This is a genomic window from Streptomyces sp. O3 (assembly GCF_054788135.1).
The window spans coordinates 1-50284 of the sequence record NZ_JBTVYK010000052.1 but is presented as its reverse complement, the minus strand read 5'-3'; the positions used below and the strand labels follow the sequence as shown (position 1 = coordinate 50284).

At 71.2% G+C, this 50284-nt stretch carries 46 protein-coding genes and 1 pseudogene; 22 read left to right on the top strand and 25 right to left on the bottom strand.

Annotation, left to right across the window (positions count from 1 at the left end; translation table 11 throughout):
- The 7 genes from ACX6XY_RS23740 to ACX6XY_RS23710 form a co-directional block, all read right to left on the bottom strand.
- The coding region (locus ACX6XY_RS23740; protein ID WP_460334323.1) for an adenosylhomocysteinase at positions 1 to 815 on the bottom strand (815 nt) is incomplete at its 3' end.
- Positions 816 to 1129: 314 nt separating this feature from the next.
- Entirely contained in the window at positions 1130 to 2107 is a 978-nt protein-coding gene (locus ACX6XY_RS23735; protein ID WP_460334320.1) for a cation diffusion facilitator family transporter, read from the bottom strand.
- A gap of 119 nt (positions 2108 to 2226) precedes the next feature.
- The gene (gene manA, locus ACX6XY_RS23730) at positions 2227 to 3378 is read right to left on the bottom strand and encodes a mannose-6-phosphate isomerase, class I (RefSeq protein ID WP_460334317.1); all 1152 of its coding nucleotides are present in this window, start codon (positions 3376 to 3378) and stop codon (positions 2227 to 2229) included.
- Positions 3379 to 3489: 111 nt separating this feature from the next.
- Complete coding sequence (locus tag ACX6XY_RS23725) at positions 3490 to 4641, bottom strand: SIS domain-containing protein (protein WP_460334314.1); 1152 nt, start codon at positions 4639 to 4641, stop codon at positions 3490 to 3492.
- A 54-nt stretch (positions 4642 to 4695) separates the two neighbouring features.
- A complete protein-coding gene (locus ACX6XY_RS23720; protein ID WP_411060541.1) occupies positions 4696 to 4866 on the bottom strand; it encodes a Trm112 family protein in 171 nt (56 codons plus the stop codon).
- A 444-nt stretch (positions 4867 to 5310) separates the two neighbouring features.
- Positions 5311 to 6678, bottom strand: coding sequence for a phosphomannomutase/phosphoglucomutase (locus ACX6XY_RS23715; RefSeq protein ID WP_460334310.1), 1368 nt, complete (start codon positions 6676 to 6678; stop codon positions 5311 to 5313).
- Positions 6679 to 6779: 101 nt separating this feature from the next.
- Positions 6780 to 7205, bottom strand: a complete 426-nt coding sequence (locus ACX6XY_RS23710) for a DUF3499 domain-containing protein (protein ID WP_460334307.1) — start codon at positions 7203 to 7205, stop codon at positions 6780 to 6782.
- 264 nt (positions 7206 to 7469) lie between these two features.
- Between ACX6XY_RS23710 and ACX6XY_RS23705 the strand changes: the two genes are divergently transcribed.
- On the top strand, positions 7470 to 7925 hold the full coding sequence (locus ACX6XY_RS23705; RefSeq protein ID WP_460334304.1) for a metallopeptidase family protein: 456 nt from the start codon (positions 7470 to 7472) through the stop codon (positions 7923 to 7925).
- 70 nt (positions 7926 to 7995) lie between these two features.
- On the opposite strand, the gene ACX6XY_RS23700 is transcribed toward ACX6XY_RS23705, so the two are convergent.
- The 3 genes from ACX6XY_RS23700 to ACX6XY_RS23690 form a co-directional block, all read right to left on the bottom strand.
- Positions 7996 to 9600, bottom strand: a complete 1605-nt coding sequence (locus ACX6XY_RS23700) for a DUF5719 family protein (protein ID WP_460334301.1) — start codon at positions 9598 to 9600, stop codon at positions 7996 to 7998.
- Positions 9597 to 13253 (bottom strand): glycosyltransferase family 2 protein, encoded by a 3657-nt coding sequence (locus ACX6XY_RS23695; protein WP_460334298.1) that lies wholly within the window; start codon positions 13251 to 13253, stop codon positions 9597 to 9599. Before ACX6XY_RS23695 ends, ACX6XY_RS23700 begins: the two co-directional genes overlap by 4 nt.
- A 188-nt stretch (positions 13254 to 13441) precedes the next feature.
- A complete protein-coding gene (locus ACX6XY_RS23690; RefSeq protein ID WP_156726895.1) occupies positions 13442 to 13705 on the bottom strand; it encodes a WhiB family transcriptional regulator in 264 nt (87 codons plus the stop codon).
- A gap of 696 nt (positions 13706 to 14401) precedes the next feature.
- Between ACX6XY_RS23690 and ACX6XY_RS23685 the strand changes: the two genes are divergently transcribed.
- Genes ACX6XY_RS23685 through ACX6XY_RS23675 form a run of 3 tightly spaced genes read left to right on the top strand, consistent with a single transcriptional unit; the run spans position 14402 to position 17286 of the window.
- Positions 14402 to 14926, top strand: coding sequence for a cysteine dioxygenase (locus ACX6XY_RS23685; RefSeq protein WP_460334294.1), 525 nt, complete (start codon positions 14402 to 14404; stop codon positions 14924 to 14926).
- Between the two features lie 12 nt (positions 14927 to 14938).
- Entirely contained in the window at positions 14939 to 15925 is a 987-nt protein-coding gene (gene cofD, locus ACX6XY_RS23680; protein WP_460334291.1) for a 2-phospho-L-lactate transferase, read from the top strand.
- Complete coding sequence (locus tag ACX6XY_RS23675; RefSeq protein WP_460334289.1) at positions 15922 to 17286, top strand: coenzyme F420-0:L-glutamate ligase; 1365 nt, start codon at positions 15922 to 15924, stop codon at positions 17284 to 17286. The genes cofD and ACX6XY_RS23675 overlap by 4 nt, the downstream gene beginning before the upstream one ends.
- 84 nt (positions 17287 to 17370) lie before the next feature.
- Here ACX6XY_RS23675 and ACX6XY_RS23670 read toward each other — a convergent pair whose 3' ends face one another.
- From ACX6XY_RS23670 to ACX6XY_RS23660, 3 genes are all read right to left on the bottom strand, one after another.
- Positions 17371 to 18315 carry a DNA-3-methyladenine glycosylase family protein gene (locus tag ACX6XY_RS23670; protein ID WP_460334329.1) on the bottom strand — a complete coding sequence of 315 codons (945 nt, stop codon included), beginning with the start codon at positions 18313 to 18315 and terminating at the stop codon, positions 17371 to 17373.
- 102 nt (positions 18316 to 18417) lie between these two features.
- The gene (manB, locus tag ACX6XY_RS23665; RefSeq protein WP_460334286.1) at positions 18418 to 19521 is read right to left on the bottom strand and encodes a mannose-1-phosphate guanylyltransferase; all 1104 of its coding nucleotides are present in this window, start codon (positions 19519 to 19521) and stop codon (positions 18418 to 18420) included.
- Positions 19522 to 19611: 90 nt separating this feature from the next.
- Positions 19612 to 21165: a peptidoglycan recognition protein family protein gene (locus ACX6XY_RS23660; protein WP_460334283.1), complete on the bottom strand. Its 1554-nt coding sequence runs from the start codon at positions 21163 to 21165 to the stop codon at positions 19612 to 19614.
- A gap of 127 nt (positions 21166 to 21292) precedes the next feature.
- Here ACX6XY_RS23660 and ACX6XY_RS23655 point away from each other — a divergent pair, with 127 nt between their 5' ends.
- The 4 genes from ACX6XY_RS23655 to ACX6XY_RS23640 all read left to right on the top strand — a co-directional run bounded on the left by ACX6XY_RS23655 (position 21293) and on the right by ACX6XY_RS23640 (position 27379).
- Complete coding sequence (locus ACX6XY_RS23655) at positions 21293 to 22045, top strand: TIGR03089 family protein (RefSeq protein ID WP_460334281.1); 753 nt, start codon at positions 21293 to 21295, stop codon at positions 22043 to 22045.
- Between the two features lie 180 nt (positions 22046 to 22225).
- Complete coding sequence (locus tag ACX6XY_RS23650) at positions 22226 to 23557, top strand: LCP family protein (RefSeq protein WP_460334279.1); 1332 nt, start codon at positions 22226 to 22228, stop codon at positions 23555 to 23557.
- A gap of 219 nt (positions 23558 to 23776) precedes the next feature.
- A complete protein-coding gene (locus tag ACX6XY_RS23645; RefSeq protein WP_460334276.1) occupies positions 23777 to 25579 on the top strand; it encodes an LCP family protein in 1803 nt (600 codons plus the stop codon).
- 75 nt (positions 25580 to 25654) lie between these two features.
- Positions 25655 to 27379 (top strand): LCP family protein, encoded by a 1725-nt coding sequence (locus tag ACX6XY_RS23640; RefSeq protein WP_460334274.1) that lies wholly within the window; start codon positions 25655 to 25657, stop codon positions 27377 to 27379.
- 66 nt (positions 27380 to 27445) lie between these two features.
- Here the strand turns inward: ACX6XY_RS23640 and ACX6XY_RS23635 are convergent, their stop codons facing one another.
- A complete protein-coding gene (locus tag ACX6XY_RS23635) occupies positions 27446 to 28528 on the bottom strand; it encodes a glycosyltransferase family 2 protein (protein ID WP_460334271.1) in 1083 nt (360 codons plus the stop codon).
- 154 nt (positions 28529 to 28682) lie between these two features.
- On the opposite strand from ACX6XY_RS23635, the gene ACX6XY_RS23630 reads away from it, so the two are divergent.
- Positions 28683 to 30194, top strand: coding sequence for an LCP family protein (locus tag ACX6XY_RS23630; RefSeq protein ID WP_460334269.1), 1512 nt, complete (start codon positions 28683 to 28685; stop codon positions 30192 to 30194).
- A gap of 17 nt (positions 30195 to 30211) precedes the next feature.
- Here ACX6XY_RS23630 and ACX6XY_RS23625 read toward each other — a convergent pair whose 3' ends face one another.
- Together ACX6XY_RS23625 and ACX6XY_RS23620 are read right to left on the bottom strand one after the other, a co-directional pair.
- Positions 30212 to 30412, bottom strand: a complete 201-nt coding sequence (locus tag ACX6XY_RS23625) for a DUF397 domain-containing protein (RefSeq protein ID WP_460334266.1) — start codon at positions 30410 to 30412, stop codon at positions 30212 to 30214.
- Between the two features lie 17 nt (positions 30413 to 30429).
- Positions 30430 to 31059, bottom strand: coding sequence for a DUF5753 domain-containing protein (locus ACX6XY_RS23620; RefSeq protein ID WP_460334326.1), 630 nt, complete (start codon positions 31057 to 31059; stop codon positions 30430 to 30432).
- A 234-nt stretch (positions 31060 to 31293) separates the two neighbouring features.
- Between ACX6XY_RS23620 and ACX6XY_RS23615 the strand changes: the two genes are divergently transcribed.
- The 8 genes from ACX6XY_RS23615 to ACX6XY_RS23580 all read left to right on the top strand — a co-directional run bounded on the left by ACX6XY_RS23615 (position 31294) and on the right by ACX6XY_RS23580 (position 35514).
- Positions 31294 to 31728, top strand: coding sequence for an ATP-binding protein (locus ACX6XY_RS23615; RefSeq protein WP_460334263.1), 435 nt, complete (start codon positions 31294 to 31296; stop codon positions 31726 to 31728).
- Positions 31729 to 32195: 467 nt separating this feature from the next.
- On the top strand, positions 32196 to 32402 hold the full coding sequence (locus ACX6XY_RS23610; RefSeq protein ID WP_460334260.1) for a hypothetical protein: 207 nt from the start codon (positions 32196 to 32198) through the stop codon (positions 32400 to 32402).
- On the top strand, positions 32386 to 32916 hold the full coding sequence (locus ACX6XY_RS23605; RefSeq protein ID WP_460334257.1) for a DUF6879 family protein: 531 nt from the start codon (positions 32386 to 32388) through the stop codon (positions 32914 to 32916). The genes ACX6XY_RS23610 and ACX6XY_RS23605 overlap by 17 nt, the downstream gene beginning before the upstream one ends.
- Positions 32913 to 33728 carry a helix-turn-helix domain-containing protein gene (locus ACX6XY_RS23600; RefSeq protein WP_460334253.1) on the top strand — a complete coding sequence of 272 codons (816 nt, stop codon included), beginning with the start codon at positions 32913 to 32915 and terminating at the stop codon, positions 33726 to 33728. Before ACX6XY_RS23605 ends, ACX6XY_RS23600 begins: the two co-directional genes overlap by 4 nt.
- A gap of 47 nt (positions 33729 to 33775) precedes the next feature.
- Positions 33776 to 34087: a hypothetical protein gene (locus tag ACX6XY_RS23595; RefSeq protein ID WP_460334250.1), complete on the top strand. Its 312-nt coding sequence runs from the start codon at positions 33776 to 33778 to the stop codon at positions 34085 to 34087.
- A 40-nt stretch (positions 34088 to 34127) separates the two neighbouring features.
- Complete coding sequence (locus ACX6XY_RS23590) at positions 34128 to 34352, top strand: DUF397 domain-containing protein (RefSeq protein ID WP_460334247.1); 225 nt, start codon at positions 34128 to 34130, stop codon at positions 34350 to 34352.
- Between the two features lie 93 nt (positions 34353 to 34445).
- Positions 34446 to 34913 (top strand): hypothetical protein, encoded by a 468-nt coding sequence (locus ACX6XY_RS23585; RefSeq protein WP_460334244.1) that lies wholly within the window; start codon positions 34446 to 34448, stop codon positions 34911 to 34913.
- A gap of 94 nt (positions 34914 to 35007) precedes the next feature.
- Positions 35008 to 35514 (top strand): DUF6879 family protein, encoded by a 507-nt coding sequence (locus ACX6XY_RS23580; protein WP_460334240.1) that lies wholly within the window; start codon positions 35008 to 35010, stop codon positions 35512 to 35514.
- Positions 35515 to 35592: 78 nt separating this feature from the next.
- Here ACX6XY_RS23580 and ACX6XY_RS23575 read toward each other — a convergent pair whose 3' ends face one another.
- On the bottom strand, positions 35593 to 36750 hold the full coding sequence (locus ACX6XY_RS23575) for an acyl-CoA dehydrogenase (RefSeq protein WP_460334237.1): 1158 nt from the start codon (positions 36748 to 36750) through the stop codon (positions 35593 to 35595).
- A gap of 163 nt (positions 36751 to 36913) precedes the next feature.
- Between ACX6XY_RS23575 and ACX6XY_RS23570 the strand changes: the two genes are divergently transcribed.
- Both ACX6XY_RS23570 and ACX6XY_RS23565 read left to right on the top strand, forming a co-directional pair.
- Positions 36914 to 38257 (top strand): UDP-glucose dehydrogenase family protein, encoded by a 1344-nt coding sequence (locus ACX6XY_RS23570; protein ID WP_460334234.1) that lies wholly within the window; start codon positions 36914 to 36916, stop codon positions 38255 to 38257.
- A 453-nt stretch (positions 38258 to 38710) separates the two neighbouring features.
- Complete coding sequence (locus ACX6XY_RS23565) at positions 38711 to 39076, top strand: VOC family protein (RefSeq protein ID WP_460334231.1); 366 nt, start codon at positions 38711 to 38713, stop codon at positions 39074 to 39076.
- Between the two features lie 7 nt (positions 39077 to 39083).
- On the opposite strand, the gene ACX6XY_RS23560 is transcribed toward ACX6XY_RS23565, so the two are convergent.
- On the bottom strand, positions 39084 to 40334 hold the full coding sequence (locus ACX6XY_RS23560; protein ID WP_460334228.1) for an LCP family protein: 1251 nt from the start codon (positions 40332 to 40334) through the stop codon (positions 39084 to 39086).
- Positions 40335 to 40454: 120 nt separating this feature from the next.
- Between ACX6XY_RS23560 and ACX6XY_RS23555 the strand changes: the two genes are divergently transcribed.
- Positions 40455 to 41000, top strand: a complete 546-nt coding sequence (locus ACX6XY_RS23555; protein WP_460334225.1) for an acyl-CoA thioesterase — start codon at positions 40455 to 40457, stop codon at positions 40998 to 41000.
- Positions 41001 to 41054: 54 nt separating this feature from the next.
- On the opposite strand, the gene ACX6XY_RS23550 is transcribed toward ACX6XY_RS23555, so the two are convergent.
- The 3 genes from ACX6XY_RS23550 to ACX6XY_RS23540 are packed head-to-tail and all read right to left on the bottom strand — an operon-like array spanning position 41055 to position 43941.
- Positions 41055 to 42257, bottom strand: a complete 1203-nt coding sequence (locus ACX6XY_RS23550; protein ID WP_460334222.1) for a dipeptidase — start codon at positions 42255 to 42257, stop codon at positions 41055 to 41057.
- Between the two features lie 8 nt (positions 42258 to 42265).
- Positions 42266 to 42793 (bottom strand): 5-(carboxyamino)imidazole ribonucleotide mutase, encoded by a 528-nt coding sequence (gene purE / locus ACX6XY_RS23545; protein WP_460334220.1) that lies wholly within the window; start codon positions 42791 to 42793, stop codon positions 42266 to 42268.
- Positions 42790 to 43941 carry a 5-(carboxyamino)imidazole ribonucleotide synthase gene (locus ACX6XY_RS23540; protein WP_460334217.1) on the bottom strand — a complete coding sequence of 384 codons (1152 nt, stop codon included), beginning with the start codon at positions 43939 to 43941 and terminating at the stop codon, positions 42790 to 42792. Before ACX6XY_RS23540 ends, purE begins: the two co-directional genes overlap by 4 nt.
- A 247-nt stretch (positions 43942 to 44188) precedes the next feature.
- Here ACX6XY_RS23540 and ACX6XY_RS23535 point away from each other — a divergent pair, with 247 nt between their 5' ends.
- Positions 44189 to 44674: a GtrA family protein gene (locus ACX6XY_RS23535; RefSeq protein WP_460334214.1), complete on the top strand. Its 486-nt coding sequence runs from the start codon at positions 44189 to 44191 to the stop codon at positions 44672 to 44674.
- Between the two features lie 30 nt (positions 44675 to 44704).
- Here the strand turns inward: ACX6XY_RS23535 and ACX6XY_RS23530 are convergent, their stop codons facing one another.
- Positions 44705 to 45985 carry an ATP-binding protein gene (locus tag ACX6XY_RS23530; RefSeq protein ID WP_460334211.1) on the bottom strand — a complete coding sequence of 427 codons (1281 nt, stop codon included), beginning with the start codon at positions 45983 to 45985 and terminating at the stop codon, positions 44705 to 44707.
- A gap of 82 nt (positions 45986 to 46067) precedes the next feature.
- Positions 46068 to 46745: a response regulator transcription factor gene (locus ACX6XY_RS23525; RefSeq protein WP_460334209.1), complete on the bottom strand. Its 678-nt coding sequence runs from the start codon at positions 46743 to 46745 to the stop codon at positions 46068 to 46070.
- A 296-nt stretch (positions 46746 to 47041) separates the two neighbouring features.
- Here ACX6XY_RS23525 and ACX6XY_RS23520 point away from each other — a divergent pair, with 296 nt between their 5' ends.
- Complete coding sequence (locus tag ACX6XY_RS23520) at positions 47042 to 48562, top strand: peptide MFS transporter (RefSeq protein WP_460334206.1); 1521 nt, start codon at positions 47042 to 47044, stop codon at positions 48560 to 48562.
- Between the two features lie 70 nt (positions 48563 to 48632).
- Here ACX6XY_RS23520 and ACX6XY_RS23515 read toward each other — a convergent pair whose 3' ends face one another.
- Both ACX6XY_RS23515 and ACX6XY_RS23510 read right to left on the bottom strand, forming a co-directional pair.
- A complete protein-coding gene (locus ACX6XY_RS23515) occupies positions 48633 to 50042 on the bottom strand; it encodes a hypothetical protein (RefSeq protein WP_460334203.1) in 1410 nt (469 codons plus the stop codon).
- A 47-nt stretch (positions 50043 to 50089) separates the two neighbouring features.
- Positions 50090 to 50284 (bottom strand): annotated as a pseudogene (locus ACX6XY_RS23510) (hypothetical protein); the annotation flags it as partial.

Here is a 50284-nt window from a genome sequence, read left to right as displayed (position 1 = left end):
CCGCAGACCACGGCGGTCTTGCCGCCGATCAGCACGTCCGTGGCCCGGTTGATGCCGTCCACCAGCGAGTGACGGCAGCCGTACTTGTTGTCGAACTTCGACTTCGTCACCGCGTCGTTCACATTGATCGCCGGGAACAGCAACTGCCCGTCCCGGTGCATCTCATACAGACGGTGCACACCCGTCGTCGTCTCCTCCGTCACCCCGCGGATCTCCGACGCCAGCTTGGTCCACGTCTGCGAGCCGTCGCTGATGGTGTCGTTGAGGAGCTGCAGGATGACGCGGTGCTCGTCGGACTCGGCGGTGTCCACGGACGGGACCTTGCCCGCCTTCTCGTACTCGACGCCCTTGTGGACCAGGAGCGTGGCGTCGCCGCCGTCGTCCAGGATCATGTTCGGGCCGCCGGTGGGCGCGTCCGGCCAGGTCAGAGCCTGCTGAGTGCACCACCAGTACTCCTCCAGCGTCTCGCCCTTCCAGGCGAAGACCGGGATGCCCTGGGGGTTGTCCGGGGTGCCGTTCGGGCCGACCGCGATGGCGGCGGCCGCGTGGTCCTGCGTGGAGAAGATGTTGCAGGACGCCCAGCGGACCTCCGCGCCCAGCGCCGCCAGCGTCTCGATCAGGACGGCCGTCTGCACGGTCATGTGCAGCGAACCCGTGATCCGGGCCCCGGCCAGCGGCTGGGCCTCGGCGTACTCGCGGCGGATCGCCATCAGGCCGGGCATCTCATGCTCGGCCAGCGTGATCTCCTTACGGCCGAACGCGGCAAGGGAAAGGTCGGCGACCTTGAAGTCCTGTCGGTTGTCGACAGTGGTCATTCGAGCTGCTCCTCGTGGTGGGTCGAGGTCGGGCATGGCTGATCAGCGGTGGCGGGCATACGAATGCCCGGGCACTCGGAACAGTCCGTCGGAGGCCCTCTCTCCCTCGGACAGCCCGCATGACGGGCGGCCCGACCGCCATCAGCAGCGACGTCTGGCTCTGGTCACGAATCTACACCGATCGGCCCAGTCGGGCCCAGTCCCCCTCTGGCCGGGCCCTCGCTGAGCCGAACACGCCCGAACGGCCCCAAACGGGGTGTTCTGGGCTTCTTGTCGAGGCGCGCGCGGAGCAGGGTCGAGGCGCGCGGGGCGGGTCAGTGGCCGGTGTCCGGCACCGGACCGCCTGGTGACGCGGCCGGGTCGGGGCCCTCCGCGGCTGCCGCCGCGCTGTAGACGTCCGGCTCCAGGTAGATCACGCGGGCGATCGGGACGGCCGCCCGGATGCGCTCCTCGGCGGCGTCGATCGCGGCGGCCACTTCGGCGGCCGTGTCGTCGTGCCGTACCGCGATCTTGGCGGCGACCAGCAGCTCCTCCGGACCCAGGTGGAGTGTGCGCATGTGGATGACACGGGTGACGGTGTCGCCGTCCACGGCCGCGGCCTCGATCTTCGCGACCTCGGCGCTGCCCGCGGCCTCGCCGAGCAGCAGCGACTTGGTCTCGGCCGCCAGGACGACCGCGATCACGATGAGCAGAACGCCGATGCACAGCGTCCCGATGCCGTCCCAGACGCCGTTGCCGGTGGCCAGGGCCATGCCGACGCCGCCGAGCGCCAGGATCAGGCCGACGAGCGCGCCCAGGTCTTCGAGCAGGACGACCGGCAGTTCGGGGGCCTTGGCGTGGCGGACGAAGTCCTTCCAGGACTTCTTGCCTCGGATGGCGTTCGACTCCTTGATGGCCATGCGGAAGGAGAAGGACTCGGCGATGATCGCGAACACCAGGACGCCCACCGGCCAGTACCAGTGCTCCAGTTCGTGCGGGTGCTTGATCTTCTCGTAGCCCTCGTAGAGGGCGAACATGCCGCCGACCGAGAAGAGCACGATCGAGACCAGGAAGGCGTAGACGTAGCGCTCGCGGCCGTATCCGAAGGGGTGCTGCGGGGTCGCCTCGCGCTTCGCCTTCTTGCCGCCGAGCAGCAGCAGGCCCTGGTTGCCGGAGTCGGCGACCGAGTGCACGCTCTCGGCCAGCATCGAGGACGAGCCGCTGAAGAGGAAGGCCACGAACTTCGCTACCGCGATCGCGAGGTTGGCGACGAGTGCCGCCACGATCGCCTTGGTTCCGCCTGACGCGCTCATCTGTGCCGGATGTCCTTTCGTACGCCACTCGCGTCGCGTACGGCGTGTACGCGGCGCGGCCTGCCTCGCCCGTACCAGGCGCGGCGGGTCATTGTCGCAGCACGAGCGGCGACGGCGCGTCAGACGGCCACGGTGGCGCGGAAGACGGTGCCGTTGCCGGACAGCTCGGTCCGTTCACCGGCCGGGACGAACACCGACTGGCCTGGGCTGAGTGCGCACGCGCCCGCGCGTACCGCGCCCTGGGTGCAGAGCAGGATCTGCGGCGTACGGGCGGTCAGGTCGCGCGGCGCGGAGCCTTCGGCCAGCACCATGCGGGAGAGCCGGAACTCGTCGATGGGGGTGTCATAGACCTCTTCGCCGTCCGCGTCGGCCTCCGGGCGCAGCACGGCCGGGTCGGTGGGCTCGAAGCGGACGACGCGCAGGAGTTCGGGAATGTCGACGTGCTTGGGAGTGAGGCCGCAGCGCAGGACGTTGTCCGAGTTGGCCATGATCTCGACGCCGAGGCCGCTCAGGTAGGCGTGCGGCACACCCGCGCCGAGGTAGAGCGCCTCGCCGGGCTGTAGTCGGACGGGGTTGAGCAGCATGGCGGCGATGACGCCGGGGTCGCCGGGGAAGTGGTGGGCGAGTGCGGCGAAGGGGGCGTACGCTCCGCCGATGCGCCCGGCAGCGGCGGCGGCCTCGGTGACGGTGGCGGCCATGTCGTCGTGGTCCGCGCTCAGTACGGCCGTGAGCATCTCGCGCAGGGCGGCGTCTTCGGGGTGGGCGTGCAGCAGATCGACGTACGGCTTGAGGGAGTCGACGTCGAGTCCTTCGAGCAGCCGTGCCGCGTCGGCGGGCGGGCGGAAGCCGCAGAAGCCTTCGAAGGGGGTGAGCGCGCAGATCAGCTCGGGCTTGTGGTTGGCGTCCTTGTAGTTGCGGTGTGGGGCGTCGAGCGGGATGCCGCTGCGCTCCTCGTCCTCGTATCCCTCTTGCGCCTGGGCGAGGTCGGGGTGGACCTGGAGGGAGAGCGGGGCGTCGGCCGCGAGGATCTTGAACAGGAAGGGCAGGCGCGGGCCGAAGGCGGCGACGGCGTCCGGGCCGAGTTCCCGCTCGGGGTCGGCCGCGATCACCTCGTTCAGGGGACCGCGCTCGGTGCGGGACGGCGCGCCGGGGTGTGCGCCCATCCACAGCTCGGCCTGCGGGGCACCGGTCGGTTCGACGCCGAGCAGCTCGGGGATGGCGGTGGTCGAACCCCAGGCGTAGGGACGGACGGTGTTGGCTAGGCGATCCATGAGGGCTCTTTCAGGTCATGCGTACGCTTTCACCGTCGCGGCTGCCGTGACGAGCGGCTGTACGGGCACGGGCGCGTGGGTGACACGCGTACGAGGGACGGGCGGCTCGGGTCATGATCGGCCCATGGAAGCGAGCGCGAGGTAAACGGCGGCGAAATCTGTGACGGCGATCATCTCCGCGAGGGTCTCGAGTTCGCTGCCGTCCTCGGGTTCGAGCTCGCTGATCGCGGTGTCGTGGCCCAGGGCCAGTTCGCGGGCGGCGGGTGCGGCGCTGAGGCCGCCCGCGGGGCGGTCGCGCAGCAGGACGGCGCGGGCGCGCAGGGCCTGTTTCTCCTGGTCCTCGACGCGGTCGCGGAAGAAGTCCTCGGGGTCGGCGCCGGCCGCGAGCGAGCCGACCAGCAGGGCGCCGTGCGCGGGCAGTGCCTCGGGGAGTTCAGCGGCGAGGGCGGGGCGGCCGGCGAGCTCGGCGAGCAGGGCGGCGAAGCGGCGTCCGGTGGGGCCCGCGGCGGGGCCCTCGGTCCAGATCAGCGGGAGGGCCTCGTCGAGCTCGGCGGCGAGGGTCTTGGCCGGGTTGCTGTAGGTGGCGACGGCCGGTCCGCAACGCTCGGCCGTGCGGTCCAGGCGCTCGGCGACCTTCTCCAGGGTGTCCGGGTCCGCGGTGACCAGTCCGGTCCTGCCGAGGAGCATCAACAGGGGGGTGAGCAGGGCCCACAGGGCGTCGAGGCCGCCTCCGGACGCCTCGTCGTACTCGTCCTGCGCCTCCTCGTAGGGGGCGGTGGCCATCGGGACCGTCAGGCCGTGGCTGCCGCTGACCGCCTCGGCCAGGGGTGAGCGTGCCGGGGCTACGGCGGCGACGGTGCAGCCGCGTCGGTAAGCCTGGTCGGCGAGCAGTTCGAGGCCGGGTTCGGTGCCGTCCGGGGTGGCGATCAGCAGCAGGTCGACAGGCCCTGCCCAGCCGGGCAGGGCCCAGCGCAGGGCGCCGGCCGCGGGGGCGACTCCGGTGGGGTGCAGCCGGGTGACCTGGCATCCCGCGCCGACGAGTGTGCCGAGCAGGTCCGCCACGCCGGTGGCCGTAGTGCCGGGTCCGGCGAGGAGTACGGCGCGGGGGCGGCCGTCCGGTCTGAGCTCGGTGATCCCTGCCTCGGTCGCGTGCCGGACAGCGGTGCGCACCCGGGCGCCGGCCTCAGCGGCGCCGCGCAGGAGCCCGCGGCGGTCGGAGCGGGCGAGCGCGTCGGGGGCGTCGAGCAGCGAGTCGTCGAGCACGGGGGAATTCTCCGATCGCCGTATCGGGTGTGCCGGTGGGGTGCCGGGGTGCCGTTATGCGGGGCGGCGGGCCTCGTCGACGAGGAGTACGGGGATGCCGTCCTTGACCGGGTAGGCGAGCCCGCAGTCCTGGCCGGTGCAGACCAGCTCGCTGTCCGCCTCCTTGAGGGGGGCGTGGCAGGCCGGGCAGGCGAGGATCTCCAGAAGGCCGGCTTCGAGCGGCATGGGGGTGGGTCCTTTCGGGTGGCGAATCCGTGCGGGTGGGGGCGGATTCATGCGACGGATACAGCGAAATGCGGCCTGGTCAGCGTACCGCCGCGCGGGCCTCGGCGCTGGGGCACGGCACGGGCGGCGGAGTCCGCGAGCCGGGACGGATCGCGGGCCGTCGAATCGCGGGCCGCCGGCCCGCGAGGGCCTGGGGGCGGCGTGCCCGGCCGCGCCGTGCGGCGGCGGGGCACGGGGGCGGCGGACGGGCACGGGCAGGGGGCACGGGTAGGGGGAACGGGGGCCTGGGCGGGCGACCGGGGCCGCTGGCGGGCAGGCGGAGCTGTCCGGCGGATCAGGCCGGCCCGCCAGGCGGTGTGCTCGCCGCTGGTGAGCGGTGGTCTGGTGCGCGCGGATGCACGTGCCGTACCACCGCGTCCCAGGCCTGATCCGCCGGACAGGGACCTACGCGCGGACGAGGGTGAGGACCTTGTCGCGGACCTCGGCCATCGTGGCCGCGTCGCGGGCCTCGACGTTCAGGCGGAGGAGCGGCTCGGTGTTGGAGGGGCGGAGGTTGAACCACCAGTCGGCGCCCGCGACGGTGAGGCCGTCGAGCTCGTCGAGCGTGACGTCGGGCTCGTTCTCGTACGCGGCCTTCACCGCGGCCGTGCGGCCCCGCTGGTCGGCGACCGTGGAGTTGATCTCGCCGGAGCCCGCGTACCGGTCGTACTGGGCTACCAGCTCGGACAGCGGGCCGCTCTGGCCGCCGAGTGCCGCCAGGACGTGCAGGGCCGCCAGCATGCCCGTGTCCGCGTTCCAGAAGTCCTTGAAGTAGTAGTGCGCGGAGTGCTCGCCGCCGAAGATCGCGCCCGACTTCGCCATCTCCTCCTTGATGAAGGAGTGGCCCACTCGGGTGCGCACCGGGGTGCCGCCGTGCTCCTTGACGACCTCCGGGACGGACCAGGACGTGATCAGGTTGTGGATCACGGTGCCCGTGCCGCCGTTCTTGGCCAGCTCGCGGGCGGCGACCAGCGCGGTGATCGCGGACGGCGAGACGCCCTCGCCGCGCTCGTCGACGACGAAGCAGCGGTCCGCGTCCCCGTCGAAGGCGATGCCGAGGTCGGCGCCCTCGGCGCGGACGCGCTTTTGCAGGTCGACGATGTTGGCCGGGTCCAGGGGGTTGGCCTCGTGGTTGGGGAAGGTGCCGTCCAGCTCGAAGTACATCGGGACGAGCTCGAGCGGCAGCCCGGAGAACACGGTCGGGACGGTGTGGCCGCCCATGCCGTTGCCCGCGTCCACGACGACCTTCAGCGGGCGGCTCGCGGTGAGGTCGACCAGGGACCTCAGGTGCGCCGAGTAGTCCTGGAGCGTGTCCCGCTCGGTCCTGCCGCCCTCGGGGCGCTGGCTCGGCGGTACGCCGTCCGCGAGCCAGCGCTCGACCAGTGCGCGGATCTCGGCGAGGCCGGTGTCCTGGCCCACGGGCGCGGCGCCGGCCCGGCACATCTTGATGCCGTTGTACCGCGCGGGGTTGTGCGAGGCGGTGAACATCGCGCCGGGCAGGTCCAGCGCCCCCGACGCGTAGTACAGCTGGTCCGTCGAGCAGAGGCCGATCAGCGTCGCGTCCGCGCCGCGGGACGCCGCTCCCTTGGCGAAGTCCGACGCGAGGCCGGGCGACGAGGGGCGCATGTCGTGTCCCACCACGACCGCGTCCGCGCCGGTGACCTCGACGAAGGCCGCGCCGAAGAGTTCGGCGAGCCGGTCGTCCAGCTGATCCGGGTACACCCCTCGCACGTCGTACGCCTTCACGATCTGCGACAAATCAGCCACGGCCAACCCTCTCCCCTAGGTACCTGTCTGGTCGGTAGTCCTGTGTGGTCGGTCAAAACTACCTGCCCGGACTGACAGCCGTTCCGCGCGCCGTGCCGGAACCGGGCTCAGGCGTCGGGAGAGCGCAGGACGCGCAGGTGGCCGCGGCGTGCGACCTCCATCGGGTCCGCGGCCCGTGGACCGTCCCCGCCGGCCTCCGCGGCGCGCTCCTGGGGTCTGGCCGCCTCGCGCACGGCGTTGGCCAGCGCCTCCAGGTCATCGCCGCTGGGCCGGGCCGTTCCGGCGCCGTCGGTGAGGCGGACGACCTCCCAGCCGCGCGGCGCGGTCAGGCGCTCGGAGTGCTCGGCGCACAGGTCGTAGCAGTGGGGCTCGGCGTAGGTCGCGAGCGGGCCGAGTACCGCGGTCGAGTCGGCGTAGACGTACGTCAGCGTCGCGACGGCGGGACGGCCGCAAGCGGTGCGCGAACAGCGACGTACAGGGCTCACGATGTTGGACGGTACCGCACTCTTGAGCGGGCCGCGACGACTCTCCACCAGGTCACCCCACCGTGTCGTCGTCCGCACCGCCCCGCAGGGGTGACCAAAGCCGTGGGTCTGACCTGCGCAGACCTCAGGAGACACAGAGGTCACTGATACCGAATCCGGTCACTACTCGACATAAATGCCGTCATTCGCCATGAGGTCGGCGGTCCTGGACCCATCGACAACCGGGCTCAAGCTTGGCTGGAACGGTCAGGAAGCGACAGGCCCTGTGCCATCAGGAGAACCGGTTGTGCGGAGTACTACGCTTCCTCAGTGATGGACAAGCCCGTACCGCCCCGCTCCGCCGACCCCGCGCCCCGCCGCCGTGACCGCCACGGCAGGGGCATGCGCGGCCCCGTGGCGCCCCCTCAGGTACCGCTGTCGGCGAGCCGGTCCGAGGTGTTCATGGATCTGGTGCAGGACTCCGTGGAGCGCATCGAGCGGCACGTTCCGCAGCTCGCCGACATCGAGTTCCTGGTGCTCGACGTGCCGCGGCTGGACCGTCCGTCCGACGCGATCGGCGACTGGGGTGAATCGGTGCCGCTGGGCGGCACGATCGCCGCACGCGAGGGCAAGCCCGCGCGCGTGGTCGTCTACCGGCGGCCCGTGGAGATACGCACCAAGAACCGCGAGGAGCGCGCGATCCTCGTCCACGAGGTCGTCGTGGAACAGGTCGCCGAACTGCTCGGCCTGTCCCCCGAGACGATCGACCCGCGGTACGGCGAGGACTGAGCCGCGGGCGAGGACTGAGCGGCGCCGGCGGGCGGTCGGTCCGCGCGCACCCGTCAGGCCGTCAGTGCCGTCAGTTCTGCAGCACAGAGAGGTCTTGCCGCGCCTCGGGGACCGCGACCGTGCCCCGGTCGTCCTGCAATGTCTGCACCGTGAACATCGGCACGCCGTCTTCCGGCAGTTCGAGGACGCGGGACGCGTGGACCGTGCCGGACAGCCGCTCGACCGTCAGCGCGTAGGTCCCCTTGAGGCCGTCCGGAACGAGCGGCTCGATCTCACGGGTCGTGCCGCCCTTGACCTCATACGTCTTGGTCACCGGCGAGCCGCCCGCGCTGCCCGCCGACGCGGTGACCCGCACCTTCGCCGTCTTGTCCGGGGCGACCAGGGACAGGGTCGAGCCCTTGGCGCGGTTGTCGGCCGCCGTCGCCCGGTCTCCCACCGGATCCGCGGCCGGGATGAACGCCACCTCACGCTCGTCGCCCTCGCCTCGGGTGACGCGCAGTGCCGCCACGACCGGCGACTCCTGGCTGGCGGGGGTGAGCAGGAGCGAACCGGGCTCGCCCTTGGTGACGTCGCCGAGGTCGACGGCGGCCGTCATGCCCCGCTTGATGTGCAGGGTCTCGTTGCCCGCCGGGGTGATCTCGCCGTTGGGGCCCGCCAGGGAGACCTTCAGGTCGGCGTCGGCGTCGCCGGGCGCGAAGGCCACCAGGCGTACCTCGGTCGCGTCCTTGGGGATGCCGGGCAGGACGAGGGCGGCGGCGGGTCCGGACGACGCGGGCAGCCAGTCGGAGCCCCGCTTGGCGTCCAGCGCTCGTACGGAGGTGCCGACGCGGCCGGAGCGCGCGGTGACGTGGACGGTCAGATCCGCCACGGCGCTGCCCTCGCCGCCCTCGCCGCCCTCGCCGTCTTCGGCGGCCTCGACTGCCTCGGCGGCCTCGACTGCCTCGGCGGCCTCGGCGGCCTCGGTGTCGGCGGCGACCGCCGTCTCCGTCAGCGTGGACAGCAGGACCGAGACGCTGGACCGGGGCGGCACCTGGACGCCCTCCCCGAGCTCGGATTCGACGGCGCCTTCGGACCCGTACAACTCGATGTCGACGACGGCCATGGTGTCGTCGGGGTTGGTCAAGTGGACATAGTCGCTGCGTTCCTTGGCGGTGCTCGCGCCCGGGAACCAGAACTCGGTGTCGGGCGTTGAGCAGGTGACGCCCAGCAGTCCGCGGCCGCCGCCCGCCTCGATCCGCGTGGTCTGCTGGACCGTCCAGCCGGGGGCGAGCGCACCCTCGGCCGTACCGATGAGCGCGGGGGCCTCGGCGCCGGAGGTCTCACCGGTCACGGGCTTTCCGGGCGTCTTCGGCGCGAGGACGGACTCGCCGCTGTCCTTGCCGTCGGTCGTCTTGCCGTCGTCCGCCCCTGACTCCTGGGCCGCGCCCCGGAGTTCGGCCGAGCTCGGGCCCTGGGGCACTCCGGAGGTCTTGGGCGTATAGGAGGTGTATGCCGTTTCCGCGAGTTCCGACTTACTCGGCGCCGGACAGAGCAGGTTCGAGCGCTCCACGGGTCGCCGAGCCGCCGCCTTTCCTCCGCCGTCCTCGGTGGAGTCGGGCGCGGTGAACGCGGCGAAACCGGTGACGGCGGCGAGCGCGACGCCCGCCGCGATCAGCGAGAGAGTGGTGCGGTTCACTGCTGGCTCCCGTCGGGGCGCTCACGATAGGGGTCGTTGGTCTGCGGCTCGTACGGCTGACCGCCGTAGGCGTACGGGTCGTACTGCCCGCCCTCATAGGGGTCGGCTCGGTACGGGTCCGCCTGGTACGGGTCCGCCTGGTACGGCTGGCCGTACGAGTGGTCGTACGAGCCTGGCGGGTCCTGCGCGCCGTCGCCCCGCTGCTGGGGGTACCCCGTGGGATCGGCACCCGCGTACGCGTCCGCGTCCCACTGGTCGTACGACTGCTGCGAGGGCACCGTGGCCGCCGCCTGCCCTGGCGGCGCGGGCGGCTCCTGCGGCAGCGGCGCGGCCCCCTGCTCACTCTGCGCCCGCAGCCTGCGGGCCCGGCGTCCCTCTCCGGCCACCGGCTGGGCCGGTACCGCGGCCTCGACGTCCGGCAGGTCGTCGTCGACCGTGCGGCGGCGGCCGGGCAGTGCCAGCACGACCAGGACGACGGCGAGTGCGCCCTGCGCCCACAGCCAGCCGGTGTGCGCACCGGGCGCCTCGAAGGTCACCTCCAGCCGCCCTCCGGAAGAAGGGAGTTCAAAGCCCTGGGCCCAGCCGTCCAGCGTGGTCGCGGTCAGCGGCCTGCCGTCCAGCGTCGCCGTCCAGCCGTCCGCCGCCGAGTCGGCGAGCCGGAGCACCCGGCCGTCCTGGCCCGCCTCGATCGTGGTGTGGATCTCCACGGGTCCGGCCGGTACCTGCTGCGGCGCACCGGACTTGGGCACGATGACGGCCCGCGCCACCTCCCGGTCGACGCGCCACAGCGCGCCGCCGCCCTGCTGGCTGAGCCGGGTGAGGCCGGGGGTGCTGTCCAGGACCCGGCTCATCGCGCGCGGCGCTCCGTCGCGTACGAGGACATAGCGCACGGCGAACGGGGCGAGTTGGTCGGCCTGGTCGGCGCCGGAGCCCGCGACGAGGTGGGCGACCGTCTTGTCGAGCCGGGGATTGGCGCCGCCCGCCGAGGTCAGCTCGGCGTCCCCGAGCCGGGCGCCGGAGCCGCGCACCAGGGTGTACGAGACGTCGGATGCCGTGTCGGCGTCGATGACCAGGGTGCGGGCCTGGTCCTGGTTGGCCGCCTCGACCGCGACGAACGCCGGAACCTGCACCGGGTCGCGGCGTTCCAGCGGCCCGTCGGCGCCGCGGATCATCCAGGCCGCAGCGGCGAGCAGCGGTCCGGCCACGGCGGTCAGCGCGATCAGCGCCGCCACCGGCTGCCGCCAGCCGAAGTTCCGTTCGGCCACCCGGAAGCGGGCCCCGTCGGCGCCGAGTACGGCGGCGGTGAGCAGCGCGAGGCCGTAGACGAGGGTGGCGGGCCCGGCCCAGCCGGAGTCGTCGGCGGGCACGGCGACGGCGAGCGCGGTCAGGGCGGCGATCCAGGCGCCGCGGATGGCCCGTTGCCGCTCTTGGCGCAGCAGGGCGGCGAGCGCCGCGGCTACGACGCCGAGCAGCAGCGGTCCGCTCAGGGTGCCGGGGCCGCCGGGGCTGGCTCCGAGCAGGTCGAGCGGTGCGGCCGCGCCCGTGTCGTACTCCAGGCCCATGGCGCGGAAGAAGCCGAACGGCAGGAGCGAGAGCGACCAGGGGGCCAGGAGCAGCAGCGGGACGCCGATCGCGGCCAGGACCCGCGGCCCGTAGCCGACGAGGTCGTGGCGGCGCAGGACGAGCAGCGCGACGCCCAGGACCAGCGCGATCGGCCAGACGCTCGGCGTGCAGGCCGTCACGACGGTGAGCAGCAGCGCGTACGTCCAGGTGGCGCGCCAGCTGCCGCGCGCGCCCGCGCCCGCCGCGCGCGTCGCGCCGGACGTGCCGGACGCGCCGGCGGAGCCGGAAGAAGTGCCGAGTCCGGCCGCGGAGACCGCGGCACGCGCGATCAGCGGCAGCAGAATCGCCAGCACGGCGGTGCCGATCCTGCCGCTCGCGAGTGCCCCGGTGACGGCTGGCAGGAGGGCGTACGCGACGGACGCCCAGGCCCTCAGCAGCCGCGAGGGGACCAGCGGCCGGGAGGCGAAGTACGCCGTGGCCCCGGCCAGCGGTACGGAGCCGACGAGCAGCACGGTGACCGCGAGCCCGGTGGAGCCGAAGAGAAGGGTGGCCAGCGCGGCGACGAGGGCGAGATAGGGCGGGGCCGACTCGGTGTTGCCGGTGCCGACCGCGTGCCAGCCGTCCAGGTAGCGCGCCCATAGCTCGCCTGGATCGGCGGGTGCGGGCAGCAGCGCCCCGCCGGCCAGCGCGCCGCCGCCGAGCAGGGAGCGGCAGGCGACGAGCGAGACCAGCAGCAGTACGGCGAACAGCACAGGTCCGGGCTTGCGCGCGAGCCGCTTGGCGCGCGCGAACTGCTCAAGCTCCAGGTAGTCGGCGTCGTCGTCGCCGGGGCCCGACTCGACGGCGCCGTGCCGCCCGGCCGAGGCGCTCTCGGTGTCCGCCCGGCCACCCAGGCTGGCGGCGGCCTGTTCGGCGGCGGCCCGGACGGTGGCGCCAGGCGGAGGGAAGAGCGGGCGCAGCTCGGACGCCTCGACGGCGGCCGTGCCGCGGCGGCGCCGGGCGGCGGCGATCCGGCCGGGCCGCAGCAGCGTGCCGAGGAGTCCGGTGATCTCGTCGAGCGCCTGGCCCGGCGCCTTGCCGACCAGATAGCCGAGGGTGCGCAGCACGGTGCCGAGGGTCAGCCGGAGCAGCACCCAGGGGAGTGCCGCCACGCGCGCGTTGGCCAGCAGGGTGTAGACGGCGCCCGCCTTGTCGACGCGGTGCGGGTTGGCCGGTGTACGGCCCACGCAGTCGACGGTGCGGCGCTCGCGGGCGGCCGCCTCGGCGTGTCGCAGTACGGCGTCCGGCGCGATGAGCACCTGGTGTCCGGCGGCGTGCGCGCGCCAGCACAGGTCGACGTCGTCGCGCATCAGGGGCAGCCCGCGGTCGAAGCCGCCCAGCCGCTCGTAGACGTCGCGGCGGATCAGCATGCCCGCGGTCGAGACGGACAGGACGGGGCGCGGCTGGTCGTGCTGGCCCTGGTCCTGTTCGCGGCGGTCGACGCCGGTCCAGCGGCGGCCGCTGTGAGCGATCGAGACACCGACCTCAAGGAGCTGGCGGCGGTCGTACCAGCCGCGCAGCTTGGGTCCGACGACGGCGACGTCGCGGCCCGCTTCGTGCTCCGCCTCGACGCGGCGGAGCAGTTCGGCGAGCGCGTCGGGTTCGGGCGCGCAGTCGTCGTGCAGCAGCCAGAGCCATTGCACGGGCTCGCCGTATGGGAGTTCCGGCAGGTCGTACGCCTCGTCGTGCCAGGTTCTGCTGACCGGGTCCCAGCCGCTGGGCCGCTTCAGATAGGGCAGCTCGTCGGGGGTGAGGACCGCTGCCGTACGGACCGCCTCGTCCACGGCGGCGCCGAATCCGGTGCGCCGGGCGAGGTGCAGCACGCGCTCAGCGCCGAGCGCCTCGGTGACGAGCGCGGCGGAGTCGTCGGCGCTGCCGGTGTCGGCGGCGACGGCGTTCTGCACGGGGCGTTCCTGGCCGAGCAGGCCGGTCAGCGCGTCGGGCAGCCAGCGGGCGCCGTCGTGCGAGACGAGTACGGCCGTGACGACGTGCCGGGGGAACTCGGGCGCGGCGGCGCCGTGCGGGGCCGCCGGGTAGCTGTGCGCGGACATCGAGGTACGGGCCCCGGTTCGGTGGGTTGCGGTGGACTCCGGTGTCCTGCGGGACGCTGGGGACACAGGGGTCTCGGACGGTGGCCCACACTAACGGCTGGCAGACGACCGGACGGCCCGCGCCGGTGGACAACCACCGGCCGCGGGCCGTTCGTTACGGGGGAAGTGCAGACTGCGGCCTTCGTCGGTCAGACCGCGGCTTTCTTCAGTCGGCGGCGCTCACGTTCGGACAGGCCGCCCCAGATTCCGAATCGCTCGTCGTTGGCCAACGCGTACTCGAGGCATTCGGAGCGGACCTCGCAGGCGAGGCAGACCTTCTTCGCCTCGCGCGTCGAGCCGCCTTTCTCGGGGAAGAAGGACTCGGGGTCGGTCTGGGCGCAGAGCGCGCGCTCCTGCCAGCCGATCTCGTCTTCCGCGTCCTCGACCAGCAGTTGTTCGAACAGCTCGGTCATGTGCGCCCCTCGTCTGTCTGTGCAGTCCCCGTGATGCTGCCGTTACCGATTTCGGCTGAACGACACGAGTGAAATTACAAGTGTGCCGATCCGGGCCAGTCAAGCCGAGATCTGCTATTGGGCCCCTTATTCACTCTGCGGAACCAAGGGTTTGCGGAAAGTGTTCAAATCGGCCTAAACCAGGACACTTCACGCCGACCTCTCCGTACGCCCCGCCGATGACAGGAAGGACGGCTCGGACTTCGATCTCGTTGCCTGTCGCACACCGAAGCGAGCCTGATCACATTCAGGTCACAAGGTCGCAACGGCGTTTACGCGCCCGGATGCAGCCCCACTTGTCCCGCGCGCTCCATGCACAAACCTTTCGCCGCGCAGAACAACCGGATACGGTGAAACATGTCTCGCAATCCGGGCATTGGGTTGACACTGGACGTGTGAGCCGCTCTCCTTATGGGCATGCTCGCGAACCCAGCGTCCCCCCGGACCCACACCAGTGGTCCGCACAGCGCTGCCCGCATGAGCCCCCTGAGCTGTCAGGGCCGTCTGAGCTCCCTGAGCTGTCGCTGTCCCGGCTGTTGAGCCACACCCCGCTCCAGTCACCCCCCGCTCGCCCGTGATCCGGCCGCTGGCCCCTGACCTCTGGGCGACCGCTCCGCGACCTTCCCCCAGCACCCACTGCCGAGGAACCTCCGCACGATGAACAGCAGCGACAGCGACCTGCAGATCGCCGGCGACCTCTTCGAGGTCCCGCACCTCCTCAAGGCCCCCCGCGAGCACCCCGCCACCGTGGCCGAGTTCGTCGGCCTGGCCCGCTCCATCGCCGCCGACCGCTCCCAGTGGGAACACCTCGTCGAGTACGACGCCACCACCCGCTGGTACCACCGGCTGCGCACCGGACCCGGCTACGAGGTCTGGCTGCTCAGCTGGGTGCCCGGACAGGGCAGCGACCGGCACGACCACGGCCCCTCGTCCGGCGTACTGACCGTCCTGGACGGCGAGTTGACCGAACACGCCACCGACGGCGGCGCACCCGCCACCCGCACCACCCGCAGGCTCGGCAGCGGAACCCAGCGGGTGTTCGCCCCCGGCTACGTACACGAAGTGGTCAACGAGACCCTCGAACCCGCCGTCAGCCTGCACGTCTACTTCCCCGGTCTCACCGAGATGCCGATGCACTCCGCCCAGTGCTCCCCGGCCGCACGCGCTGTCAGTGCCGCCTGACACACTGCGTACATGCGCATTGTTGTTCTGGCCGGCGGCATCGGCGGCGCCCGTTTCCTTCGCGGACTCAAGGCAGCCGCGCCCGACGCCGACATCACCGTCATCGGCAACACCGGTGACGACATCCACCTGTTCGGCCTCAAGGTCTGCCCCGACCTCGACACCGTGATGTACACCCTCGGCGGCGGCATCAACGAAGCACAGGGCTGGGGCCGCGCCGAAGAGACCTTCCAGGTCAAGGGCGAACTCGCCGCCTACGGCGTAGGACCCGAGTGGTTCGGCCTCGGCGACCGGGACTTCGCCACCCACATCGTGCGTACGCAGATGCTGAGCGCCGGCTACCCGCTCAGCGCGGTCACCGAAGCCCTGTGCGACCGGTGGCAGCCCGGCGTACGGCTCATCCCGATGTCCGACGACCGCGTCGAGACGCATGTGGCCGTCGAGTTGGACGGCGAGCGCAAGGCCGTGCACTTCCAGGAGTACTGGGTGCGGCTGCGGGCGGCCGTGGACGCGCTGGCCGTGGTGCCGGTCGGCGCGGAGCAGGCCAAGCCCGCGCCCGGCGTCCTGGAAGCCGTCGCCGACGCCGACGTGATCCTCTTCCCGCCCTCCAACCCCGTGGTCAGCGTGGGGAGCATCCTCGCCGTGCCGGGCATCCGGGAAGCCATCGCCGACGCCGGAGCGCCGGTCGTCGGCCTCTCCCCCATCATCGGAGACGCGCCCGTGCGCGGCATGGCCGACAAAGTGCTCGCCGCCATCGGCGTGGAGTCGAGCGCGGCGGCGGTCGCCGAGCACTACGGCGCCGGGCTCCTGGACGGCTGGCTGGTCGACACGGCCGACGCCGACGCCGTCGCGCGCGTCGAGGCGGCGGGCGTCCGGTGCCGGTCCGTACCCCTGCTGATGAGCGACGTGGACGCCGCGGCGGCGATGGCCCGCGAAGCGCTCGCACTGGCCGAGGACGTCCGGGGCGACGCCACGCGGACCGAGGAGGTACGGGCATGACCGCCCCCGCCGAGTACCGGGTGTGGGCCGTGCCCGGCATCCCCGAGGTCAGGGACGGCGACGACCTGGCGAAGCTGATCGCCGCCGCCGAGCCCTCGCTCGCCGACGGCGACCTCGTCCTCGTCACCTCGAAGATCGTCTCCAAGGCCGAGGGACGGACCGTCGCCGCCGCCGACCGCGAGGCGGCCATCGACGCCGAGACCGTACGCGTGGTCGCACGCCGCGGGACGCTGCGCATCGTCGAGAACCGGCAGGGCCTGGTGATGGCCGCCGCGGGCGTGGACGCCTCCAACACGCCGTCCGGCACCATCCTGTTGCTCCCCGAGGACCCCGACGCCTCGGCCCGGACCATCCGGGACGGGCTGCGGGACACGCTCGGCGTACGCGTCGGGGTCGTGGTCACCGACACCTTCGGGCGGCCCTGGCGGGCCGGGCTCACCGATGTCGCCATCGGCGCCAGCGGCGTACGGGTCCTGGACGACCTGCGCGGCGGGGTCGACGCGTACGGAAATCCGCTCAGCGCCACCGTCGTCGCGACCGCCGACGAACTCGCCGCGGCGGGCGACCTGGTCAAGGGCAAGGCCGAAGGCCTCCCGGTGGCCGTGGTGCGCGGCCTGCCGCACGCCGTCCTGCCGGACGACGGAAGCGACGGCGACGGCGACGGCGACGGCGAAAGCGGACACGGAGGCGGCGGCGAAAGCGACGACGGGGCGCGCGCCCTCGTGCGGGGCGCGGCCGACGACATGTTCCGCCTCGGGACCTCGGAGGCGATACGGGAGGCCATGACCCGGCGGCGCACGGTGCGGGCGTTCCTGGACGAGCCGGTCGACCCCGGCGCCGTGCGGCGGGCGGTCGACGCGGCGCTCACCGCGCCCGCGCCGCACCACACGACGCCCTGGCGTTTCGTCCTGCTGGAGTCCGCCGCCTCGCGGGTCCGGCTGCTCGACGCGATGCGCGAGGCGTGGATCGCGGACCTGCGGCGGGACGGCAAGTCCGAGGAGTCCATCGCCCGCCGGATACGGCGCGGGGACGTGCTGCGCGACGCGCCCTGCCTGGTGGTGCCCTGTCTGGTGACGGACGGCGCGCACGCCTACGGGGACGCGCGGCGGGACGCGGCGGAGCGGGAGATGTTCGTGGTCGCGGCGGGCGCGGGCATCCAGAACTTCCTGGTCGCGCTCGCGGGGGAACGGCTGGGGTCCGCGTGGATCTCCTCCACGATGTTCTGCCGTGAGGTGGTCCGCGAGGTGCTGGAACTGCCCGGCGAGTGGGATCCGATGGGGGCGGTCGCGGTGGGGCGGCCCGCGGGAGAGGTCGGGCCGCGTACAGGTCGGCGCGCGGCCGACTTCGTCGCCGTGCGCTGACCCGCCCCGGCAGCCCCTGGGCCCTGTCTTCAGACTCCCGTCTGCCTCGCCCTTCGGGCGACGACGGGAGTTTGAGGGCAGGGTCTAGAGGCGGGCGATGTCGGCCTTGGGCATTTTGGGGGTACGGCGGGGCGGGGTGCGGCCGGAGAGGAGGATCAGGCGGGCAGCGCGATGGCGCTGGCCCGCGTAGGGGCGCAGGAGGTCGAGCATGGCCGCGTCGTCGGTGTGGCGGGCGCCGGTCAGGGCGTAGCCGACGATGCCCGGCAGGTGCAGGTCGCCGACCGTGACCGCGTCCGGGGCCCCGTGGGTGCGCTGCACCGTCTCCGCCGAGGTCCAGGGGCCGATGCCGGGAATCAGTTCCATGCGGGCCTGAGCCGCGGACGGGGACAGGTCCGCGGCCTCCTCCAGACGGCGGGCCGCGCGCACCGCGCGCAGGATCGTCGCGGCTCGCTTGTCGTCGACGCCCGCGCGATGCCACTCCCAGGAAGGGATCAGCCGCCAGGTCGCGGGTTCCGGCAGCACATGCATGGCAAAGGGCGCGGGCCCCGGCGCCGGTTCGCCGTACTTGCGGACCAGGAGCCGCCAGGCGCGATACGCCTCGTCCGTGGTGACCTTCTGTTCGAGGATCGACGGGATCAGCGATTCCAGGACCAGGCCGGTCCGGGTGAGGCGCAGTCCGGGGCGGCGCTTCAGCGTCGCGGCCACCAGACGGTGGCGAGGCACGAACGCCTCCGGCGTGTCCGACTGGCCCAGCAGGTACGGAAGCCGGTGCAGCAGCCAGTCGGCGCCGGGGCCCCAGGCCGCGCCCTGAGCGCCGCCGTCGGGCGCCGCCGTGACCCGTAGGGTGCCGGGCCCGTCCGGCGTACGGCTGGCCCGCCACACCGCACCGTCTCGGGTGATCCGGAACGTGGGGTCGGCGGGCCCCCGGCGCAGCGGGCCCAGCACCAGGCGCAGGTCCAGCGGACCGGGCGCACGCCAGTCACGGGTGGGAGCGAAGCGGCCAGCCACGGATCCGAGTCCTTGAGAGATCTGGAGAGGTCTGAAGAGGTCTGGAGGGGGGTCTGGAAGGGGTCTTCTGCAAGGGGTCTGAGGGAGTCTAGAGGGCGTCTCCAGACCGTACTGGACCGCGCCCTACTGGTCCGACGAGAAGCGGATACCGGCCGCTGGCAGTACGGCGTCGCACCAGACCCGAGCCCCCTCGCGCAGCTCGTTGTCCGCGCCCACCGTCGCCCCGTCCCCCACCACCGCGCCCGACAGCACCGTACGCGCCCCCACCCGCGCCCCGGCCCCGACCAGCGAGTCCGTGATGACGGCGCCCGGTTCCACGACGGCGCCGTCCAGGACCGTACTGCCCGCGACGCGCGCGCCCGCGCCGATGACGGCGGCCGCCCCGACGACCGTGCCCTCGGTGAGCTTGGCGTCTGGCGCGACGGACGCGTCCGGCAGGACCAGCCGGTCCCCGCGGCGTCCGGGCACCGCGGGCGACGGGGCGCGCCCGAGCACCAGGTCGGCCGAGCCGCGCACGAACGCCTGCGGAGTGCCCAGGTCGAGCCAGTAGGTGGAGTCGACCATGCCCTGGAGGTGCGCCCCCGACGCGAGCAGCTCGGGGAACGTCTCGCGCTCGACCGACACCGGCCGCCCCGCGGGGATGCGGTCGATGACCGAGCGGCGGAACACATACGCGCCCGCGTTGATCTGGTCGGTGACGATCTCCGCCGCCGTCTGCGGCTTCTCCAGGAAGGCCGTCACCCTGCCGGAGGGGTCGGTGGGGACCAGTCCGTACGCCCTCGGGTCATCGACCCGTGTGAGGTGCAGCGAGACATCCGCGCCCGAGGTCTCATGGGTCGCGACCAGGGCGGGGATGTCGAGCCCGGTCAGGATGTCGCCGTTGAAGATCAGTACGGGTGCGTCCGGACCCGAACTGAGCCGGGTCGCCGCGTTGCGGATCGCGCCGCCGGTGCCGAGCGGCTCCCGCTCGGTGACGTACTCCAGGCGCAGACCGAGCGACGACCCGTCACCGAAGTACGGCTCGAAGACCTCGGCCAGATAGGAGGTGGCCAGGACGATGTGCTCGACGCCCGCCGCCCTGGCCCGCGCCAGCTGGTGGGTCAGGAACGGCACACCGGCGGCCGGGACCATCGGTTTGGGGGTGCGGACGGTGAGCGGGCGCAGGCGCGTCCCCTTGCCGCCGACGAGGAGGATCGCCTCCGTGCTCGCGGTGTTCGCCCTGGTCAATTGCGGTCTCTGCTTCCTGCCGGGGCCCAGAGTGCGGCCGGGTGGAGTGTCCCCGGCCGCACCGCCCCCAAGAGCCCGTCGGGCCGGACGTCACCTGCCCTGGAGCCGGGCGGAGGTGCTCCGAGCCGTGCCGAGCTTCCCGTAGAGCCGGCTCCCCGGACACTCGGTGGCGAAGCCGTCGCGGTGACCGGAGATCACGTTGAGGCGGACATTCTTCCCCTTCCTGTGGAGATTGCTACCCCCGGACGTGATATATGTGCGGCCTTCCGGGTTCCTGCCGTAGAGGCCGAGCTTCCACGCGGTGAGCTTGGCGACCGCGCGCACCGCGGCGGAGGGCGGATTGCTGTTGGTGTACGTGCCGAGGACGGCGATGCCGGTGCTGTCGTGGTTGAAGCCGAGGGTGTGGGCTCCCATCACGGGCTTGGTGACGCCTCCGGCGCGCCCCTCGTAGACGTTCCCGCACTTGTCGATGGCGAAGTTGTAGCCGAAGTCCCGCCAGCCCAGGCTCACCGCGTGGTAGCGGTAGATCGCGCGGAGCATCGAAGGGGCCTGCGCGCAGGTGTAGTTGTTGCCGGTGGCGGTGTGGTGGACGAAGGCCGCCTTGACGGTCCTCGTGTAACGGAAGGCGCGCTCGCGGATCCGCTCGTCCGCGCCCCAGCCCTTACGGGTGATGATGCGCGGGCGCGGCCCGATGTACGGCGTCCCCGCGACCTCACCGCGGGAGGCGACCAGGTCCGCCACGGTCTCCTCCCTGCTGAGCGCGGGGATGACGGACGCGCCGAAGGGGGCCAGTTGCGCGTTGACGGCGGAGCTGGCCGCGGTGTTGGCGGTGAGCGCCATGACGGCGTCGGCCGGGGGGCCGTTCTGGATCTGCGGGTCGTCGGCGGGCACCGCCTGGAACGGGGTGTCCGCGCCGGGGTTGACGAGTTCGAGGCGCAGCCCTTCGGGGAGCCGGGCGGCGTGGCCCGGCGCGCGGCCGGACGCCCTCGCCGTGTCTCCTGTCGTGTCCCCCGCCGCGTCTCCTGTCGTGTCCCCCGCCGCGTCTCCCGCCGTGTCTCCCGCCGCGTCCCCCGCCGTGTCCTCGGGCGCCTGCCCGGCCTCGACGCGGACCTCGACGCCGTCGGACTCGCCCACCCAGAGCGGGGCCGTGGCCCCGCGCCGCCCGTCCGCCTCGTACTCGGCGGTGCCCGGATCGGCGGCGTGCTCGCCGTGGTGCGTCTCGACGTCCTGCCAGTCGGACCAGTCCGTGGTTCCGGTGGCGCGGGTCCGGACCTGGACCCGGCCGTGGAGTTCGGCGTCCGGGTCGTCCCAGACGACGCCGACCAGCGAGAACGGCCGTACGTCGCGGGGCGCGATGCCCTGCTGCCGCTCGGCGCCGCCGCCCAGGGCCCGGCTGCCGGGGCCGAGCGGCACGAGCCGCAGCGACTCGGTCGATCCGGCGACGGAGTCGGCGGCGTCCGATCCGGAGGCGTCGGCGGCGTCCCATCCGAAGACGGCGTCATCGACGCTCGCGGAGGGTGCGGAGATTTCGGAGACGGGGGCGGCGCCCCGGACCGCCGCCTGCGCTCCCGCTGGCAGAGCCAGCGGCAGGGCGAGGGCGGCGGCGCAGGTGACGCCGATCGAGGAAGCAAGGAATCCACGCATGGCGTCGATCGTGGAGGCAACCAGTCCGCTTCGCATATCGGGGAACTGACGGTGCGCCGGTTTCGGCGGCGCGTCGCGTTCCGCGCCCCGCGCACCCGCGCTCGGGCGCGCCACGTACGCTGGCCGCGTGAACGCGACCGACCGCACCCCCGCCGACCTGCTGCGATCCGCGCTCGCCGCGGACCCTGGCCGCCCCCTGGCGACCTTCTACGACGACGCGACGGGCGAACGCGTCGAATTGTCCGTGGCCACCTTCGCCAATTGGGTGGCCAAGACCGCCAATCTGCTCCAGGGCGACCTGGCCGCGGAGCCCGGCGACCGGCTCGCGCTGCTGCTGCCCGCGCACTGGCAGACGGCGGTGTGGCTGATCGCCTGCTCGTCGGTGGGCGTGCTCGCCGACGTCGGCGGCGACCCGGCCGACGCCGACCTGGTCGTCAGCGGTCCCGACTCGCTGGACGCGGCGCGGGCCTGCTCCGGTGAGCGTGTGGCGCTCGCGCTGCGTCCGCTGGGCGGCCGGTTCCCGCAGCCGCCGTCCGGCTTCCTGGACTACGCCGTCGAAGTGCCGGGCCAGGGCGACCGCTTCGCCCCGTACGCGCCGGTCGATCCCGGCGTACCGGCGCTGGCCGTCGGCGGCGGCGAGCTGACCGGCGCGGAGTTGGTCGCGCGGGCCGAGGCCGACGCGCGAGACCTGGGTCTCGCGCCGGGCGCGCGGCTGCTGTCGGCGCGGCCGTACGACAGCTGGGAGGGGCTGTCCGCCGGGCTCTACGCGCCGCTCGCGGCGGGCGGGTCCGTGGTGCTGTGCCGCAACCTCGACCAGCTGAGCGCGGACGGCCTGGAGAAGCGGGTGGCGAGCGAGCGGGTCACGGTGACCGTGCGCTGACCGCGCTCCGGGGCGCGAAGTCCACCCGTCCGGCGCACGGGGAACCGGGTCCGCAGGCCCGGACCGCGCGCGGGCCGCATTGTCGGTAGCAGTACGCCGTATCCGTGGCCGTCACCGCGCGCCGTAGCGGGTGCGTGGTGACGCGGGTACGGCGACACCGCACGCCGTACGACGCTGCCGATGCCAGGAGTGGACGCCGACGTGACCGACACCGCGGGCACGCCCGCCGAACCGGGTGAACCGGCCGACGACGCGCCTGAACCGGCCACGCGCCCAGAGACGAACCCGGCCCCCGACGCCACACCAGACCCGGACCAGGCCCCAGACCAAGCCCCAGACCCGGCCCAGGCCGCAGACCCGGCCCAGGCCCCGGCCCCGGCCGCACGCCCCGAACCAGCGCCCCGCAAGCGGCGCCCGCCCCGGCACTGGCTGCGCTGGACCGCCCTCGCGGCCGCGGTGATCGTCCTCGCCGCGGCCGGTGTCACCTGGGTCCTCTACAAGAAGCTCGAAGGCAACATCACCGAGGACACCGGCGCCGCCGCCGAACTGGAGCGCTACGAGCGCGAGCGCCCCGCCCCCGCGACCCACGACGCGCAGAACATCCTGCTGATCGGCTCCGACACCCGCTCCGGCAGGGGCAACAGCGAGTACGGCAGAGACCGCGGCACCCAGCGCTCCGACACCACGATCCTGCTGCACCTCGCGGCCGACCGGCGGAGCGCGACCGCGGTGTCGCTGCCCCGCGATCTGATGACGGACATCCCCAGCTGCCGCCGACCCGACGGGTCCCGCGCCCAGGCCCGCTTCGGCCAGTTCAACTCGGCGTTCGCGGTCGGCGGAGCGGCCTGCACCATCCGTACGGTGGAGAAGCTCACCGACATCCGGATCGACCACCACATGATCGTGGACTTCCGGGGCTTCAAGAAGATGGTCGACGCGGTGGACGGCGTGGAGGTCTGTCTGCGGCACCCGATCGACGACCCCGACGCGCACCTCAAGCTCAGCGCCGGAAAGCACAAGCTCAACGGCGAACAGGCGCTGGGCTACGTACGCGCCCGCAAGACCCTCGGCAACGGCAGCGACACCGAACGTATGGACCGCCAGCAGCGGTTCCTGGCCGCGCTGGTCAACAAGGTGCAGAGCACCGGCGTACTGCTGAACCCGGTCAAGCTGTACCCCGTACTCGACGCGGCCACCTCGTCGCTGACCACCGATCCCGGTCTGGCCAGCCTCACCGACCTGTACGACCTGGTGCGCAGCATGCGGGACATCCCCACCGACCAGGTGCGGTTCCTGACCGTCCCCCGTCAGTCGTACGTGTACGACCCGAACCGCGACGAGCTGGTGCAGCCGGACGCGGGGCGGCTCTTCGACCGGCTGCGCGCGGACGCGCCGCTCCAGGTACGGCCTTCCACGCCGGAGCCGGACGAGGAGGCGGACGGCCCCTCGCGCACCCCGTCTCCCGCCCCGACCTTCCGCGGCAACACCGCCGATCGCTCCACCTGTGAGTAAAGCGCTCACCAAAACCCGGTACGGGCAGAGCCGGGAAAGGGACGTATTGCCCGGTTGTAGGGACGGGCAAAGCGTCACCGCCGTCGCTCGGCGCTGACCTGGCCGGATAGGGTGAGCGATCCGGTGCGCCCGGCCTGTCGGTCGCGCACCGCAGGACCGAGTGACGGGCGCCTTGGAGGGGAAGGCGCCGCGTGGCCCAGACGGAGGACTCAGGCAACCGTGGACGCGCAAGGCCGTGGGCGGGCGGAGCACATCGACCCCGCAGACCAGTGGGTACTCAATCCGGACACCGGCGACTACGAACTGCGACTGTCCCCCTCCACAGGGCGATCGGACGTGCCTGGCCCGCGCGGTTCCGGTGCAGGCGCCCGTACGGCCGGTGCGCCCCGGCAGCGCACCGCAGCGCCGGGGCGCTCCACCCCGCAGCGGGACGCCCCCGGACGCCGCGACCCTGACCGGCCGGGGCGTGAGACGCCGGGACGTGAGGTGCCGGGCCAGCGCGGTCGCCGCCGTCAGGACGCCGCGGGCCCGCCGGGACGCCGTAAGGCCAGGGGCAAGGCCAAGCAGTCCAAGGGCAAGAAGGCGCTGAAGTGGACCGGCATCGCGCTGGTCGTGTCGCTGGTCGCGGGCGCGGGCGGCGTCTACTGGTACTACCAGTACCTGGAGAACAAGATCACCGCGATAGACGACGACGGCGCGGGCACCGGCGGCTTCAGCAAGGACCGGGCGATCAACATCCTGATCATCGGCACCGACAAGCGGACCGGTGCGGGCAACGAGGGGTACGGCGACGCGGGCAGCGAGGGCCACGCCGACACCACGGTCATGCTCCATGTCTCCAAGGACCGCTCCAACGCGACCGCGTTGAGCATCCCGCGCGACCTGATCACCGACATCCCGGACTGTCCGACCACACAGGAGGACGGCTCCACCAAGATCATCCCCGGTTCGCCGCGGACCAAGTTCAACGAGAGCCTCGGGCAGCTGGGCCGTACGCCGAGCTGCACCATGCGGACGGTCACCGAGATCACCGGGATCACGCTCGACCACTTCATGGTGGTCGACTTCAACGCGGTCAAGACGCTGTCCACGGCGGTCGGCGGAGTGCCGATCTGCCTGGCCAAGGACGTCAACGACACCAAGTCCCACCTCAAGCTGCCCGCGGGCGAGCACCGGGTCAAGGGCGACGACGCGCTGGCGTTCGTCCGTACGCGCAACAGCTTCGGCAACAAGAGCGACCTCGACCGCATCAAGCAGCAGCAGCAGTTCCTCGCTTCGCTGATGCGCGAGATGAAGTCAAAGGGCACCCTCACCAACCCGCTGAAAATGAACAAACTGGCGAAGGCCGCGGTCGAGGCACTGACCGTGGACACGAAGATCGCCAAGCTGGACAGGCTCACGGCCCTCGGCATGGAGCTCGGCGAGACCGAGACGAAGAACATCACCTTCACCACCGTGCCGGTACTCGACAACCCCGCCGAGAAGGTCAAGGCGACGGTCGTACTCAACGAGGCCAAGGCCAACCCACTGTTCGCCATGATCCGCGACGACGTCTCGCTGACCGAGGTGGAGAAGAAGGACAAGGCCGCCAAGAAGGCGGCCAAGGCCGAGGAGGCGGCCAGACTCGAAGGCCCCAGGTCCGAGGCGTCCGAGGTACGGGTCAACATCTACAACGGCAGCGGCAAGCAGGGCGCCGCGCAGTCGACGCTCACCTGGCTGCAGACCCAGCAGGGCATGAACAAGGCCAGCCAGCTCGGCAACGCGGCGGAACCGTTCGAGAAGACCACTCTCGAATACGCCGAAGACCAGGCCGACCAGGCGCGCAAGCTCGCCGACGTGATGGGCCTGCCCGCTTCGGCGCTGCGGCCCGGCGAGGGAGAACTGACCGCACAGGGGCTGCCCGCGATGGTGCTGACCCTGGGCTCGGACTACGAGGGCGCGGGGAAGCCCCTCACGGCGCCGTCCAAGGCGCCGAAGGATATTCAGAGGGTGGAAGCGGACAAATCCGTTTGCGCTGAGTGACTCTCACCGGTCGCTCCCCGCCACAAGCGGGGACGGCCGGGGCGGGGGACGGCCGTAGCTCGGGGAGGGCATGGCGTGGGGCGAGGCAGTGCGCAGGCACAGCAGAGCAGGAATCGGGGCGGGCACGGGGCCCGTGCCGTAGACCGGGACCAGCCGGACGCGCGCGGGGGCGGCGCCGGGGAGTCGGGGGCGAAGGGCGCGGGCGCGCCGCCGTCGGCGCGGGGAAGACGCCTCGGGGCCAGGCCCCGACGCCGTAAGGGCCGCATACTCCTGTGGGTCGCGGCGGTCACCGCGGCGGTCGTCCTCGGCACGGCCGGAGGCGGATACCTCTACCTCCAGCACCTCAACGACCGGATCAAGACCTCGCCGATGCCCGACGAGGACGGCCGCGCCGCCGCGCACACCCCCAACGCCGCGGGCCAGACGCCGCTGAACATCCTGCTGATCGGCTCGGACGCGCGGGACTCCGAGGCGAACCAGAAGCTCGGCGGCGCCAAGGACACCTTCGGGGCCCCGGCCAAGGCCGACGTGCAGATGCTGCTGCACCTCTCCGCGGACCGCAGCAACATGTCGGTCGTCAGCATGCCGCGCGACACGCTGGTGCGGATGCCCGAGTGCCGGGACCCGGAGACCGGCGACGTCATCCCGCCCACCACCGGCCGGGTGATGACGAACCGGAGCCTCGGCCGCGGCGGGCCCGCCTGCACGGTCGCCGCCTGGGAGCAGCTGACGGACATCCGTATCGACCACTTCATCAAGCTCGACTTCGCCGGGGTGGTCACGATGGCCGACGCGATCGGCGGCGTACCGGTCTGTGTGGACGCCAACATCTACTCGCACACCAGCACGGGCAAGGGCTCCGGGCTGAAGCTGGAGAAGGGCACCACCAAGGTCAAGGGCGAGCAGGCCCTGCAGTGGCTGCGCACCCGCTACGGGTTCGAGGACGGCACCGACATCGCCCGCGCCAAGGCCCAGCACATGTACATGAACGCCATGGTCCGCGAGCTGCGCGAGAACGCGACCCTGTCCAACCCCGGCAAGCTGCTCAACCTCGGCCGGAAGGCCATCGACGTCCTGGAGGTCGACGAGGGCCTCGACACGGTCAACAAGCTCGTCGACCTGGGGAACGAGCTCAAGAAGGTCAAGCCGAAGCGCATCTCGATGACGACCATGCCGTGGCAGTACGCGATCGTGGACAAGAACCGCGTCGAACCCAAGCCGGGCGAGGCCGAGCAGCTGTTCCGGCTGATCCGCGAGGACATCGCGCTGGACGGCAAGGACAAGCCGAAGAAGAAGCCGGAAGCGACGCCGGAGAAGCTCTCCGACGACCCGGCCGCGGCGCCCGCGGAGTTGGGCGTACTGGTCCGGAACGGCACCCGGACCGACACCGAAGCCCCAGTACGCGGCCGGGCGACCGCGGTGGCCGGGCTCCTGGCGGGCAAGGGCTACACGCTGGCCGCGGCGGACGCCGGGACGGCGCCGGGCCAGGAGAAGACGGGCATCAGCTACCCCACATCGGATCTGGAGGGCGACGCCCAGGCGGTCGCCAAGGCCATCGGCCTGCCGCTGAGTTCGGTGCGGCGGTCGACGGACGTCACGGGCGTCACGCTCGTCGTGGGCGCGGACTGGCGGGAGGGCGACGCCCTGCCCAAGGCGTCCGATGAGTCCGATGAGGAGGACAGGGCCGACGACAAGGCGCCGGAGTCGGCGGAGCTGCGCAACGGCGCGAACGACAAGGACTGCATGCACGTCGACCCGTCCTTCACCTGGGAGAAGGAGCCAGGGCAAGAGCAGGAGTAGGAGCAGGAGTAGGACTAGGAGCAGGAGCAGGAGCAGGAGCAGGACGCGAGCAGGAGCAGGACGCGCCTACGACGACGCCGGGCGGTCCGCGCGCACCGCGGGCCGCCGCGCGGCGATGACCTTCCTGGCCAGGGAGCGCGGGCTGGTCAGAAAGCCCCAGCCCCACGACATGTGCATGGTGGCGAGGGCGACGGGGATCCGCGCGCGCGCCTTCAGCGACAGCCCCTTGCCCGCCGGTACCGACCCCGCGACGATCGCGGCCAGATAGCCGCCCGGCACCACCAGGCCCCAGGGGGTGACCAGCGCGCCCGCCACCAGGCCCGCCGCGATCGCGCACACGGCGGTCGGCGGGGCGAGGTAGCGGAGGTTGATCGAGCCCTCGTGGTAGCGGGCGACGACATGCCGCCAGCGCCCGTAGTCCTTGTACTGCTTGGCGAGCGCCCGCACGCTGGGCCGCGGCCGGTAGGAGACGCGCAGCTCCGGCGAGAACCAGATCGCGCCGCCCGCCTCGCGGATGCGGAAGTTCAGCTCCCAGTCCTGGGCGCGGATGAACTCCTCGTTGTAGCCGCCCTGCCGCTCCAGGGCCTCGCGGCGGAACACCCCGAGGTAGACGGTCTCGGCGGGGCCCGCCGCGCCGCCGGTGTGGAAGACGGCGTTCCCGACGCCGATCTTCGAGGTCATCGCGGCAGCGACGGCCCGCTCCCAGTCGTTCTCGCCCTCGGCGTGCATGATGCCGCCGACGTTCTGCGCGCCGGTCTCCTCCAGGAGGCGTACGGCGGTGGCGATGTAGTTCGGCGAGAGCATGCCGTGCCCGTCGACCCGCACCACGACCGGGTGCCGGGACGCCTTGATGGCGGCGTTCAGTGCGGCGGGGGTGCGGCCGGTGGGGTTCGGGACGGTGTGGACGCGCGAGTCCTCGCGTACCAGCTCGGCGGCGATCTCGTCGGTGCAGTCCGTGGACGGGCCGAGCGCGATCACCACCTCCAGCTCACCCGCGTACTCCTGCTGGAGGATCGCGTGGATCGCGCTCCGCAGGTGCCGCTCCTCGTTGAGGACCGGCATGATCACGGACACGGGCGTGGGGGTGGACGCCGACTCGGGGGTGGACGCCGGCACGGGGGCGCGCCGCACGTCAGACTTCTCGCTCATCGGACGTCACGTTACCGCGAACGGGGGACACCCGGCGCGTGCCGCCCGGTCGCCGCAGCGGTGCGCATCTTGTATGGACGTACGGTTCTCAGGTTCGGTCTCAGGTTCCGGCGCCCTTTCCAGGTTCCCGCGGAGGTGTCCCGAGGTGCCCCACGTGCCCCAGCCGCCCCGCTCCCCCGCCCGGCCGCCGAGGCCGCCAGGACCCGCCAGGACCCGGCGGCCGGGACAGCCGGGACGGCCGGGACGGCCAGGACGGCCCCCGGCCGCGCGGCGCGGACCGGCGCGGGGGCGGCCCCGCTGGGCCAGGCGGGTGGTGACCGCCTTCTCCATGCTGGTGCTCGCCGTGGCCGGGGCGGGGCACGCCCTGGTGACGTCGCTGAACACCGACATCGCCCGAGTGGACCCGTTCAAGGACATGAAGAACCGGCCGGGCGCGGGCGGCGGCCTGAACGTCCTGCTGGTCGGCACCGACGGCCGCGACAAGATCAGCGAGGAGGAGCGCCAGAAGTACTATCTGGGCGGCGCGCCCTGCCACTGCACCGACACGATGATGATCGTGCACCTGTCGGCCGACCGCCGCCGCGCCAGCGTCGTCAGCCTGCCCAGGGACTCCTACGCGGTGGCCCCCGCGCACACCGACCAGACCTCGCGCGAGCACCACAAGGCCCACCCGCTCAAGCTCAACAGCGCGTACGCGGAAGGCGGCCCGAACCTCACGGTGCGCACCGTGGAACGCATGACGAAACTCAAGATCGACCACTATCTCGAAGTCGACTTCACCAGCTTCATGAAGACCGTGGACGTGGTCGGCGGCGTGGAGATCTGCACGGCCGAGCCCCTGAAGGACTCCCACACCGGCCTCGACCTGGCCGCGGGCACCCACGAACTGTCGGGCGGCCAGGCCCTGCAGTACGTACGCTCCCGCTACGCCGACGGCGGCTCCGACCTCAACCGGGTGCGCCGCCAGCAGCGCTTCCTGGCCGCTCTCGTGGCGAAGACGACCTCCTCCGGAGTGCTGCTCAACCCGGTGAAGTTCCGCGACGTCACCAAGACCGTGCTCGGCTCGGTCCGCGCGGACAAGCGCTTCGGCACCGACCAGATGCTCGACCTCGGCCGGGCGATGCGCGGCTTCTCCCCTTCCTCGTCGGAGTTCACCACGGTGCCGCTCAGCTCGGAGCGCCATCAGCTCAAGGGCGTCGGCACCACCCTGAAGTGGGACCCGGCGAAGTCCGCGAAACTCTTCCAGACCCTGCGCGAAGACCGCCCGCTGACCCCGCTCAGAGTCAAGAGCGCCGTCGTCCCCGTGGACGTCTCCCCCCGGCGGATCCGCGTCCAGGTCGACAACGGCACCAAGACGCCGGGGCTGGCGGGCCGCGTCGACGCCGCCCTGCGCGCCACCGGCTTCCAGACCACCAAGGCCCCCGGCAACGCGGAGCGCCGCGACGTACGCCGCACGGTCGTGGCCTACGACCCGCGCTGGGACCGCTCGGCGAAGTCCCTGGCCACGGCCCTGCCCGGCAGCGAACTGCGCGAGGTGAAGAACCAGGGCCCGGTCCTGCGCGTCATCGCGGGCGCCGACTTCGAGAAGGTCACGCGGGTACGGGCCAGGGAGTCCCACCGCGGCGAGTTCGACGCGGTCACCGGCGACCAGGTGGTCTGCGACTGAGCCGCCCGCCCGGTCGCCTAGACCGGGCGGGCGGCCCCGCCCGACCGCACGGCCCGCAGCAGAGCCCGCAGCGACGTGGGCGCGGCGCGCAGCACGACGTCCGGGGCGTCGGACTCACGGAGCAGGAGCGTTCCGCTATGGGGGGCGGCGACCTCCACGCAATCCCTGTTGGCGTCGTCACCAGAGAAGCTGGACTTCTGCCACACCAGTCCTGGCACGCGCACCTCACTCACGCTCAAAGTCGCTGAGCCCGCTCCTGGATGAGGGTCAGCGACGGTCCGGGGCCGAGGGCCGCGGCCCGCAGCTGGTCGAACATGAGTTTATACGCGGAGACTTGCCCCTCGTCCTCCACGTACAGCGAGGAGAGGGCCGTCTCCGTGCGTACCACGTCCATCCCCGGTTCAGGCATGCCGACGATTCCGAAAGGCCCGTTCACTCCGCGATGGGAGTCCACGGTGTACGGGAGCACCTGGACGGTCACTTGGTCGCGCTGAGCCATGTGCGCGAGGTGCTGCAACTGGTCACGCATGACGTCCGGCCCGCCGAACTTCCCGTGCAACACGGCTTCGTAGAGGACGCCCCATAGCTCCGGCGCCGTTCCGCCCTCGCCCAGGAGTTCCTGCCGGTGCAGCCGTCCACGTACGTGCTCTTCCAACTCTCCCTCGGAGGTATCGAGTCGGCCTTGCCGAAAGAGAACCCGCATGTAGTCAGGGGTCTGGAGCAGGCCGGGCACCAGGATGGTCTCCCACGAGTGCAGGGCCACCGCCTTCGACTCCAGCTCGACGAGGTCGGCGAACCCGCCGCTGAGCACGTCGCCGTAGCGATTCCACCAGTTGCGACGCCGTCCCTCTCGCGCCATCTCCATAAGCACCCGGACAAGGGTTTCGTCGCCGTCCGCGCCATAGGCGTGGAGCAGCGCTCTCAGCTCGACGGGCCGGATTCCATTCCAGATCTCTGGCTACCTTCGGAGAAGAGCGCTCACCCACGCCCTCTCATGCCCCCGGAAGAGCACCCCCGCCGCGCGCCACGCGGCGGGGACACCGCCACCGCATGAGCGTGCGTGCCCCATCAGCCCCTCCCACCGCAAGGGAGTCCAGCTATGCACGAACGCCTCTCGCCACCGCCCGACGACGCACACCCCCCAGCCGACGTCTGGGAGTACTCCCTCACGCTCCCGCGCAGCCCGATCGGCGCGGGCGTCGCCCGTGGCACCGTGCGGGCGATCCTCACCCGTCACACCCTCACCGGGCTCGTCGACACCGCCGAGCTGCTGACCAGCGAACTCTGCGGCAACGCCTACCGCCACGCCGCCGCACCGGTCACCGTGCGCGTGGCCTGGCGGGGCGACGGCACGCTGCACATCAGCGTCCAGGACGGCAGCGGCGCGCTGCCCCGCCCCACGGGCCCAGGCGACGACCCCAGCCGGGAGCAGGGGCGCGGCCTGCTCCTGGTGAGCCGCTGCGCCCAGGCCTGGGGCAGCCGCGCGGCACCACCCGGACCGGGCAAGGTCACCTGGTTCGAGCTGCGTGCGTGACTACAGGGGTGCACCCGAACGTACGCGGATATGTCGAGTCCGGCAGGCGCATCGGCCGTGTCCGCAGAGGTGGACCGGATGTATGGCTGCGGTCAGGTTCTGTTACGGAAGACCAACAGGTAGCGCCAGAACATCAGTGTCCGCCGAGGCGACGGCGAGCCTGGCGGCGGCGTTGACGGGCACGGCTGTCAGGCCCCACGCCCAGTCGAGAGGCACCTTCTCGGGATAGCAGCTCAGGATTGCAAGGACTCCGCCGGGTGCGCGCGCGTCCCGCAGTGTGGCGACCGTGCTGAAGAGTCATTTGTTGATCACTTGGGCATCCAGGGACGAGGCGGCTCCCCCTTCGCGGTTACGGCATGTGGGCTACCGTGCCGAGTTTCCTCTTCTCTCAACTGGGCCACCTTGACCCGTCTGTCGCAGCGTCGAGAGGATCGAACCGGACAGCAACCTACGCAAGGGGGCAGCCGGTGAAGCTCAACCAGCTTGCAAGCGAGTGCGACGCGGGGCCGTGCCCGACCGTGTGGGTAATCGAGGGCACCGAGAACGTCTTAGTGCAGGGCTTCAAGGTGGACGACGAGGAAGCACTCACCACCATGCAGCTACCGAACAACGAAACCGCCGTTCGTGTCCCCATGTCCCTGCTTCTGAGGGTGGCCCGTGAACATCTCGCCTGAAGACTTCGGGAACCTCTTCAGTGAATTTCAGCGGGAAGCGTTCCGACTGGAAACTCTGGACGACTACAGCAAGTCGGGTGGCGTCGAGGCTTATCAAGCCTTCTTGACTGGCAAGCCTCAACCGGAAGAGTACAAGTCGGCTGGTTGGGTCAGGACTGTACAGGACGCTACGCAGACTGGTAGGCATATGTACCGGGTTCACATCCTTTCCCGTCCCTTGAGCGACTACCTCCGCTTTGAGCTCGGGTGGGGTTATGTCCGTAACCAGGAAGCCGGGGAAGAATTCTTCATCCTCGACACCACAGAGCAGCCGAACCCACTAGAGGGAGTGCCAGACTTCTGGATGTTCGATGAGCGCACCGTCGTGACTATGCGGTACAGCGACGACGGAGAGTTCCTGGGAGCTGAGCTGATCCCCGATCGACAAGCTCACGAATGGATAGAGCATCGGGACTCGGCTATGAATAATGCTGCCCCATTTCGTGACTGGTGGAGGCAGCACAAGCCAGCGTGAGCAACATAAATATCGGCCGGGCGCTACGGGAATTGCGGGAAGCCAGTGGGAAGCAGGCTAAGGCAGTCGCCCGTAGCGCTGTCATGTCCCCAAGCAAGCTCAGCAAGATTGAGAACGAGGTACTCACGCCGAGCCTCATCGACGTAGAGCGCATTCTGGCGGCCTTGGATGTCTCCGAGGAAGTCCAGGCCCGACTCACTGAAGCGGCACGCAAGGCAGCCACCGAGGCCACGGCATGGCGCATCTACCGCCGCACAGGGATCCACAAGCACCAGGGCGAAATCAGGGCCATGGAGGCTCAGACAAGCCTTATGCGACTCTTTCAGCCCGTCTGCATTCCTGGCCTGCTCCAGACCCCAGAATACGCCCGTGCAGTTCTTGGCAGGCATGACTACACCGATGGAGTCTTGGAGAAGATGATGGGCGCACGCCTACTTCGCCAGGAAGCACTTTACGACACCACTCGCAAATTCCGTTTCGTGATCACAGAGTCCGCGCTTAGGTGGCAAATCGTCCCACCTGCAATGCTGGCGGCACAGCTAGACAAGCTCATCGCCATGTCCAGAATTCCTAACGTGAGCATTGGGATCGTCCCCCTGTCAGCATCCATGACTGATCTCCCTAACTCCTCGTTTGTTCTCTTCGATAATAACCTAGCCATCATCGAAATCCCGCACGCTGAGGTGACAACTAGCGAGCCCAGAGACGTTGAGGTATACGTGAGAAAGTTCGACGGATTCGAGAGCGTGGCTGTCACGGGCAGAGAAATGAGGGCCTTTGCGTCTGGCATCCGGGACGAATTCTTGAGGTAACAGGAAACAGGCTGGAGGTTCCCTCTTGGTAGTCCGAGGATGTACCCATGCCGACCGAACCGAAGAACGACAGACAGAAGGCCCCGAGGGGATGGCGGATGGACCCGATCCCGAGTCGTCCGGCGTACAAGGACGACGCCGGGAACGTCAGAGTCCCGGTGTGGCTGACGAAGAACGGTCGGCACGTGGCAGACACGGAAATGGTCCTTTTGCCCTCCGAGGCGGAACTGCTGCGTGACAACCTGGCTGACGCGTTGGGTGACGTTAGGTCAGTTCTCCGTGGGGCGCTGCGGGGCAGTGCCCTGGTATTCGGTGCCGGAGTGACCGTGGTTCCAAAGGACGGACCCAGCTGGCTCTGAGCCTGCCACCTCCACTTGGTCCTGCAACGGAAGGTGAGCCATGCCCGCAAACGACCTGTACGACCTCCCTCTCCCCGACTCCGCCGTGCTCAGCAAGGCGTGCGGTGGCCCGTGCACCGAAGGGTGCGTGACCCTGTCGCGTATCGGCGAGGACGCGTGGGTGCTGGCGGACAGCAAGCGGCCCGACATGACGCCGCTGAGGTTCACCACGGCCGAGCTGGACGCGGCTGGTATCGACCCGGCGACGTTCGGGCTCTCCGTCTGATCTCGCCCTGACCCGGCTGAGTTCCGTTCCCCCCCGTAGGTGCGGAATCCGGCCGGTTCCGCTCCTCTCCAACTCCCTGGAAGGGGATGGCCATTGCACCACCATGGCTATCTGTGGACCGGCCCCAAGCAACGGTTTGACGATGAGGCGCTGCGGCGGCCGCCGTACTCTGATCCGCCTCCGGCCGACGGGAGTCCAGAGCTGATCCAGCGGTACAAGGAGGCGAAGGCGGAGTTCCCTGTCGTGGATCTGCCGCCGCTGGAAACGGCGTACTGGCTGGTCAAGCCAGGCAAGCTGGTACGCGGCACCTGGGCGGAGCCAAAGGAGGCGGCGGCCTGGCTCGGGGAACGGCTCGCCGAGTATGCGCCCCGGTTCGCCGCCGAGTCGGGGCGCGACAGCACGCGCCTGGCGACACTCGTCAACTCCGCCGCAGAGCAGCTGGATTGGGGCGGGGACGTCACATACGGCTGCTACCTCGAACGCCCCGCGTTCCTGTCCCTAGCCCTGGTGTGCTGCTCCCCGAATCGCGCCGTGCCAGAACTGGACTGCCCATTGCGGTAAGTCCACTGACCAGAGAAGACCCAGCCTGGAACAGGCCGGGCCGTGACCCTGAAGGAGGCCGCCCGTGCCCGTGGACGGATCTAGCCCAGTACTCGTGGACGGAGACGATTGGGACGCGTACTTCCGCGGCTTCAAGCGTTCTGCCTTCCGGCTCGAAGTGCACCAGACGTACACCATGCCCGCCGAGGCTGAGACGCTTCGCGCCTTCCTCGCCGGAGCTGACAAGCCGGACGGCTTCAACGCGTCGTGGCACCAGACGATCAGAGAACACGTGGCGGCAGGGCGGACGATGACCCGTGCCAAGGTTGTGCGCCTACCGCTCACGCCGTCCAGCCAGTATCTCTTCGCATGGGGCATACCTGGAAACGTCGCTGCCGGGGAGAACTACCAAATCATCGATCTGACTGACCGGCCGAACCCCGGACTTCCCGAACAGGACTTCTGGATGTTCGACGAATCGACGGTCGTGCACCTCAACTTCCGTTCAGACGGAACGCAGATCAACCGCGAACTCATCCAGAACCCGGATATGGGAAAGTATCTCGCGTGGCGGGATCTCGCCCTGGCGAGCGCCGTGCCGTTCAGCGCCTATCGGCCCTGAGGCGTAAGCGCAAAGCGCGAGCGGCCCCGGCCCGAAAGGACGGGCCGGGGCCGCTCGCTGGCCTGTTGCAGGTTTCCGTTACGGGAGGTTGCGGGCCATGACGATGCGCTGGACCTGGTTCGTGCCCTCGTAGATCTGGGTGATCTTCGCGTCGCGCATCATGCGCTCGACCGGGTAGTCGCGGGTGTAGCCGTAGCCGCCGAGGAGCTGGACGGCGTCCGTGGTGACCTCCATCGCCACGTCCGAGGCGAAGCACTTGGCGGCCGCGCCCTGGAAGGTGAGGTCGCTGTCGCCGCGCTCGGACTTGGCGGCGGCCGCGTACGTCAGCTGGCGGGCGGCCTCGATCTTCATGGCCATGTCGGCGAGCATGAACTGCACGCCCTGGAAGTCGGCGATCGGCTTGCCGAACTGCTTGCGCTCCTGGACGTAGCCCTTGGCGTAGTCGAGAGCGCCCTGGGCGATGCCGAGCGCCTGGGCCGCGATGGTGATGCGGGTGTGGTCCAGGGTCTTCATCGCCGTGGCGAAGCCGGTGCCCTCCGCGCCGATCATGCGGTCGGCGGGGATGCGGACGTTGTCGAGGTAGACCTCGCGGGTCGGGGAGCCCTTGATGCCGAGCTTCTTCTCCGGCGCGCCGAAGGAGACGCCCTCGTCGGACTTCTCGACGACGAACGCGGAGATGCCCTTCGAGCGCTTCTCGGGGTCGGTGACCGCCATCACCGTGTAGTACTCGGAGACGCCCGCGTTGGTGATCCAGCGCTTCACGCCGTTCAGGACGTAGTAGTCGCCGTCGCGTACCGCCTTGGTCTTCATGCCCGCCGCGTCCGAGCCCGCGTCCGGCTCGGAGAGGCAGTACGAGAACATGCCGTCGCCCTTGGCGAGCGGGGTCATGTACTTCTTCTTCAGGTCATCGGAGCCGGAGAGGATCACCGGGAGCGAGCCGAGCTTGTTCACCGCGGGGATGAGGGACGACGAGCCGCAGACGCGGGCCACCTCCTCGATCACGATGACCGTGGCGAGCGCGTCGGCGCCCGCGCCGCCGTACTCCTCCGGTACGTGCACCGCGTGCAGGTCGTTCGCCGTGAGGGCGTCGAGCGCCTCCTGCGGAAAACGGGCCTCCTCGTCCACCTCGGCGGCGAACGGCGCGATCTTCGCCTCGGCGAGCGAGCGGACGGCGTCCCGGAGCATGTCGTGCTCTTCGGCCGGGCGGTACAGGTCGAAGTCGGTCGAACCCGCCAAGTCTCTCACTCCCAAAGGTGCGGTACTGCTAACTACCGTTAAGTAACCTCAATTTTAGAGGGCCGGAGTCCGAGTCGCCTATGTCACCGCCGCGTGACCTTCGCGACAGCCCGGATATGCTCGGGCGCGCAGTCCGCGCTCGTACCTGTTCAGGAGCTTCCGCATGGCCCTCAAGATCACCGTGATCGGTACCGGCTATCTCGGTGCCACGCATGCCGCGGCCATGGCGGAGCTGGGGTTCGAGGTCCTCGGGCTCGATGTCGTGCCCGAGAAGATCGAGATGCTCTCGGCCGGGAAGGTCCCGATGTACGAGCCGGGCCTCGACGAGCTGCTCGGGCGGCATGTGGCCGGGCTGCCGGGGGCGAGCGGGCGGCTGCGCTTCACCACCTCCTGGGAGGAGGTCGGGGAGTTCGGCGACGTCCACTTCGTCTGTGTGAACACGCCGCAGAAGCACGGTGAGTACGCGTGCGACATGAGCTATGTCGACGCCGCCTTCGCCTCGCTCGCGCCGCATCTGAAGCGGCCCGCGCTGGTGGTCGGGAAGTCGACCGTGCCGGTCGGGTCCGCGGCGCGGCTTGAGCGGGTACTGCGGGACAACGCGCCCGCCGGGGACGGGGCCGAGCTGGCCTGGAACCCGGAGTTCCTGCGCGAGGGCTTCGCCGTGCGGGACACCCTGCATCCGGACCGGCTCGTGGTCGGCGTGCGGAGCGAGCGGGCCGAGAAGCTGCTGCGTGAGGTGTACGCGACGCCGATCGGCGAAGGCTCGCCGTTCATCGTGACCGACTTTCCGACCGCTGAGCTGGTGAAGACCTCCGCGAACTCGTTCCTCGCGACCAAGATCTCGTTCATCAACGCCATGGCCGAGGTGTGCGAGGCCGCGGACGGCGACGTCGTCAAGCTCGCGGAGGCGATCGGGCACGACGAGCGGATCGGGAGCAAGTTCCTGCGGGCCGGGATCGGGTTCGGCGGGGGCTGCCTGCCGAAGGACATCCGGGCCTTCATGGCGCGGGCGGGTGAGCTGGGGGCGGACCAGGCGCTGACGTTCCTGCGCGAGGTCGACTCGATCAACATGCGGCGGCGGGGGCACATGGTGGAGCTGGCGCGGGAGGCCGTCGGGGGCGGATCCTTCCTGGGGAAGCGGGTCGCCGTGCTCGGCGCGACGTTCAAGCCGGACTCGGACGATGTGCGCGACTCGCCCGCGCTGAACGTCGCCGGGCAGATTCACCTCCAGGGCGGTCAGGTCACCGTCTACGACCCCAAGGGCACGGACAACGCGCGCCAGCTCTTTCCGACGCTCGGGTACGCGGCCAGCGCGGTGGACGCGGCGCGGGGGGCGGACGTGGTGCTGCATCTCACGGAGTGGCGTGAGTTCCGGGAGCTGGATCCGGTGGCGTTGGGGGCCGTGGTGGCGGAGCGGGTGCTCTTGGACGGGCGTAACACGCTGGATCCGGTGCGGTGGCGTGCGGCGGGCTGGACGTATCGCGCGATGGGGCGTCCGGCGGCGTAGGGGGTACGGGCCCGGCCCGGCCCCGCTGGGCCGCGCGGCGACTGAGCCGTACCCCTGGCTGGGGTGCGCCCCCTCCCCCGGCTGGGGTGCGCCCCCTGGCTGGGGTGCCCGTTGGGCGTGGTGTCTTGGGCTGGGTGGCGGGCCGGGCGCGGTCTGTGCGTTGTGGGGCGGGGGCCCACCGGGGGTACGTGCTCACGCCGAACGCTCACCCGGTGGTGGTTACGGAACCCGGTGGTGACAGGCGGCGCTCCGCGCGCACCCCCGCCGTGCCCCTCACGTCGTCGTGCGTCCACCCCGCCGGGTGGGGCCGATTCACGCGTCGTGCGTCCACCCCGGCCGGTGGAGCCGATTCACGCGTCGTGCGTCCACCCCGCCGGTGGGGCGGTCTCGTGTGTATGCCTCGGTGTCCAGGTGTGGTAACCGTTGCGGTGACTCTGTTGTGAGGAGGCTGTCATGGCTGTTGCCAAGCTGGGCGCGGTGGTGCTCGACTGTCCCGACCCGCGTGCGCTCGCCGGGTTCTACGCCGCCGTCCTGGGCGGCACGATCGAGGACGGGAGCGAGGAGGACTGGGTCACTCTTCGGGGGTACGAGGGCACCCGCCTGGACTTTCAGCAGGTGCTCGAGTACGTACCGCCGAAGTGGCCCGGAACCGACGGCGCGCAGCAGTTCCACATCGATCTCACCGTGGACGATCTGGACGCGGCCGAGGAGCGGGTGCTCGCGCTCGGCGCGAAGGTCCTGGACGCCGATGACCGGTCGCGTACCTGGCGGGTCTATTCGGATCCGGCCGGGCATCCGTTCTGTTTGTGCGCTTGTTGAGCGCCGGTCAGTTGACGGTGACCTTCTCGTCGTTGTTGAGCTGGTCCACCAGGGTTTTGACCTTGGCCTTGTCCCAGACCAGGTTGGAGCCCTTGCTGCCGGAGATCGGCATGTTCATCGAGGTGCCGTCGCCGCCCGTGACGCCCTTCATGGCCCAGAACATCTCGGCCAGGTCGAACAGCCCCATGTCCTTATCGACGATCAGCGTGTCCAGGCCCGCGCCCATCGTCGGGTAGAGCTTGAAGGGGTTCAGGACGGTTGAGGGGGTCGCGGTCTGGCTGGCCAGGGCGGACAGGAACTTCTGCTGGTTCCTGGTGCGGTCCAGGTCGCCGCCCGCCAGGCCGTAGCGCTGGCGTACGAAGGCCAGGGACTGTTCGCCGTTGAGCCGGTGCGTGCCCGGCTCGAAGTCGGAGCCGGACTTCTTGTCCTTCATCCGCTGGTCGATCTTGATCTCGACCCCGCCGACCGCGTCCACGATGCTGGCGAAGCCGCCGAAGCCGATCTCCGCGTAGTGGTCGATGCGCAGTCCGGTGTTGTGCTCGACGGTGCGCACCAGCAGCTCGGGGCCGTCCTCGGCGTACGCGGCGTTGAGTTTGGTGGTGCCCGCCTTCGCCGGGTAGAGCTTGCCGGAGTCCGAGCCCTTGAAGGACGGGATCCGGACGTCGGAGTCGCGCGGCAGCGAGATCATGGTGTTCCCGTTGTCGCCGACGTGCAGGATCATCATCGAGTCGGTGCGCTTGCCCTCGGCCGAGCCGGTGTGCAGCCGCTTGCGGTCTTCGGCGGACAGGCCCTCGCGGCTGTCGGATCCGACGATCAGGTAGTTGGTGCCCTTGCCGCCGTCGGGGCGCTCGATGACCTTGGAGAGGTCGACCTCTCGGTTGAGTTGGGAGTCCGCCCAGAAGTAGGTGCCGATGGTGGTGGCGAGGACGACGACGGTGAGGGCCAGCGCGCCGATCTTGATGCGGCGACGCCAGTCGGGGGCCGACCTCGGTGCGGGCCTGCCGGTGCGGGCCTTTCCGCCGCCGTCGCCGCCTCGGTTTCCGGTCGGCGTGCCGTAGACCTGGCCCGTGTTGTAGCCGTCGTACGGGTCCTGCTGGCCGTACGCGGGCTGTGCGGGCACCTGGCGCGGCGGTGCGGCGGGGCGGGCGGCACGCTGGACGTAGCGCATCACGCGGGCGCCTTCCGGCCGCGCGCTCGCGCTGCCGCGGCCGTATCCCTGACCGCCGTCGCCGGTCCACCCTTCGGGCCAATCGTTCATGGGAACCAGTGTGCCGGGCCGGTCGAGCCGCTCCGCAAGGGCCGGTGGGATTTCGGGGCACGGCTGTTGCAGAGCTGGTGCAATGCGGCCGCGTGTCCGGCCCGGCTTAGGGTGGACCGTATGACAGATCAGGCCTCCGCTCCGGATTCGGACCTTCCGGGCAAGCCCACCGCGGCTTCCCGGACCACGCTCAGCCACATCATGACGCACAGCGACACCAACCTGCTGGGGACCGTGCACGGCGGTGTGATCATGAAACTGGTGGACGACGCCGCGGGCGCGGTGGCCGGACGCCACTCCGAAGGTCCCGCGGTCACCGCGTCGATGGACGAGATGGCCTTTCTCGAACCGGTGCGGGTGGGCGACCTGGTGCATGTGAAGGCCCAGGTGAACTGGACCGGCCGGTCCTCCATGGAGGTCGGGGTGCGGGTGCTGGCCGAGCGCTGGAACGAGTCGACCCCGGCCACCCAGGTCGGCTCCGCCTATCTGGTCTTCGCGGCCGTGGACACCGAAGGCAAGCCGCGTACGGTGCCTCCGGTGATCCCGGAGACCGAGCGCGACCAGCGCCGGTACCAGGAGGCGCAGATCCGCCGCACGCACCGGCTGGCCCGCCGCCGCGCCATCAAGGAGCTGCGCGAGCGGCACGCGGCGGAGGGGCTTGACTAGGGCTGAGGGCTGGCCGTGTGGCTGTCGACGCCCCCCTTGCGACCGCCGCGCCGTTCAGCCGTCCAGGTCCGTGAGCGTCGCGTGGGACGGTGCGCGGCGGGCGGACTCGTCGCGGGCCACGTCCTCGGCCGCGCGCAGCACCCGGACCGCGTTGTGCCAGGTGAGCTTGGCGAGGTCGGACGGGGACCAGGCGCGGCGCAGCAGCTCGGCGATCAGGTTCGGGTAGCCGGAGACGTCGTCCAGGCCGTCCGGTGTGAAGGCGGTGCCGTCGTAGTCGCCGCCGATGCCGATGTGGTCGATGCCCGCGGCCTCGCGCATATGGTCGAGGTGGTCGGCGACCGTGGCGACGGTGGCGACCGGGCGCGGGTTGGCCGCCGCGAACGCGGTGTGCACCGCCATCGCCGCGGGGGTGGTGTCGAGGTGGTCGAAGCCGTGCGCGCGCAGGTTGGCGTCGGCGCGCTCGGTCCACTCCACGGCCGCCGGGAGGATGAACTTGGGGACGAAGGTGGCCATCGCCACGCCGCCGTTCGCGGGCAGCCGCTCCAGGACGTCGTCCGGGATGTTGCGCGGGTGGTCGCAGATCGCTCGGGACGAGGAGTGGGAGAAGATCACCGGCGCGGTGGAGGTGTCCAGGGCGTCGCGCATCGTCGTCGCCGCGACGTGCGAGAGGTCCACCAGCATGCCGGTGCGGTTCATCTCGCGGACGACCTCGCGGCCGAACGGCGACAGGCCGCCGGACCGTGGGGCGTCGGTCGCCGAGTCCGCCCAGTCGGTGTTGTCGTTGTGGGTGAGCGTCAGATAGCGGACGCCCAGGGTGTGCAGGGCGCGCAGGGTGGCCAGCGAGTTGTTGATGGAGTGGCCGCCCTCGGCGCCCTTGAGGGAGGCGATGCGACCCTCGGCTCGCGCCTTGTCCATGTCGTCGGCGGTGCGCGCGGGCGCCAGCGCGTCCGGGTGGCGGGCGAGCAGCTGGTCGACGCAGTCGATCTGTTCCAGCGTGGCGCTGACCGCCGCGTCGCCGGTGAGCGAGGTGCGGACGTAGACGGACCAGAACTGCGCGCCGACGCCGCCCGCGCGCAGCCGGGCGAGGTCGGTGTGCAGGTGGGCGCTCTGGTCGGTGGCGATGTCGCGCTGGGCGTGGTCGTAGCCGACCTGTTCGCGCAGTGCCCAGGGCAGGTCGTTGTGGCCGTCGGCGACCGGCGATTCGGCGAGGAGTTCGCGGGCCTGGGTGAGGTACCGCTCGCGGGACGTGGCCGTCATGGCGGCGGTCACTTCCCGAAGCCGAAGGAGGCGTTGCCGTCGGCCTTCGCGCGCAGCCGCTTGCCCTTCTCGGTCGCCTGGTCGTTCAGGTCCTGCTGGAACTCCCGCATGCGCGCGAGGAGTTCGGCGTCGTGCGCGGCGAGCATCCGGGCCGCGAGCAGGCCCGCGTTCCGGGCGCCCGCGACCGAGACCGTGGCGACCGGGACCCCGGCGGGCATCTGGACGATGGACAGGAGGGAGTCCATGCCGTCCAGGTACTTCAGCGGGACCGGGACGCCGATCACCGGCAGCGGGGTGACCGAGGCGAGCATGCCCGGCAGGTGGGCCGCGCCCCCGGCGCCCGCGATGATCGCCTTGAGGCCGCGTTCGGCCGCGTCCTCGCCGTACGCGATCATCTCGCGCGGCATGCGGTGCGCGGAGACGACGTCGACCTCATAGGGGATCTCGAACTCGGCGAGCGCCTCGGCGGCCGCCTCCATGACGGGCCAGTCGGAGTCGGAGCCCATCACGATGCCGACCAGGGGGCTTGTGCTCATTCGGTGATCGTTCCTCGCAGGTAGCCGGCCGCGTGCTGGGCGCGCTCCAGGGCGTCGTCCAGGTCGTCGCCGTAGGTGTTGACGTGGCCCACCTTGCGGCCCGGCTTCACGTCCTTGCCGTACATATGGATCTTGAGCTGCGGGTCGCGGGCCATGCAGTGCAGGTACGCGGCGTACATGTCCGGGTAATCGCCGCCCAGGACGTTCGCCATCACGGTCCACTTCGCGCGGGGGCGCGGGTCGCCGAGCGGGAGGTCCAGCACGGCGCGTACGTGGTTGGCGAACTGGGAGGTCACCGCGCCGTCCTGGGTCCAGTGGCCGGAGTTGTGCGGGCGCATGGCGAGCTCGTTGACGAGGATGCCGGGGGACCCGTCGGGGTCGCGGGTCTCGAAGAGTTCGACGGCGAGGTGGCCGACGACGCCGAGTTCGCTGGCGATGCGCAGGGCGAGTTCCTGGGCCTGGAGCGAGAGGGCGTCGGGCAGGCCGGGCGCGGGGGCGATCACGGTGTCGCAGACGCCGTCGACCTGCCGGGACTCCACGACGGGGTAGGCGACGGCCTGGCCGTGCGGGGAGCGCACGACGTTCGCGGCCAGTTCGCGGACGAAGTCGACCTTCTCCTCGGCGAGCACCGGCACTCCGGCGCGGAACGGCTCGGCGGCGTCTTCGGCGGATCGTACGAACCACACGCCCTTGCCGTCGTAGCCGCCGCGGACCGTCTTGAGGATCACAGGGAAGCCCGCGCCCTCGGCCGCGAAGGCCGCCACGTCGTCCGGGTCGCGCACGATCCGGTGGCGTGGACACGGCACGCCGAGCTCGTCGAGGCGGGCGCGCATCACGCCCTTGTCCTGGGCGTGCACCAGCGCGTCCGGGCCGGGGCGCACGGGGATGCCGTCCGCCTCCAGGGCCCGCAGGTGTTCGGTGGGCACATGCTCGTGATCGAAGGTGATCACATCGCAGCCACGGGCGAACGCGCGCAGGGTGTCCAGGTCGCGATAGTCGCCGACGACGACGTCGCCGACGGCCAGGGCCGCCGAGTCCTGGGGGGTGTCACTGAGGATCTTGAATCTGATGCCGAGCGGGATGCCCGCCTCGTGTGTCATACGAGCGAGCTGCCCCCCGCCGACCATGCCGACTACCGGGAACGTCACATCGTCCAGGGTATCCGCGTCCGCGTCGTAGGTAAGAACGAGCCCCCGGTTCGTAGGGAGCGACGAGGCCGGATCGGGGCCGGAGCGGGGGGGGCCGGAGCGGGGGCCGGGTCCCCAGGCCGGAGCGGGGCCTGGGAGACGCCTGAGGCGGCTGTCGTGAGCGCTGGCTACCATGGATCGGGTCGACGAATCGACGTGCCATCGGCGAAGCGCCGGCATTCCGACCTGACGGGGTTGAGCCCACACCATGACGCAGCACCTCCCCCTGCGGGAAAGACTCGGCCGGCTCCTGCGGGAGGTGGTCAAGTTCGGTGCGGTGGGCGGCCTCGGCATCCTGGTCAACCTGGGCGTCTTCAATCTGCTGCGGGGCACCACGGAGATCCCGGTCGTGCGGGCCTCCATAGCGGCGACGGTGGTCGCGATCTGCTTCAACTACATAGGGTTCCGGTATTTCACCTACCGCGACCGCGACAAGAGCGGCCGGACCCGTGAGATGACGCTCTTCCTGGTGTTCAGCGCGGTCGGCCTGGTGATCGAGAACGGGGTGCTGTTCGCCGCGACCTACGGGTTCGGCTGGGACAGCCCGCTGCAGAGCAACGTCTTCAAGTTCCTGGGCATCGCGGTCGCGACGCTCTTCCGGTTCTGGTCCTACCGCACCTGGGTGTTCCGGGCGCTGCCGTCCGCGGACGCGGAAACGTTCCTGACGCGGCCCGACCGCGAGCGGGTCACCTGACCCCAGGCAGGTCATCCGACCGCCAGCGGGTCATCTGACGGTCGGGGGCTCCTTCGCCGTGGCGGACCCGCCGGGCGGCGTCGTACTGCGGGACAGGAACAGCCCGAACACCGGCGGCTTGGTCTGGAGCATCTCCAGCCGCCCGCCGTCCGCCTCCGCCAGGTCCCGCGCCACCGCGAGACCGATCCCGGTGGAGTTGCGGCCGCTGATGGTGCGCTCGAAGATCCGCGCGCCGAGCTCGGACGGCACGCCGGGGCCCTCGTCCGTGACCTCGACCACCACCTGGTTCCCGGTGACCCGCGTGCGCAGCGCGACCGTGCCGCCGCCGTGCATCAGGGAGTTCTCGATCAGCGCGGCCAGCACCTGGGCGACCGCGCCCGGCGTGCCCACGGCCTTCAGGTCCTTCTTGCCCGAGCTGACGATGGCGCGGCCCTTGCCCCGGTAGGCCGGACGCCACTCCTCGATCTGCTGCTTGACGATCTCGTCCAGGTCGAACGGGACGGCGGAGCCGGTGCGCGGGTCTCGGGAGTTGGTGAGCAGCCGCTGGACGACGTCGGTGAGCCGCTCGACCTGGGCGAGCGCGATGGTCGCCTCTTCCTTGACGGTCTCCGGGTCGTCGGTGAGCGTGATCTCCTCCAGCCGCATCGACAGCGCGGTCAGCGGCGTACGGAGCTGGTGCGAGGCGTCCGCGGCCAGGCGGCGCTCGGCGGTGAGCATCCGCCCGATCCGCTCGGCGCTGTTGTCCAGGACGTCCGCGACCCGGTCCAGCTCCGGCACTCCGTACCGCTTGTGGCGCGGGCGCTGGTCGCCGGAGCCGAGGCGCTCGGCGGTCTCGGCGAGGTCGGTCAGCGGCAAGGTGAGGCGGCTCGCCTGGCGCACCGCGAGCGCGACCGCGGCGACGACCGTGAGCAGCGCGACCCCGCCGACGACCAGCAGGACCCGGCCGACCTCCCTGGTGACCGTGGAGCGCGGCTCCTGGACCGTGACGGTCTCGCCCTGCTCGCCCTGTACGACGGCCTGGATGACCTCGCCGCCCGGCTTGCCGCCGACCTCGATGGCGGGCTGGCCCGGAATCTCGATCAGCGCGTAGCGGTCGCCGCCGACCTGGTCCCGCAGGATGCCCGCGGTGATCCGGGCGTCGCCGATCATCCGGCTGTCGACGATGGAGACCAGGCGCAGCGCCTCGGACTCCACCCGGTCCTGGGCGGCGCTGGTGATCGTCCGGGTCTCCACGAGCGCCACGGAGACCCCGAAGACGGAGATCACGACGAGCACCACGGCCAGCGTGGAGGTGATGAGGCGGCGGCGCATGGGCTTCTCGGCTCGGCTCTGCTCGGTGGGCGGCTCTGCTCGGGGTCGGCTTTACTCGGAGGGGGGCGGCTCCGCTCGGGGGTCAGCTCTTCTCGAAGCGGAAGCCGACGCCCCGCACGGTGGCGATATAGCGCGGGTTGGCGGCGTCGTCGCCGAGCTTCTTGCGCAGCCAGGAGATGTGCATGTCCAGGGTCTTGGTCGACGACCACCAAGTGGTGTCCCAGACCTCGCGCATCAGCTGCTCGCGGGTGACGACCCGGCCCGCGTCCCGTACCAGGACCCGCAGCAGGTCGAACTCTTTCGCGGTGAGCTGGAGCTCCTCGTCGCCCATCCAGGCGCGGTGCGACTCGACGTCGATCCGTACGCCGTGGGTGGCGGGCGGCGGGGTCGGCTCGGCCGCGCCGCGGCGCAGCAGGGCGCGCACTCGGGCGAGCAGCTCGGCCAGCCGGAACGGCTTGGTGACGTAGTCGTCGGCGCCCGCGTCGAGCCCGACGACGGTGTCCACCTCGTCCGCGCGCGCGGTGAGCACCAGGATCGGGAAGGTGTGCCCTTCGGAGCGCAGCCGCCGGGCCACCTCCAGGCCGTCCATGCCGGGCAGCCCCAGGTCGAGTACGACCAGGTCGATGCCGTCCTGCAGACCGGCGTCCAGGGCGGCGGGCCCGTCCTCGCGCACTTCGACCTCGTAACCCTCCCTGCGCAGTGCGCGGGCCAGCGGCTCCGAGATGGACGCGTCGTCCTCGGCGAGCAGTACACGGGTCATGGGGTGATGGTAGTCCGCGAGCCCGCGGCGGCGGAGGGCGCTCGGTAAGACCTGCGGCTCTATGAGGAAAATCGATCAGTTACCTTCGATTACACGGAGCGGTTCCAAAACCTCCTGTGATCCATCTCTCATACTCTTCCAAATGGCACATTGGCGTGCCGTATGGTGTGCGAACGCGTAAATCCGTATGTCGAGACCTTTGGCTCGCTCTGACTGCCGAAGGTCTCTTTTATGCGCATAACACGATCGACAATCTTGATCTGTGCGTGTGCGCCCCCGAGCGAACAGGAACGACCATGGCGTCCAGCCTGACGAAGGACTCGGCCAGTACCCCTGGCACCGAGAGGACCTTCCTCGGCCACCCCCGCGGCCTGACCACTCTCTTCTTCACCGAGATGTGGGAGCGCTTCTCCTACTACGGAATGCGCGCCCTGCTCGTGTACTACCTGGTCTCGGGCGGCACCGACGCCGCCGTGGGCAGCCAGGGCGGCGGCATGGCCATGAAGTCCGCCACGGCCGTGGCCATCTACTCGGTCTACGCGTCGACGGTCTATCTGATGGCCATGCCGGGCGGCTGGTTCGGCGACCGTGTCTGGGGCGCCCGCAAGACCGTCGCCATCGCCAGTTTCGTGATCATGGCTGGTCATCTCGCGCTGGCGATTCCGGGCCGTGCCGTGTTCTTCCTCGGACTCGTACTGGTCGCGGTCGGCTCGGGTCTGCTGAAGGCCAACATCTCCACGATGGTCGGGCACCTCTACAACCGCCCGGACGACCCGCGCCGGGACGGCGGCTTCACGCTCTTCTACATCGGCATCAACCTCGGCGCCTTCGCCGCCCCGCTGGTCATCGGCACGGTCGGCAAGGAAGTCAACTGGCACCTCGGCTTCGCGCTCGCCGCGGTCGGCATGGCGCTGGGACTGGCCATCTTCCTGGGCTTCAGCAAGAGCCTCGACCCCAAGAGCAGCCAGGTCCCCAACCCGCTCTCCGCCGAGGAGCGGAAGGCGATCCTCGGGAAGGCAGCCCTGGTCGCGGTCATCGTCGCCGTCGTCTACGGCCTGGTCGTGGCGCTGGGCGTGTTCACCCTGAACTGGGCCCTGGTCCCGCTGACCCTGGCCGGTCTGATCATCCCGGTCGCCGTCCTGACCCGCATCAAGCGTGACAAGGACCTGACCACGGCCGAGCAGTCCAAGCTGAACGGCTACATCTGGTTCTTCGTGGCCGCCGCCATCTTCTGGATGATCTACGACCAGGGCGGCTCGACCCTGTCGCTGTTCGCGGACGACAAGACCGCGGACTCGGTGCTGGGCATCAGCTTCTCGGCCACCTGGTACCAGTCGCTGAACCCGCTGTACGTCATGGCGCTGGCCCCGGTCTTCGCCTGGCTGTGGCTGTGGCTGGCCCGGAAGAACCAGGAGCCCAACACCATCGTGAAGTTCGCGATGGCGCTGGTCTTCATCGGCGGCTCGTTCTTCGTCTTCGTCGTGCCGATGGGCCTGGCGTCGGACGGGTCGAAGGTCAGCCCGATGTGGCTGGTCTCGATCTACATGATCCAGACCATCGCCGAGCTGTGCCTGTCGCCAGTCGGCCTCTCGGTGACCACCAAGATGGCGCCGCAGAAGTACGCGTCGCAGATGATGGGCGTCTGGTTCCTGTCCGTCACCGCCGGTGACTGCACCACCGGGCTGCTGTCCATCGCGGGCGTCGACCTCAACGGCACGGGCGTGATCGCGGCGCAGGCCGCGCTGGCCGTCGCCGCCGGTGTGGCGATCTACATGTACCGCAAGAAGGTGCAGGCCCTGATGGGCAGCGTTCACTGACGCGCGCTTCGTACGGTTGAAGGGGCCGCCGCACCGGTCGGTGCGGCGGCCCTTTCGCGTCGCGTGTACCTCAGCGCAGGCGTCGCCTCGGCAGGAACGTGAAGACCGCGCCGCCGAGCAGGATCACCGTGCCCGCGACCAGGGCGAGGGCGCGCAGGGCGCCGTTGTCGGCGGCGCCGGTGTCGGCGAGGCCGCCGTTGCTGCTGCCGCTGCCGCTTGAGCTGGGGCCGCCCGCTGTGCCGCCGGTGGCCGTCCCGCCGGTGGTGGTGCCACCGGCCGTGGTGCCACCAGTCGTGGTGCCACCGGTCGTAGTGCCGCCCGTCACGCCGCCCTCGTCTTCGACGTCCAGTTGCAGGGACACGGCGGCCTCACCCTGGACCTCGCACGGGATCGTGATGTCCTGGCCGCCCAGCGACACCTTGATCGTGAGCGTGCCGGGGGCGAGGGTGGCCTTTCCGGTGGCGCCCGGCTTGTACGTTCCCGTCATGTCGGGCAGGTTGACCGGCTTGCCCTGTTCCAGGGGCTCCGCGTTGGCCGGTCCGGTGACCTTGACGGTGCCCTCGTCGTCGCCGCCGACCGTCACGTCCATGGACGGGGTGAGGGCGTTCGCGGGGAGCGGGGCCGGGCTGTCCATCACCCCGTCGGCGGTGTCGACGGTGAGGTCGTAACTTCCGCCGTTCTTCTTGGCGTTGACGGTCACGGCGGACTCGATGGCGGCGGGGCCCGGTGACTCGCAGGCGAAGGCCACGGTGACCTCCTTGCCGGGGAAGTCGGTCTCACCGTCGCCACCGCCGCTGGTGCCGCCCGTATCGCCTCCGGTCCCGCTGGTCCCGCCCGTGGTGCCGCTGGTGCCGCCCGTGGTGGTGCCGCCGTCGTCGCCGCCCCCGCTCGTACCTCCGGTGTCGCCTCCGGTCCCGCCGGTGTCGCCGCCCGTGTCGCCGCCGGTGCCGCCCGTGTCGCCCCCGGTGCCGCCGTCGCTCGCCGTGACGTTGATCGTCGCCGCGGCCTCGACCTCCTCGGTCGGGGCGCACTTGGTGTCCGTCGAGATCGGCTTGCTGACGTTGATCTCGTACGCGTCCGGGGTCAGCGTGACCTCGCCCGCGGCCGTCAGGGTCAGCGTGGCCTTCATGTCGGACAGGACCATCGGGCTGTTCTTGGGGATCGGCGGGTTCTCGCGCTCGCCCTCCATCGCCAGGTCCGCGGTCTGCGCCCCGGTCACCTTGAGCACACCGGTCGGCTTGACCGTGTCCTCGTCCAGGTCGAGCACGTCCGGGTTCTTCGACGCGGCCTCGACCGTCTTCCAGACCACCTCCACCTCGTCGCCGACCTTCGCCTCGGCCGGTGCCACGATGTCCACCGTGGTGGTGCCCTGGACCGGCGGCAGCCCGGATATCGGGGGCGGCACGCACTCGGTGGCGTACGAGACCTCGGCGGCCTGCGCGGGCGTCGCGGCCAGCAGGATTCCGGCGCCGCCGAGCATGAGCGCGACTCCCGCCGCGCTCGCTCCGCGCGCTCTCCGACGCGTGATCACATCTCTCGCCTCTTTCCTGGTGCCGTCGGGTGGTCATCGGACGGTGCGGAGAGCGGTGCGGGCGGTGCGGGCGGTGCGGCTTCGGGGCGTGCGGTGTCCGGCGTGAACCAGGGCAGGGCGGCGGCAGCGCCGGACGGACGGCCGGGCTCCGGCGGCCCCGGCGGACCCGGCGGCCCCGGCGGACCCGGCGG

Bases quoted from the DNA above. Each gene is read 5' to 3' on its own strand.
- ACX6XY_RS23735 (WP_460334320.1), bottom strand. From the start codon at position 2,107: ATGAGCGCGTCAGGCGGAACCAAGGCGATCGTGGCGGCACTCGTCGCC.
- manA (WP_460334317.1), bottom strand. From the start codon at position 3,378: ATGGATCGCCTAGCCAACACCGTCCGTCCCTACGCCTGGGGTTCGACC.
- ACX6XY_RS23720 (WP_411060541.1), bottom strand. From the start codon at position 4,866: ATGCCGCTCGAAGCCGGCCTTCTGGAGATCCTCGCCTGCCCGGCCTGC.
- ACX6XY_RS23705 (WP_460334304.1), top strand. From the start codon at position 7,470: ATGGACAAGCCCGTACCGCCCCGCTCCGCCGACCCCGCGCCCCGCCGC.
- ACX6XY_RS23695 (WP_460334298.1), bottom strand. From the start codon at position 13,253: ATGTCCGCGCACAGCTACCCGGCGGCCCCGCACGGCGCCGCCGCGCCC.
- ACX6XY_RS23690 (WP_156726895.1), bottom strand. From the start codon at position 13,705: ATGACCGAGCTGTTCGAACAACTGCTGGTCGAGGACGCGGAAGACGAG.
- ACX6XY_RS23685 (WP_460334294.1), top strand. From the start codon at position 14,402: ATGAACAGCAGCGACAGCGACCTGCAGATCGCCGGCGACCTCTTCGAG.
- cofD (WP_460334291.1), top strand. From the start codon at position 14,939: ATGCGCATTGTTGTTCTGGCCGGCGGCATCGGCGGCGCCCGTTTCCTT.
- ACX6XY_RS23675 (WP_460334289.1), top strand. From the start codon at position 15,922: ATGACCGCCCCCGCCGAGTACCGGGTGTGGGCCGTGCCCGGCATCCCC.
- ACX6XY_RS23660 (WP_460334283.1), bottom strand. From the start codon at position 21,165: ATGCGTGGATTCCTTGCTTCCTCGATCGGCGTCACCTGCGCCGCCGCC.
- ACX6XY_RS23650 (WP_460334279.1), top strand. From the start codon at position 22,226: ATGCCAGGAGTGGACGCCGACGTGACCGACACCGCGGGCACGCCCGCC.
- ACX6XY_RS23635 (WP_460334271.1), bottom strand. From the start codon at position 28,528: ATGAGCGAGAAGTCTGACGTGCGGCGCGCCCCCGTGCCGGCGTCCACC.
- ACX6XY_RS23620 (WP_460334326.1), bottom strand. From the start codon at position 31,059: ATGGAGATGGCGCGAGAGGGACGGCGTCGCAACTGGTGGAATCGCTAC.
- ACX6XY_RS23615 (WP_460334263.1), top strand. From the start codon at position 31,294: ATGCACGAACGCCTCTCGCCACCGCCCGACGACGCACACCCCCCAGCC.
- ACX6XY_RS23595 (WP_460334250.1), top strand. From the start codon at position 33,776: ATGCCGACCGAACCGAAGAACGACAGACAGAAGGCCCCGAGGGGATGG.
- ACX6XY_RS23590 (WP_460334247.1), top strand. From the start codon at position 34,128: ATGCCCGCAAACGACCTGTACGACCTCCCTCTCCCCGACTCCGCCGTG.
- ACX6XY_RS23570 (WP_460334234.1), top strand. From the start codon at position 36,914: ATGGCCCTCAAGATCACCGTGATCGGTACCGGCTATCTCGGTGCCACG.
- ACX6XY_RS23565 (WP_460334231.1), top strand. From the start codon at position 38,711: ATGGCTGTTGCCAAGCTGGGCGCGGTGGTGCTCGACTGTCCCGACCCG.
- ACX6XY_RS23560 (WP_460334228.1), bottom strand. From the start codon at position 40,334: ATGAACGATTGGCCCGAAGGGTGGACCGGCGACGGCGGTCAGGGATAC.
- ACX6XY_RS23555 (WP_460334225.1), top strand. From the start codon at position 40,455: ATGACAGATCAGGCCTCCGCTCCGGATTCGGACCTTCCGGGCAAGCCC.
- ACX6XY_RS23550 (WP_460334222.1), bottom strand. From the start codon at position 42,257: ATGACGGCCACGTCCCGCGAGCGGTACCTCACCCAGGCCCGCGAACTC.
- purE (WP_460334220.1), bottom strand. From the start codon at position 42,793: ATGAGCACAAGCCCCCTGGTCGGCATCGTGATGGGCTCCGACTCCGAC.
- ACX6XY_RS23535 (WP_460334214.1), top strand. From the start codon at position 44,189: ATGACGCAGCACCTCCCCCTGCGGGAAAGACTCGGCCGGCTCCTGCGG.
- ACX6XY_RS23530 (WP_460334211.1), bottom strand. From the start codon at position 45,985: ATGCGCCGCCGCCTCATCACCTCCACGCTGGCCGTGGTGCTCGTCGTG.
- ACX6XY_RS23525 (WP_460334209.1), bottom strand. From the start codon at position 46,745: ATGACCCGTGTACTGCTCGCCGAGGACGACGCGTCCATCTCGGAGCCG.
- ACX6XY_RS23520 (WP_460334206.1), top strand. From the start codon at position 47,042: ATGGCGTCCAGCCTGACGAAGGACTCGGCCAGTACCCCTGGCACCGAG.
- ACX6XY_RS23515 (WP_460334203.1), bottom strand. From the start codon at position 50,042: ATGCTCGGCGGCGCCGGAATCCTGCTGGCCGCGACGCCCGCGCAGGCC.